The sequence below is a fragment of the Actinoplanes sp. NPDC049802 genome (assembly GCF_040656595.1).
Lineage (GTDB): Bacteria > Actinomycetota > Actinomycetes > Mycobacteriales > Micromonosporaceae > Actinoplanes.
Genome location: NZ_JBFAMR010000015.1, coordinates 1 through 57,671, shown reverse-complemented (window position 1 = coordinate 57,671; position 57,671 = coordinate 1). Strand labels below are relative to the sequence as shown.

The window sequence follows — 57,671 nt, the reverse complement described above, 5'->3', positions numbered from 1 at the left end:
GGCGGCCTCGTCCTCGGGCCGGCCGCTCGTCCGGACCGCCCGGAGCCCCGTAGGCGCCCGGCGCGGACCGTCCGGCGCCCTGCTCATACCCCTGAGGAATGGCCCCGGACCGAAGGGAGGGATCCTGATCATGAACGTTGGGAATGGCCCCGGACCGCTGCGCGGGGTCCTGGTCGTAGCCGTTCCGAATCGCCCCCGACCGATGCACGGCGCCCGGCCCGCCGGGCGCCGGTCGCACGCCACCCGGGATCGGACCGGAATCATGCACCGGGTCATAGCCGCCCTGGGCCGGGCCGGGCCGCCGGCCGCCCGGGATCGGGCCCGAGTCGTGCACACCGTCGAATCCGCCGGGAATCGGACCGGAACGATGGGCGGCGCCGCCCGGAACGGCTCCCGCGTCAGGCACGCCCGGAAGCGGACCGGAACGATGCGCGGCGTCGTGAGCGCCGGGCTGGTGGGCGGGGTCGAACCCGCCGGGGGCCTGGCCGGGCGGGACCGGGTCCGGGGAACGGAAGCGGTCACGAGCCGGCGCGGCCGGTGACATGGGGCGGACGCCCGGAGCCGCGGAGCGTGCTCCCGGGGAGACCGGGCGCACGCCGGGCGCAGCCGGCGGGGCACCCGGAACACCGGGCGCGTTGCCGGTGAGCGGGACGGACGCCGGCCCGGCGAACATCTGACCGGGCGGGTCGACGTCCATCTGGCGACGGGCGTGACCGGGCTCGGGGGCGGCCGTCGCACGGCCACCCTGCGGCGGTCCACCCCGGCGGGCACCCGGCGGCATCTGCCCCGGCGCCACTCCGGGCGGGCCGGCCGGAACACCGGGCGGCATCTGACCGGGAGCGCCAGGAGCGCCAGGCCCGGTGACGGGCGGCATCTGACCAGGCTGACGCCGCCCGCCGGCGGCGCCACCCGGCGGCAGTTGGCCGGGCGGGACCGGCCCAGCGGGCATCTGCCCGGGCGGCATCGCACCCGGCGCCATCTGACCGGGCGCCATCTGACCCGGCGGCATCGCACCCGGCGGGACCTGACCAGGCGGTATCGCACCCGGCGGCATCTGAGCAGGCGAACCAGCACCAGGAACCGGACGAGCGGCAGGCGGCACTGCCCCAGCAGGAGGAAGGGCACCGGACGGAACCTGACCGGGCGGAACAGCGGCACCACGAGGACCACCCTGCGAGGGTGGCATCACCCCGGCAGGCGGACGGGCCCCAGGGGGAACAGCAGCGCCACGAGCACCACCCTGGACGGGCGGCACCACCCCGGCAGGCGGACGAGCACCCGGCGGAACGGCAGCGCCACGAGCACCACCCTGCGAGGGCGGCACCGGACTCGACGGCCCGGGAGGTTGCCCCGGTCCTACCGGCCCGGATCGTTGACCGGACGGCGCGACCGGCCCCTCCGGCGCGGAGAAGTCCTCGCCGGGCCCGCCGGGAAACGCGAAGTCGTCATCGGCAGCGTCGTCGGGCCCGGGCGCCACCCGCCCGGACTTGCTGGTACGCCCTTCGCCCGGGAGAGTGCCGGGCCCGATGGCGTTGCGCTCCTCCTTGGCGGAACGCAGATCGTCGAGCCAGCCGGTCTCCTCGCGCGGGACCTCCTGGGGATCGGCGGGCTGCTCGGCACGGCCACCCCGCCCGAAGCGCCGGCGGTTCTTGCCGCCCTGCTCCCCGCGCGGCCCCGCGTCGTCGTCGGGCCGATCGGCTCCCCGCCCTGTCACCGCGTTTCCTCTCCGGCACTGTCGCCGCTGTCGTCGTCACTCCCGGCCTCGACCGGGTCTGCCCCGGTCTCGACGGGGCCTCCGCCATCATCCGCGGCCGGGGTCGTCCCCTCCGCACCGGTCTCAGCCGGCTCCGAGTCCGCCGACGACTGTGACTCATCCGCGGCCCGAGCACCACCCGCCGCGCGGTCCGGGGTGCCGACCGAAGCGGTGACGCCCCTGGTCACCGGTGTGGTGGCGGATTCGTCACCATCATTACGCGGCGCCGGTCCGCGACCGCGGACGATGCGGCGGAGGCGGGGCACCCGTTCGGCGACCAGCCGTTCGGCGCCGTGGTCGGTGGGCCGGTAGTAGTCGACGCCGGCCAGATCGTCGGGAGCATACTGCTGGCGGACCACGCCGCGTGGATCGTCGTGCGGGTAGCGGTAGCCGCGGCCGTGCCCCAGCCCTCGCGAACCCGGGTAGTGGGCGTCGCGCAGATGCGGTGGGACCGGACCGCCGCGCCCGGCCCGAACGTCCGCCATCGCCTCGCCGAGGGCGGTGGTGACGCTGTTCGATTTCGGGGCGGTGGCCAGGTGCACCACGGCCTGAGCGAGGTTGAGACCCGCCTCCGGCAGACCCACGTTCTGTACGGCCTGAGCCGCCGCCGACGCCACCAGCAGCGCCTGCGGGTCGGCCATGCCGACGTCCTCGCTGGCGAAGACGACGATCCGCCGGGCGATGAACCGTGGGTCCTCGCCGGCGACCAGCATCCGGGCCAGATAGTGCAGAGCCGCGTCCGGATCACTGCCCCGCATGCTCTTGATGAAGGCGCTGATCACGTCGTAGTGGGCGTCGCCGTCCCGGTCGTAACGGACCGCGGCGACGTCGACCGCCTTCTCCGCGGTGGCGAGGTCGATCTCCTTGACGTCCTGCGCCAGGGCGCTTCCGGCGGCCGCCTCCAGCGCCGTGAGGGCTTTGCGGACGTCGCCGCTCGCCAGCCGTACCAAATGATCTTCTGCCTCGGTGGAAAGGGTGACGGCGCCGCCCAGACCGCGCTCGTCGGTGGTGGCGCGCCGGATGAGGTGGCGCACGTCGTCCTCGTCGAGTGCCTGGAGGGTGAGCAGGACGCACCGGGAGAGCAGGGGCGAGATGACCGAGAAGTACGGATTCTCGGTGGTCGCGGCCAGGAGGGTGACCGTGCGGTCCTCGACGGCGGCGAGCAGCGAATCCTGCTGGGTCTTGCTGAAGCGGTGCACCTCGTCGATGAACAGGACGGTCGGCGGGCCGCCGTAGCGGCGCTCGCGGCGGGCCGTGTCGATCACCGCGCGCACGTCCTTGACGCCGGCGGTCAGTGCCGACATGGCGACGAACTTACGGTCCGTCGCGTTGGCCACCAGGTGCGCGATCGTGGTCTTGCCGGTGCCGGGCGGGCCCCAGAGGATCACCGACATGGGGCTGGCGCCGGTCACCAGCTGGCGCAGCGGGGCGCCGGGAGCGAGCAGGTGTTTCTGCCCGACCAGCTCGTCGAGGGAGGCCGGGCGCATCCGCACGGGCAGCGGCGCGTCACCGGTCGGCGGGCCGAATCCGGCGGGGCCGGCAGCGGCCGGACCAGCGGTCGGCGCACCCGGTGAGGCGAGGGAGAAGAGCCCGTCCGTTTCCATCACAAACGACAGTACCGGCCTCGACGGCCCGATCCGCAATGCGGACCGCCGCCTGTGGATAACGCTCCCGAGCAGCCACGACAGCCTCACAGAGCGTGTCCGCCGGACACGACTCCGGCCCGCCTCGGGGGGCAGGGCGGGCCGGAGAGGCCGGAGGGCGGCGGCCGATCGCCGCCGGGCTCAGCCGCGGCCGGGACGACGGCCGTAGAAGCGACGGCCCGAGCCCGTCCCGGTGCCACCGGCGCGCGGGCCGCTGCCGATGCCGGCCAGGTACAGCGAGACGAGCAGCAGGCCGAGCGAGGCCATGGTCGGGAAGTTGAACAGGTCGGGAGCGCCGAAGTTGGTGTCGAGCAGGTCGGCGAGAAGGTAGATGCCGAAGATGACGGCGCCTGCGATGGCGAGCATTTGGATCCTCCGGGGGGTGTCAGAGAGCCTGTGACCCGCTGTTACCCGAATGGGAGGGTTCCCGAAACTAATCGGCGAGCTTGAAAAGAAGCGCCGTCTCCCACTTGTGCATGTCGGGCTGGACATGAGGGTCCGTCAACAGCACCTCGAGACGGGCAGCCCACACCTCGCCGGTCGGGGTCGGTGTCATGTCCCACCTCAGGCCCTGTGCCTGCGCCCAGTCGAGCAGCCGGGCGGTGACACCCATCAACTCGTCGGGGTGCCCCACGTGGGTGACCGTCGCGTAGCGCCCGGCCGGCAGCGTGTCGAAGAACTCCGGCCCCTCGACCTCGACCGGGCCGGTGACCGGGATGCCGGCCTCGATCACCATCTCGGCGGCCATGTCGATGACCCGGTAGCGGAAGAAGGGTGGGCCGGCGATCGGCACACCGCGCCGGGCCAGGCCGGCGAACATCCCGGGGAGATGGTCGGCCACGCGGGCGAACTCGGTCATCGTGATCGATTCGCGCCGGGCGACATAGGGCTGAGCGTTGCGGGAGACGATCGTCGGGTCCACACCGACAGTCAAACAGGGCCGGCCGCGGGGTGCATCCCCCACGGCCGGCCCTGTGGACAACTCAGTTGGAGTGCAGGACCGGCGCCGCCTGACCGTCGGTGCCCGGCGTGCCGGCGGTGGCCTTCGGCTTGGCGTCGATGCCGGCCTCCAGACGCTGCTGGGCCGTGATCGGCGTGGGCGCGGTGGTCAGCGGGTCGAAGCCGCCACGGGTCTTCGGGAACGCGATGACCTCACGGATCGAGTCGTTGCCGCTGAGCAGCATGCAGGCCCGGTCCCAGCCGAGCGCGATGCCGGCGTGCGGCGGCGGACCGTACTTGAACGCCTCCAGCAGGAAGCCGAACTTGTCCGCGGCCTCCTCCGGCGTGATGCCCAGCAGGTCGAAGACCCGGCTCTGCACGTCGGCGCGGTGGATACGGACCGAGCCGCCACCGATCTCGTTGCCGTTGACGACGATGTCGTACGCGTACGCCAGCGCCTTGTCCGGAGCGGTCTCGAAGTTGTCGATCCACTCGTCGTTCGGCGACGTGAACGGGTGGTGGACGGCGGTCCAGCCGCCCTCGTCCGTCTTCTCGAACATCGGCGCGTCGACCACCCAGCAGAACGCCCACGCCGACTCGTCGATCAGGTTCGCCCGTTTGGCGATCTCGATCCGGGCCGCGCCGAGCAGTTCCTGGGCCTCCCGCCGTTCGGTGGCGGCGGCGAAGAAGACCGCGTCGCCCGGCTTCGCGCCGACCTGATCGGCCAGGCCCGCCAGGTGCTCGGGCGACAGGTTCTTGGCGACCGGGCCCTTCGGCTCGCCGGTCTCGGCATCCAGCACCACGTAGGCCAGGCCGCGGGCGCCGCGCGCCTTCGCCCAGTCCTGCCAGCCGTCCAGCTCCTTGCGCGTCTGCGAGGCGCCGCCCGGCATGACGACCGCGCCGACGTAGCCACCGGCGTCGATCGCGCCCGCGAACACCCGGAACGCGGTGCCGCGCAGGTAGTCGGTGAGCTCGGTCAGCTCCACCCCGTACCGAAGATCGGGTTTGTCGGAACCATAGCGGTTCATGGCGTCGGTCCAGGTGATCCGCGGGATCGGCAGCGGCACCTGGTAGCCGGCGAGCTCGCCCCACAGGCGGGAGACGATCTCCTCGCCGAGCTCGATGATGTCCTCCTGCGTGACGAACGACATCTCGATGTCGAGCTGGGTGAACTCCGGCTGCCGGTCGGCGCGGAAGTCCTCGTCGCGGTAGCAGCGGGCGATCTGGTAGTACCGCTCCATGCCGGCGACCATCAGCAGCTGCTTGAACAGCTGCGGGGACTGCGGGAGCGCGTACCACGTACCGGGTTGGAGGCGGACCGGGACCAGGAAGTCGCGGGCGCCCTCCGGCGTCGAACGCGTCAGCGTCGGCGTCTCGATCTCGTTGAAGTCGCGGGCGTGCAGCACCTCGCGGGCGATCTGGTTGGCGCGGCTGCGCAGGCGCAGCGCCTTCGCCGGGCCGGAGCGGCGCAGGTCCAGGTAGCGGTACTTGAGGCGGAGGTCGTCGGAGGCGGTGATCGTGTCGTCGACCGGCAGCGGCAGCGGGGCCGCCTCGGAGAGCACGACCAGCTCGGCGGCGACCACCTCGATCTCGCCGGTGGCCAGGTCCGGGTTCTCGTTGCCGGCCGGGCGGGCGTTGACCTCGCCGACGACCTTCACGCAGAACTCGTTGCGCAGCGCGTGCGCGTCCTCCTCGCGGAAGACCACCTGCACCACGCCGGAGGCGTCCCGGAGGTCGACGAAGATGACACCGCCGTGGTCACGCCGGCGGGCGACCCACCCGGCGAGCGTCACCGTCGTGCCGGCGTCGCTCGCGCGCAGAGTGCCGGCGTCATGGGTACGGATCACGGAAAGGTCTCCTAACAGAGTTCGCGGGGCGCACCCGACATTCTGTCAGGAGCGCCCCGCGCCGCGTGCCACGGGCCGGTCACCGCCCTTTCGGCACCTGCCACGATGTGGCGCGCAGGCCGGCGGTGCCGGAGCCGCCGACGTCGATGATCTCCACGAGCACCAGCTCGGCGGGCGTCGCCGCGGTCAGCACACACAGCGCGGTCCCCTTCGTGACCTCCACCCGCAGGCCCTGCCCGAGCGGGCTGGTCCGGATCGCCCGGTCGCATCCCTCGGCGTCGGTGTCCGCGCTGGCGTGACGGCTCCCCCCGGCGGCGCCCGCGCCCAGGCTCAGCTGCGGCGGCTGGGTGCCACAACGGCTCTCGTACCGCAGATCGGCCAGGTTCTCCGCCGCGTCGGCGCGAGGTTCGTCGAGATCCAGGTGAAGGACGGCGGCGCAGGCCAACTGGATCCGCAACGGCTCCTTCGCATAGGAGACCCGATATTCATCGGGCCGCGCGGGGCTCGGGCCGGGCGCGACGGCGGCCTTTTGAGTGGTACGCCACGCGAGCAGCAACGCCACCCCCGACCCGGCCAGGGCGAGCAGACTCAGGAGTACGGCCAGAGCGACGGTTGCCCGCCGTGGCGCCTTGCGGATCCTCTTCCCCGGTTCGCCGCGATCGGTGGTGTTCTCGGTCGCCGGCCCGCCCTGTCCGGCCTCGTCGGGGCTGGGCCTGCCCCGCGGCGTGGCGTCGGCGCGTTCGGGATGGTCCGGGGGTGCGGTGACCGGCTCGGCGGGCTCGGGTGGCCGGACCGCTCCGAGCGGTTCGGTGGGTCCGTCCGCCAAGCCCGGATCCGGTGCCGGCGGCTGCCAGGCGGTCGGCTGGTGCTGATGGCGCTGGGCCGCCGCGTTCGCCGGGTGTGGGTGCGACGGCCCGGTCCCGGGGTGCCCCGGAACACCGCCGGTGTGCGGCACGGGTGCGGCGTGCCCGGTCCCGCCGCCGTGCTGCCGCGGGATTCTCGCCTGGCCCGTTCCGGCGCCGTACTGGGTACCCCCGGTGCCGGCGGGATTGGACGCGCCCCCGGTGTAGATGGTCGGGGCGGCCGGATGGGCCGCCTGCGGATGGGCTGGGCCGGCGGCATAGGTGTGGCCGGAGTGAACGGCGCCGGAACGCGCCGCACTCGGATAGGTCGTTCCGGTGGCGGGTGACGGGGCGGCCCTGGGATGGCCCCCGGGCCCGGTCTCGGATCCGGAATCCGCGGTGTCCGGGCGTGGTGGTTGGTGAGCGGGGTCGCCGGCGGCTGCACGGAAAACGGGCATATATGACTCCGGCCAACGCAAATGGATAAAGTGGCCTATCAGCCTCAACCACCATAAACACCGTCGATCTGCACGGCCATCCCCCGGGGAGGCGACTGGATCCTCTTTACCGCCCCTCCGGCCACCCTCAGAAGTAGGTGTGCAGCACGTCCACGACCCGCCGCTCCTCGTCGACCACGGGAATGTCCCGCCACTTGTCGAAGGCGGTACAAGGGTGTGAGATCCCGAATCGGACGAGATCGCCCGGGATGAGAACGACGCCGTCGACCTGGAGATAGGTGTGGTGGTCGTTCAGTTTCGTCACCCGCAGGCCGCTCGCCGGCTCGACCGTCCCGTCCGGCCGGCGGATCTCCAGCGGGACCGGCAGCCCTTCGTCGAACGGGGCGTCGCGCTTGCCCATGCCGGCGAGCGCGAGACCCGGCTCGGGCGCCGAGAGCACCTGCGCCCAGATCTCCAGTGCCGCGGCGAGCGGGCCCTCGCCGGGCACCCGGACGAACGGTGTCCGCTCGCGGTAGAAGCCGTCGTCGTGGGTGACCGAGGCGCCACTGCGCAGTACGAGACGGGCCGCCACATCGAGGCCGGAGAGCTTCTCGGCGACGCGGTCGAACCAGGCGCTGCCGCCGGCCGAGACGATCGGCCGGCCCGGAAGCAGCCCGGCCTCGCTGAGCCGGCGCACGCCCGTGACGAACCGGTCGAGGAAGGCGTCCACACTCTCCTGGTCGGGTAGTTGCCCCTCGTAACCGGTGACTCCGGCGAGTTGCAGGCCGGGCGCGGCGGCCACGGCCCGCGCCACCGACTCCAGCTCGTCGAGGGTCCGCGCTCCGGTCCGCCCGCCGACATGCCCCCACTCGACGAGAATCCGCAGTGGGCCGCCGGTCGCGGCCGCGGCCCGCACACCGGCGAGGGAGTCGACCTGGAAGTAGACCTCCCAGCCGGCCGCGCTCTCCGCGGCGAGCCAGCGCAGCGCCGTCGGGTCGAGGATCTCGTTGGCGATCAGCACCCGCTCCACCCCGAGGCGCCGCATGACCAGCGCCTGGTTGGGGGTTGCCACGGTCATCCCCCACGCTCCGGCCCGCAGCTGGGCGTCGAGCAGCCCCGGCGCCATCGTGGTCTTGGCGTGCGGGGCGAAATCCAGCCCGTGCCGGCGACAGTACGCGGCCATCGTGGCGATGTTCGCCTGCACCGCGTCACGCCTCACCACGAGCAGTGGCCAGGTGAATCCGCCGTCGAAGATGCCGGGCCGGTCCGCCGCCAACCGGGCTGGGTCCAGCGTCTCGTCGGGGGACCAGAAACCCTTGCTCCGCCAGTCGATCGTCAACTCGGCTCCCTTCGGCTGCCAGACTGCACCTCATGTGGGACATCCCGCTTCCCGAGGTTTTCGTCCGCAATGTCATTGAATGCTGGGCGGAACCCGGCCGACAGTGGCTCACCCGCCTCCCGGAGCTCGCGGATCAGGTCATGCGCGACTGGGACCTGCGGCCGGACGGCACGCTTCCGTTGAGCATGAACTGGGTGATCCGGGTCCGCCGTGCGGACGGCACGGGCGCGGTCCTCAAGATGGGTGTCCCGGAGAGTGACCACCTGGGCGACGAGGTCGCGGCCCTGGAGTGTTTCGCCGGCCACGGGGCGATCGCCGTGCTGGCCCACGACGAGGCACGCGGCGCCCTCCTGCTGGAGGAGGCGCGGCCCGGCACTCCGGCGAGAGCGCTCGTGCCGGCACGGGACGAGGTGGCGACCGCCGCCCTGATCGGGGTGATCAAGCGGTTGCACCGCCCGGCCCCGCCGACGGTGCCGCTGCCCGAACTCGCCGACCGCCGTGCCTCCTTCGACGGGTATCTGCGCCGCTTCCCCGGCGACGATCCGCTGCCCCGGCACCTCGTGGAACGGGCCGGAAGCCTCCTCACCGAACTCTGCGCCAGTGCCACCGAGCGGGTGGTGCTGCACGGCGACCTGCACCACGACAACGTGCTGGCCGCGGAGCGGGAGCCCTGGCTGGCGATCGACCCGCACGGGGTGGTCGGCGATCCCGGTTACGAGATCGGCGCCATGCTCTACAACCCCGATCCGCTCGATCCGGACGACACCGTCCTCGATCTGGTGCCAGCCCGGCTCGAACAACTCGCCGACGGGCTCGGCATGCCGCCGGAGCGGGTGGTCGCCTGGGGTTTCGTGCAGGCGGTGCTCTCCGAGGTGTGGACCTTCGAAGGCGACGGGGTCATGACGGGAAGGCCGCTGCGGTTGGCTCAGCGACTGTTGCCGATGCTGCCCTGAGACCGGCGCCGTCATGTCGCAGCTCCTCGCAGGCCGGCAGTCATCTCGTGCAGCTCGGCGAGGCGGTCGGCCAGCTCACGTGGGTTGCCGGGGGCGTCGGGCCGGGCGTCCCAGGGGCGGGGGCCGGTGAGCGGCCGGTAGCCGACGCCGAGCGCGTCGAGGCGGGCCAGGTGGGCCGGCAACCGCCCGGAGAATCCGGCGAAGTCACGCCCGGGTGGCCCCCAGACCGTCTCGGCGAACGCGCAGAGCCGGGGAAAGGCCTGATAGTCGACTCGGCGGGCGGACTCCAGATGCTCGGTCCAGAGATTGGCCTGCCCGCCGAGCACCAGGGCCGCCTCGGCCGGGACGAGCCCGTCCGGGATCGGGTCGAAGGCGTGGACGTCGGCGAGGGTCAGCCGGGTGCCGACCGGTGTCGGCTCGCCCGGATCGTCGGACTGCCGGTAGTCGAGATAGACCGCGACGTCGGGGCAGGCCACCACCTGGTGACCGGCGCGAACCGCGTGGGTGGTCGGCTCCCGGCCGCGCCAGGCGGCGATGACCGCCCCGGGCGGCGCTCCACCGGCCAGGATCTCGTCCCACCCGAACAACCGGCGGCCCCGGGCGGCGAGATGCTCGGCCAGGCGGGCGGTGAACCAGGGCTGGAGCTCGTGCGGGCCGGCCAGGCCCTCGGCCCGGATCCGCTCCCGGGCGGAGGCGCTGTCGCGCCACTCCGTGGTCGGGCACTCGTCGCCACCGATGCCGATCAGTTCGCCGGGAAAGATGTCGCAGACGTGGTCGAGCACGGTCCGGCAGAAGTCGAGTGCCTCGGGACCGACGCTCAGGACATGCTCGGAGATGCCCCAGGCGCTGCGCACCGGCCCCTCGAAACCGTTGCCGAGCGCCGGGTAGGCCGCGATGGCGGCCTGCATGTGGCCCGGCATGTCGACCTCGGGGACGACGGTGACGTGGCGAGCGGTGGCATATGCCACGATCTCCCGGAGGTCGCCGGTGGTGTAGAAGCCGCCGTGCGGTCGCCCGTCATAGCGCTCGTGGCCGCGGGATCCGAGCATGCTGGTGGACCGCCAGGCGCCGACCTCGGTGAGCCGGGGCAGGCCGGGCACCTCGATCCGCCACCCCTGGTCGTCGGTGAGGTGCAGGTGGAGCACGTTGAGTTTGTGAAACGCGGCCAGGTCGACGAAGCGCAGCACGTCGGAGACCGGCATGAAGTGGCGGGCCACGTCGAGCAGCACGCCGCGCCAGGCGAAACGGGGCTCGTCGGTGATCCGCTGGGCCGGGATCTCCCAGGGCCCGGCCGAGATCCTCGCGCGCCGCAGCGCCGCCGGCGGCAGGAGCTGGCGAAGCGTCTGCGCCCCGTAGAAGACGCCCGCCGCCGAGCCGCCGGTGACGTCCACTCCGGCCGGGGTCACATCGAGCAGGTAGCCCTCGGAGGAGAGCCCCGGATCGATCCGCAACCGGATGCCGCCGTCTCCGGGCGGCAGGTGGCACCCGGTGGCGGGAGCGAGCACCGACCGCAACCAGCCGGCGACGGCCTCGGTGCCGGAACCGGCCGTGAGGCTGGTGGCGGGCTCCAGCCGGAAGGCTCCGGCCGAGCCCGTGACCGCCCGGGGGAGCGGGATCAGGCTCGTGAATAGCTCGCTCACGAAACCTCCTTGACCGCGCTGCCGACACGGAGGACGCTAATACGCACCACATACGAACCACAAGAGCTTCCGACCGCGAGAGGTGACGCGATGATCATCGGTTTGGTGGTGCATGCCGGCCACCGTGAGCGTTTCGCGGAGGCGGCGCGCACGCTCACCGGCGTCTCCTTCTCCTGGACGGTCTACGAGCGCGAGGAGCAGATCCGCGACCGGGTCGGCGAGTCACTGGCCGCCGGCGGTCTCGACGGCCTGCTGCTCGGCCTCGTCCCCTGGTCGCGGGCCCGTGATCTGATCCCCGCCGGGCTGCCCGTCGCGGTCACCCGGTCGGCCGCGCTCGATCTGGCCCTGGCCTGGGCCCGGGCCCGCGGCAACGGCTGGCCGGCCACCCCGGTCAGCATCGACACGTTCGCCACCGAGACGGTCGACGAGGTCGCCGCGGCGCTGGATCTCGACCGCGCCGCCATCGCCACGCTGCCGTTCGACCCGGAGCAGTCGCTCACCGAGGTGGTGGCGTTCCACCGCGATCACCTGGCCAGGACCGGAGCGGGCTACGTGATCACCGTGCGGACCGGGGTCGCCGCCGCCCTCGACGGCCGGGCCGCCGTCCTGCACGCGCTGGCCACGCCCGGCACGATCCGCGCCGACCTGCACGAGCTGGCGCTCCGCGTCCGCCGCCGGCGAGCCGACGAGCAACGGTTCGCGGCCGCCGTCTTCCGCTCCCCGGAGACGGGCGCGCGTGCCGCCCTGCGCCGCGCCCTGTCCGAGATCCCCGAGCTGGGCGACGCCTGGATCGAGGAGCACGGCACGCGGGAGGTGGTGGCCTTGGCCCCGGCCGCCGTCTTCGAGCGGATCACCGGGCATTGGGTGACCGCGCCGGTCTCCTGGCACGACGCCACCGCCCGGGCGGAGCAGCCGGTGGGCGCGTTCGCCGGGTTCGGCATCGGCCCCTCGGCCCGGCAGAGCGTGTCCCTCGCCGAGCAGGCCGCCGACCGGGCCGAGCGCGACGGCACACCCGCCGCCTACCTGATCACCGACGACGGCGTGATGATCGGCCCGATGGGCGGCGCAGCCGGGCCACCGCTCACCTACACCTACCGTCAGCACGGCGGCCTGGAGGAGCTGGCCGGCCGGGCCGGCCTGAGCCCGGCCACACTGTCCCGGCTCGCCGCGCTCGAGCGTTCCCTCGCCGGCCGGCCGGTGTCCCCCGGCGAGGTGGCGGAGGCGCTCGGCATCACCGACCCGAGCGGCCGGCGCCTCATCCGCAAACTCACCGAGGCGGGCCTGGTCGCCGCGGAAGGCAGCACCCAGCCACATCACAAGGGCCGCCCCGCACGTCTCTACCGCCTGGCGATCACGGCGGCGCTCACCGCGGCGCGCCCCACTCCCCTGTCTGAGCACACCCCGATCACACCCAAGGCCACACCTGAGGCCGGAACCAGGGCCGAACCCAAGGCCAAAGCCGAGGCCGGAGCCGGAGCCCAGACCGGAGCCGGAGCCCAGGCCGGAGCCGGAGCCCAGACCGATGCCGGAGTTGGAGTCGGAGCCGAGGCCGAAAACGGAGCCGAGGCCGCGGCCGCCCGGCCGGTGGGCGGTGGCGGATGACGTTCGATCTGCTGCTGACCGGCGGCGACGAGGAGATCGGGATCCGCGGCGGGCGGATCGCGCAGACCGGGACGGGCCTCTCCCGTGACGCGCACCGCGTCATCGACGTGACCGGGCAGCTGGTGACACCCGGCCTGATCGACCTGCACACGCACGTCGGGCCGGGCTACTGGGCGATCGACCCGGATGCCGTCGCCTGGTGCTCCGGCGTCACCACGTGGGTCGACGCGGGTTCGGCCGGAGCGTTCACGCTCGCCGGCCTGCGCCGCACCGCCGAGGCGGCCGCCGTGCGGATCCCGGCGCTGCTCAACATCTCCGCGGTCGGTCTAGCCGGGCGCACCGGTGAGTGCCGTGACCTGGCAAACTGCGACACCGCCCTGGCGATCGACACGATCCAGGCCAACCGCGACCTGCTGTTCGGGGTGAAGGTCCGCATCGACGCCGGGACCGTGGGCGACAACGGGGTGGAGCCGCTACGCCGCGGACTCGCGGTCGGGGAGGCCTGCCGGGTTCCCGTGATGGTCCACATCGGCACGTCCCCGCCCGCACTGGACGAGGTGCTCGACCTGCTGCGCCCCGGCGACATCGTGACGCACTGCGCCAGCGGCATCGCCGCGCCGCTGGGCCCGGCGGTCCGGGCCGCCGCCCAGCGTGGCGTGCTGCTGGACATCGGTCACGGCTCCGGCGGGTTCGCCTTCGACGTGCTGGAGGCCCAGTTGGAGGCCGGGTTGCGCCCGTTCACCGTCTCCACCGACCTGCACGCCCGGTCCCTGCACGGCCCGGCCTTCGACCTGCCGACCACCATGGCGAAACTGCTCGCCGCCGGGATGACGCTGCCCCAGGTGGTCGCCGCGGCGACCACGCATCCCGCGCGGGCTCTGGGCCTGCCGGGCGGGTCCCTCACGGTGGGCGCTCCGGCCGACTTCGCGATCTTCGAGGTACGGGAGGAGCCGTTCCCGGTCTCCGACGCGCACCGTCAGGTCCGGACCTCCCCGGTCCGCTTGATCAACGTCGCCACCTTTGTGGACGGCCGGCCGCTCCCACCGAGGCTGCCGGCCCCGCCCGCACCGTGGATCCCGCTGACCGAAGCGCAGCGTGCCGCCCTGGCCCGCCGCGATCACGACATCCGCGCCCTGCTCACCACGCCGCTCGTCGACGTGGACGGGTTGGCCGACCAGTTCCCGAGACCGAAACCGAGGAGGTGTGACTAGTGCTTCATTTTCCGAAACGCATCGGCCGTTCCGTGAGCACCGTCCGCAGGTGGGAGTTGGAGGGGCGGATCTCCGTCGAACGCACCCCTTCGGGGCAGCGGTACTTCGACGACTCCGACGTCCGCGCCGTGCTCCAGCCGGGGTTCGAAGCCGCGACCCGGCGCACCGTCGTCTACTGCCGGGTGTCGTCGCCGGGGCAGAAGGACGACCTTGCCTCGCAGGTCACTTCGATGGAGCAGTTCTGCCTGGCCCGGGGTCTCGCGGTGGATGAGTGGGTCAACGAGATCGGCGGCGGGATGGACCTGCGCCGCAAGAAGTTCCTCACGGTGATGGACGCCATCGAGACCGGCGACATCGGCGTCCTGGTCGTGGCGCACAAGGACCGGCTGGCCAGGTTCGGGTTCGGGTTCGACTACCTGGAGCACGTCGCCGCACACAACGGCTGCGAGATCATCGTGGCAAACCAGGAGTCGCTGTCCCCGCAGCGGGAGCTGGTCGAAGACCTGCTGGCCATCGTGCACACCTTCTCCTGCCGGCTGTACGGGCTGCGCCGCTACGAGAAGACACTCAAGGACGAACTGGCTGGTGGTGCCCAATGACCGCCGCCAGCCGCACCGACGACTGCGTCAGCACCGGCAAACTGGCCGAACGCGGATGGACACCCGCCGCGATCCGCCGGTTCCTGGGCGACCCGGACCGCACCGCCCCCAACCCGATGTACCGCTCTGCCGCGCCGATGCGGCTGTTTAGCCTGGCCCGCGCGGTCGCGGCCGAGAACACCGAACAGTGGCAGCAGTGGCGAGCGAAGGCCGTGGAGCGCTCCGCCCGTGGCAAGGCCGTCGCCGAGACCAAGCGGGCAGCCCTGCTCGCCGAGGTCGCCGCGCTCAACATCCGGGTGCCGGTCATGCACCCCGAGACCCTCGCCGAGCGGGCCGTCGAGCACCGCAACAGGGTCAACCGTGAGTGGGCCGAGAGTCGCGGCTACGACGTCGACCCGGCCGATTTGGACGGCGTGGACCAGGCCACCCTGCGCCGCTGGATGGTCAACTACCTGCGGCACGCCCGGACGATCTACGACGCCGCGCTGAGCGACCTCTACGCCCGAGTGGGGCGGGATGCGGCGACCGACGCCATCCGTGAGCGGGTGTACGCGGCCATCGCAGGCGCCTACCCGGCCCTGGCGGACGAGGCCCGCCGGCAGGCCGCAGAACGGCAGGCCGGGCTGTGAAGGTCACCCGTATCGCCTACTCGCACCGCCTCAACGCGGGCAAGTATGCCGCCCTGTCCGAGCAGGCCGCCCGACTGGGCCGGGTCCGGTCGGAGGTGTGGCAGCGCTACGGATCGGTGGCCGGGGCTGGGGTCAAGGACCGGCAGGTCCGTGACGCCTGGCTGGCCGACGGCACCCACCGGCAGCTCAACGTGCTGGCCAACGCATGGAAAGAAACCGTCCGGGACGCGATGGCTGACATCGCCGCCAACGCCGCGTCGGCAAAGGCGGATGTGAAGCGGGCGGTCCGCCGGCACACCGCCGACCCGGACGAGCAAAAACGGCTCTACACCGAGCTGAAGGCCGACCGTTGGGCCGCAGATCCATACCTGGCCCGGCAGATGCGCAAGCACTGCAAGCGCGGCAAGAACCGCACCCACAACCAGATCGTCGTCCGCGCCGACCAGCACAACACCCGAGCCGACGACCGTGGCCGGCTGTGGCTGGCCGTGCCCGGCCTGGAACGCCGTCAGCTCGTGAAGATTCCGCTGAACACCACGGTCGCCCCGACTGGCACACTGCGGCTGATCCTGCGTGACAACCGGGTCGAGGTCCACTACCAGATCGACGCGGCGACCATGAAGACCAGCCAGTATCCGGCCGGCACCGCGACAGTGGGGGTCGACAAGGGCTACACCGAGGTCCTGACCGACTGCGACGGCAACCACCACGGCACCCGACTAGGCGCGCTGCTCACCGCCGAGTCGGATCACCGCAAGGCCAGGGGCCGCGCTCGCGCCAAGCTGCGCTCGATCGCCGACAACGCCCGCCAACGCGGCAACCACGCCAAAGCCGACCGGATCCACCGCCACAACCTGGGCACGGTCAAGCGGGAACGCCGCCGGACGCGGTGGGAAGCCATCGTCCGCACCGAGACCTTCACGGCCGTACACCGGGTAGTCGACAGGGCCGCCGTCGTAGTGGCCGAGGACCTCACCAAAAGCTTCGCCGGGCGCAAGCCGCTCGGCAAGAACACCAACCGTCGCCTCGCCGCGTGGACCAAAGGGGTCACCGCCGAGGCCCTCAAGAACGTGTCGGAGCGCAGAGGTTCTGCGCTCACGCTGGTCAACGCGGCCTATACGTCGCAAGTCGCCCCCTGCTGCAATGGCTTCGGCCGGCGCAGCGGGGATCGGCTTCACTGCACCCGGTGCAGGGTCGTGTGGCACGCAGACCATGCGGGTGCGATCAACGTCCGGCAGAGACTCGGTGATCCCGACATCACCCTGCACACCCCGTACCAACGGGTGAAGCAGATCCTGCTGGAACGGGCCGATCGCCGCCGGACCGGACTGCCCGGCCCAGGACTCCAGCCACCGTTCTCGATGGCGGAGAGCGAAATATCCGATCTGCTCAGCAATGAGCAATGAACAGGAAGCAGTTCCTGATGCCCAAGCGCGCTCTGATGACCGACAAGGCGGCGCCGGCCGGTGGCCCGTATTCGCATGCCGTCGTCGCCGGCGACACCATCTACCTGGCCGGGGCGATCCCGGCGCTGCCGGACGGCACCCGGGTGACCGGCAGCTTCGCCGAGCAGGCGCACGCGGCCTTCCGTAACCTGGCGGCGGTCGCCGAGGCGGCCGGTGCGAGTCTGGACGACGCCGTGCGGGTGGGCGTCTACCTACGCGACTTCGGCGACTTCGCGGAGATGAACGAGATCTACCAGGAGTATGTCAAGGGCGAGCACCGGCCCGTGCGCACGACCCTGCCCGTACCGCTGGTGGGCTTCGACATCGAGATCGACGCCGTTCTCTACACGGGTCCCTGACATCCCCGCCCGGAATGACCCGGTTCGCAGATGACCGAACCGGCTCGACCGATGCATGATCGCCTACGTTCAGCCAGGTCAGCGGAAGTGACGATGATGGAGACTCCGCGACGAGAACGCCCGCCCGATGATCTGACGGGTGACAGCCACGTCTCCATCCGGTGCCCGGTGACACCGGAGCCGCTCCCAGCGGGCCGCTTCCCGATCCGCGTGCCGAACGGGCATCGATCATAGAAGATGAATCCATGCCCGGACCGGGGGAGTCGCTCGGCGGACGATACCGGTTGGAGGACCGGATCGCCGCCGGTGGCATGGGCGAGGTCTGGCGGGCCACCGACACCGTGCTGGACCGTCCGGTCGCGGTGAAGGTGCTGCAGGCGGGCACGGCCGGGGAGTCGAGTTTCCGGCGGCGTTTCGAGCACGAGGCGCGGGTGATGGCCGCCCTGCGGCATCCGGGCGTCGCCGCGGTGTACGACTTCGGCAGCACCGGCGAGGGCGCCTTCCTCGTGATGGCCCGCATCGACGGCCAGTCGCTGGATCAGCGGCTGGGCGAACGCGGTCGGCTCTCCCCCGCCGAGACCATGGCCGTGGTGGCACAAGCGGCCCGGGCTCTGCATGCCGCGCATCAGGCGGGCATCGTGCACCGCGACGTCACTCCCGGAAATCTGATCATCGAGCCGGACGGCAACGTGGTGCTGGTCGATTTCGGGGTGGCCCGGTCGGCCGCGTCGGAGACGTTGACCGGCGCCCGCAACGTCGTGGGCACGGCGTGTTACATGGCGCCCGAGCAGGTGTCCAAGCGGGCCGTGGGCCCGGCCGCCGACCTGTACGCCTTGGGCGCCGTCGCCTACCACTGCCTGACCGGTGCTCCCCCGTTCACCGGCGGCGACGCCGTGACGATCGCGCTGCGGCACGTCGACGAGGAGCCACGCCCGCTGCCGGCGGCGATCCCGGCGCCGGTCCGTGCGCTGGTGGAGCGGGCTCTCGCGAAGGATCCGGGTGCCCGTGCCCCGTCCGCCGCCGCGATGGCGATCGCCGCGACGGACGCGGCCGGCGGCGATTCGGCGGTCCGGGCTGCTCTGCTGGCCACCGAATCGGTCACCGCCCCGATCCCGCGCCGCCTGCCGGCGACCGTTCCCGATCAGCCGCCGGCGGACGACTTCCCCGACGGCCCGTCCCGCTGGCTGCCGGTCCTGACGCTGGTCCTGTCGGCGCTGGCCGTCTTGCTGGCGACGTTCACCGCGGCCGATCTTCTCGGCTGGTTCCGTGGGACGCCGTCGGCTCCGGTGTCGTCCCCGGCCACCCCGCCGAGCCCGGCCGGCGTGCCGAGCCCGTCTCGGAGCCAGTCCGCCTCCGCCTCCGCCACCCGCCGCAGCCCTCCGGCGACCCGTCCACGTTCGCCGGCCCGGACCTCGGCCTCACCATCGGACAGCGTTTCGTCCGAACCGTCCGCCGATGAGCCTTCCGGCGACTCCCCCAGCCCGCCCCCGGCCGACCCTTCGACCGAAGCCGGCTGAGGGACGAAGCCGGCCTGTCCGGATATCGGCAGGTTGTTCGGCTGGCCGTACAACCCAGCTGAGACGACCCCGATCAGGCGAAGACGTCCTGCCGGCGCGGGACATCACGGTCATCGAGGGGACGTGGCAGGAGCAGTTGCGCCGGCTGGCGTACGAGTTCCGGGCGTTCAGCCTCGCCCATCGCGACCTGATCCGGTACGCCTTCGCGGCGGACGACTTCATCCAGCGCGACGGGCCGATGTGGCGTTCGCTGTGTGCCGTCGTGCGCGACGCGGGACTCCGGGAGAGTGATGTCGAGCGGACCGGCGCGGTGCCGGCGGTGCTCGTCGGCGGCCTTCTGCACACCGAGGTCAACGGCATGATGAGCCGGCTCGTCGGGGCCGGCGAGGCGGAGGACGCCGGGTTCGCGCTGGCAGTGGAGTTGCTGATCGACGGGGTCGCCGCACGCTCGTGAGCCTTCTCGGCCATGAGGAAGCGAGTAACCGGCTGTGGATCACCAATGTACTCATAGGTACGATCGGCCACCGAATGCAGATAGGTGCCGTCGCCCTTTAACAGGCTTAGGTGGGACATGTCGGTTTCGCTCGACACGCAACTCCACAGTGCCCGCCCTCCATCGTCTCCGGCCGAGATCGCTCCACCACATCCGGGTTTCCGGCCGGACATCGAGGGCATGCGTGCCGTGGCGGTCACCCTGGTGGTGCTGTCACACGCGGGGATCGCGGGACTGGCCGGCGGCTACGTCGGCGTCGACGTGTTCTTCGTGATCTCCGGCTTCCTGATCACCACGCTGCTGCTCAAGGAGCTGACCCGGACCGGCCGGATCTCGCTGGCCACCTTCTACGCCCGCCGGGCCACCCGGCTGCTGCCCGCCTCCACAGTGGTGCTCCTGGTCACCGTGACGGCGAGCTGGCTGTGGATGCCGGCCACCCGGTTCAAGTCGATCGCCTCGGACGCGATCCACGCGACCTTCTACGGCATCAACTGGCGGCTCGCGAACGAGGGCGTCCAGTACATGAACGCCGACGCCGAGCCCTCCCCGCTCCAGCACTTCTGGTCACTCGCCGTCGAGGAACAGTTCTACCTGGTCTGGCCGCTGCTCCTGCTGATCTTCGCGCTGGCGTGGGGCAAACGGCGTACCCCCGTGATCGTCACCCTCGTCCTGGTCGTCGCCGCCTCGCTCACGGTGAGCATCACGCAGACCGCGTCGTCCGCCCCGTGGGCCTACTTCGGGGCGCACACCCGCGCCTGGGAACTCGCCGTGGGCGCGCTCGTCGCGGTCGGCGCGGCCCGGCTCGCCGGCCTGCCCCGCACCTTCGCCGCCGCCCTGACCTGGGCGGGACTGACCGCCGTGCTGATCTCGGCGTTCCTCTACGACGAGGCGACACCGTTCCCCGGATCGGCCGCCGCCCTGCCCGTGCTCGGCGCCGCCGCGATCATCGCGGGCGGCTGCTCCGCACCGCGCGGCGGCGCCGTGACACTCCTCGGCACCTGGCCGTTCCAGCAGATCGGCAAGTACTCCTACAGCTGGTATCTGTGGCACTGGCCGGTGCTGATGATCGTCCCGCACATGCTGGACGCCGAACCGAACATCCCGCTCAACCTCGGCCTGTCGGCCGGCGCGCTGATCCTCGCGATCGGCTCCTACCACCTGGTCGAGAACCCGGCCCGCAACCACTCCTGGGTGAAGGCCCGGTCCCGGCGCGGCCTCGCCGTCGGCCTCGCCCTGTCCTCGCTGGCCGCCCTCGTCGCCCAGGCCGGCGCCATGAAACCGCCGCAGCTCGCCAAGGGCGCACCGGCCGTCGACACGGCACAGAGCGTGGCGGCCGCCGCCGACCCGGAGTCCGAGCTGCGGCGCATCATCGCCGCGTCGGTGGACACCGGGAAGCTGCCGTCCAACACCACGCCCCGAGTGCAGAGCGCACGCAAGGACAAACCGACCTACTACGCCACCAACTGTCACCTCGAATACCTGGAGACGACGGCACCCGGGCCGTGCGCGTTCGGCGACCCGGCCGGCAAGCGGACCGTCTACCTGCTCGGCGACTCGCACGCCGCGCACTGGTACCCGGCGATGGAGGCGATCGCCGGGGAGCGCGGCTGGAAGCTGATGGTCCGCACCAAGAGCGCCTGCCACGCCGCCACCGTCCACACCTTCAGCACCGCCCTCAAACGCGCGTACACCGAGTGCCCGGTCTGGCGCCGGCAGGTGCTCGCCGAGATCAAGCAGACCAGGCCGTACCTCGTGGTGATCTCGTCGAGCGGCAACGACGGCAACCCGCTGCTCGACGAGAGCGGCCACCGGGTGACCTCCGGAGCCGACCAGCTCTGGGCGGACGGGTGGGCGGCCACCTTCCGCACGATCAAGGGTCCGAAGACGAGGCTCGTGCAGATCCGGGACACCCCGTGGCCCGGGCACGACGCCCCGGAATGCCTCGCCGAGCACTCCCGGAAGATCGCCAAGTGCGTCGCCGCCGCCGGCACGGCCGTGCAACTGCCGGGCCGGCAGGCGATCGTCGAACGGGCCGCCAAGGCCAACGGCGTCCAGGTGGTCGATCCGACCTCCTGGTTCTGCACCGCCGAGGACTGCCCCACCGTCGTCGGCAACCTCCTGGTGTGGCGCGACGACGACCACATCACCACCGGGTACGCGTCGATGCTGGCCCCGCTGCTCGGCGCCAGGTTGCCGAGGTAACCCCCGCCAGAAGAGCCGGAAACGGCCACGTCACCGCGCGGAAGCACGGTGAGGCGTGGCCGTTCCGTGTTTTGATCCTCCTAGCTTCACACGTCCGAAACTTCCACCTGCGAGCATTTCGGGGCGCTAACAGGAGGTTCCCTTGTTCCTCAGCCAGCACGAGCAGGAACGACTGCTCATCCACGTCGCGGCCGAAGTCGCCCAGCGACGCCGCGAGCGGGGCCTTCGGCTCAACTATCCGGAGGCCATGGCCGTCATCACCGCCTTCCTCCTGGAAGGCGCCCGGGACGGGCGGACCGTCGCCGAGCTGATGGATTCCGGCCGCCGGGTGCTCACCCGCGACGACGTCCTCGACGGCGTCCCCGAGATGATCGCCGAGGTGCAGGTGGAGGCCACCTTCCCGGACGGCACCAAGCTCGTCACCGTGCACGGGCCGATCGCATGATCCCCGGCGAGGTCCTCCACGGCGAGGGCGACATCGAGATCAACGCCGGGCGCCCCACCGTGGCGATGACCGTCCGCAACACCGGTGACCGGCCCGTCCAGGTCGGCTCGCACTTCCACTTCGCCGAGTCCAACGCGGCCCTCGAGTTCGACCGCGCCGCCGCCTGGGGACACCGGCTCGCCGTCCCGGCCGGCACGTCCGTCCGGTTCGAGCCCGGCATCCCCCGCGACATCACCCTCGTGGCGCTCGCCGGTGGCCGCGTCGTGCCCGGCCTGCGCGGCCTCGCCGGCGGACCGCTCGACCAGCCGTCACCCGCCCTCGAACCCGACCCCACCGACATCGAGCCGGCCGGCTCCCTCGACGAGGACACCGGCGACGGCGAGCACAACGGGAGCCCGCGGTGAGCTTTCTGGACCGCGGCCGGTACGCCGCCCTCTACGGACCCACCGCCGGCGACCGCATCCGGCTCGCCGACACCAACCTGCTGATCGAGATCGAGGAGGACCGCAGCGCCGGTCCGCGACCCGGCGACGAGGTCGTCTTCGGCGGCGGCAAGGTGATCCGCGAGTCGATGGGCCAGTCCCGCGCCACCCGCGCCGAAGGCACCCCGGACACCGTCATCACCGGCGTCGTGGTGCTCGACCACTGGGGCATCGTCAAAGCCGACGTCGGCATCCGCGACGGCCGGATCGTCGCCATCGGCAAAGCCGGCAACCCCGACACCATGGACGGCGTGCACCCCGGCCTCGTCATCGGCGCGGGCACCGAGATCATCGCCGGCAACGGCAAGATCCTCACGGCCGGCGCGATCGACAGCCACGTGCACCTGATCAGCCCGACGATCCTGGACACCGCGCTCGCCGCCGGCATCACCACGATCATCGGCGGCGGCACCGGCCCGGCCGAGGGCACCAAGGCCACCACCGTCACGCCCAACGCCTGGCACCTCGCCCGGATGCTCGAATCCCTCGACACCTGGCCGATCAACGTGCTGCTGCTCGGCAAGGGCAACACGATGTCCGCCGAGTCGATGTGGGAACAACTGCGCGGCGGAGCGGGCGGCTTCAAACTGCACGAGGACTGGGGCACCACCCCGGCCGCCATCGACGCCTGCCTGGGTGTGGCCGACGCCTCCGGCGTACAGGTGGCCATCCACACCGACACGCTGAACGAAGCCGGCTTCGTCGAGGAGACGCTGCGCGCCATCGCCGGGCGATCCATCCACGCCTATCACACCGAAGGCGCCGGAGGCGGGCACGCCCCGGACATCATCACCGTGGCGTCGCACCCCAACGTGCTGCCGTCGTCGACCAACCCGACCCGGCCCTACACCCGCAACACGCTCAGCGAACACCTCGACATGCTGATGGTCTGCCACCACCTGAACTCGGCCGTGCCGGAGGACCTGGCCTTCGCCGAGAGCCGGATCCGGCCGTCCACCATGGCCGCCGAGGACTACCTGCACGACCTCGGCGCCATCTCGATGATCGGGTCGGACTCGCAGGCCATGGGGCGGGTGGGTGAGGTCGTCATGCGTACCTGGCAGACCGCGCACGTGATGAAGGCGCGCGTCGGCGCACTGCCCGGCGACGGCGCCGCGGACAACCAGCGCGCCAAGCGCTACGTGGCGAAATACACGATCTGCCCGGCCGTCGCGCACGGCATGGCCGCCCAGATCGGCTCGGTCGAGCCCGGCAAACTGGCCGACCTGGTCCTCTGGGATCCGGCCTTCTTCGGGGTACGGCCGGCGCTCGTCCTCAAAGGCGGCATGATCGCGTACGCGCAGATGGGCGACGCCAACGCCTCCATCCCCACCCCGCAGCCGATGCTGCCCCGGCCGATGTTCGGCGCCTACGGCGTGGTTCCGGCGCAGACGTCGCTCGCGTTCGTCGCCCCGGCCGCCATCGACGCGCTGCTGTCCGACCGGATCGGGGTCAAGCGGGCGCTCGTCCCGGTCGCGGACACCCGGTCGGTGGGCAAGGCCGACATGCCGCTCAACGACGCCATGCCGCGGATCGAGGTCAGCGCGGACACCTTCGAGGTACGCATCGACGGCCTGGTCATCGAACCGGACCCGGTCGACGAGCTGCCGATGGCCCAGCGCTACTTCCTGTTCTGATGGGCCGGTCACGCCACGTGTTCGAGCCCTCGACGCGTACGGGTGCGGCATGAGCCTGGCCACTCTGCTGCTGCTCGCCGACGGGCGGCTGCCGTCCGGTGGGCACGCGCACTCCGGCGGGCTCGAACCGCAGATCGCGGCCGGCCGGGTGCGCGACATCGGCGGGCTCGACGGGTTCCTGCGCGGAAAGCTGGCGACCAGCGGGCTGGTGTCGGCGGCGTTCGCGGCGGCGGCCTGCGCCGACGTCGGGCGGGCCGCCGAACTGGACGCCGGGCTCGACGCCCGGACGCCGTCGCCCGCGCTGCGGAAGGCGTCCCGGGCCCAAGGGCGTGCGCTGCTGCGTGCCGGGCGGGCCATGTGGCGCCTGTCCGCGCTGCCGTCGCGGGAACCGCATCAGCCGGTCGCTCTCGGCGCGCTGGCCTCGGCTGCCGGGCTGACGCCCGGGGACGCCGCGATCGCGACGGCGCACGGCATGGTCACCGGTTCGGCCAGCGCGGCGGTCCGGCTTCTCGGTCTCGATCCGTACGCGGTGCACGCGCTCCTGGCGCGGCTCGCCCCCGAGTGCGACCGGATCGCGGCCGTGGCCGCGCAACGGTCCGGCGACCCGGTGGACGATCTGCCGGCCGCGGGCGCTCCCCTGCTCGACATCGGTGCCGAGCACCACGCCACCTGGGAGGTGCGTCTCTTCGCATCCTGAACCCGTCCTTCGGCCGGCCGTGAGCGCTGCCCCACCCCCCGCCGGCCGTCAGAGATGCCTCACACCCGCTGAGACAGCGCCGGCAGCCGGCCGGCGTCTCATCGCAACCTGGACCTGGAGAAGGAACATGCATCCGGAACCGCACGAACACGGCCCCGACGAGGTCCCGCACACTCACCCGGACCCGGGGGTGGATCCGCACGAGCCGCTGCACACAGGCGCCCGCGCGCTGCGTGTCGGCATCGGCGGCCCGGTCGGATCGGGCAAGACCGCCCTGGTCGCGGCGCTGTGCCGGGCGCTCGGCACGGAGTTGCGGCTGGCCGTCGTGACCAATGACATCTACACCACCGAGGACGCGGACTTCCTGCTGCGCAACGGGGTGCTCCCGGCGGAACGGATCCGCGCCGTGGAGACCGGCTGTTGTCCGCACACCGCCATCCGTGACGACATCTCCGCCAACCTGGACGCCGTCGAGGACCTGGAGACCGCGCTCGGCCCGCTGGATCTTGTCCTGGTGGAGAGCGGCGGTGACAACCTCACGGCCACGTTCAGCAAGGGCCTGATCGACCGGCAGATCTTCGTGGTCGACGTGGCCGGCGGCGACAAGGTGCCCCGCAAGGGCGGCCCGGGTGTGACCACCGCCGATCTCCTGGTCATCAACAAGACCGATCTGGCCCCGCTGGTCGGTGCTGATCTGTCGGTGATGGACCGGGACGCCAAGGCCCGCCGCCACGAGCTGCCGACCGTCTTCCTGTCGCTGGCCGAGGACAAGCAGGCCACCCCGGTCGCCGATTGGATCCGTGCCCTGGTCGCCGCCCGTACCACCGTCGCCGGTGCCTGACCTCGCCGAGCCGGAGGCCCGGACGGAGACCCTGCCCGAGACCCGGACGGAGACCCTGCCGGACAGCCGGACGGAGACCCGGACGGAGACCCGGACGGAGACCCGGACGGAGGCCGCCGGGCGCTTCATGCGGGCGCGGGCGGCCGTGGTCGCCGAGGCGGACGGGCGCGGCGGCACACGGCTCGCCGTGCTGCGCGGCGAGTCCCCGCTGCTGCTGCGCCGCACCGGCCCGCGGGGAACCGGCGGCCTGACGGTGCACCTCGTCGGCGGTGCGGCCGGTCCGCTGCGCGGCGACGAGTCGCGGCTGGACATCGAGGTGGGGCCGGGCGCCACGCTGGAGATGCTCAGTGTGGCGGCCTCGCTCGCGCTTCCGGGCCGGCCCGGTCCGCCGTCCCGTCTGACGATCACCGCGACGGTCGCGGCCGGGGGCACGCTGCGCTGGCTGCCGGAACCGCTGATCGCGGCGGCCGGCTGCGACCACATCACGGTGACCCGGGTCGAGGTGGCCGAGGGCGGCACGCTGCTGTGGCGCGACGACCTGGTCTGCGGGCGGCACGGCGAGCCGTCCGGATCGGTTCGCGCGGACACCACGGTCCGGTATGCGGGCGTCACCCTCTACCGGCACGAACTGGCGGTCGGCCCGAACGCCGCGGGCTGGGACGGCGCCGCGGTGCTGGGCGGTGGCCGGGCGGTGGGCACGCTGGTCGCCGCCGGTTCCGGCTTGCCGCGGCCCGGATCGGGCGGCCCGAACGCCGCGGTGATGCCGCTGGCCGGCCCGGGCGTGCTGGCCACCGCGGTGGGCGCCGACATCCGCGAGGTGCGGGCGGCCCTCGACCCGTTCTGCGGCCCGGCGCCACTCACGGCGTGAGCCGAACCGGAAGACCAGGATCAGCGCGCGACGCGGGCCGAGCCGGACGAACCAGGATCAGCGCGCGACGCGGGCCGACGCCACGTACAGCGTGAACCGAACCGGACGGGATCAGCACGCGACGAGGGCCGGGCAGCTCACGGGCCCGAGCCCCTCACCGTGGTCCTGATCGTTCAGCGGCGCAGCGCCTCGACCGGCTCGATCCGGGCCGCGCGGTATGCCGGGTAGGCTCCGGCCAGCAGCCCGGCCGCGAGCCCGATGAGCGGCGCGAGTGCCACCGTCAACGGTTCGGCGATCGGCGTCCAGCCTTTGACCGCCGCGGTCGTCACCACCGCGACCACTCCGATGCTGCACCCGAACAGGCCGCCGAGGGCCCCGAGCACCCCGGACTCGGCCAGGAACTGTGCGGCGATGTGGATGCCGCGGGCCCCGACCGACCGTCGCAGGCCGATCTCCCCGACCCGTTCCAGTACGGCGACGAGCGTGGTGTTGGCGATGCCGACCGCGCCGATGACCAGGCACACCCCGGCCAGCATGAGAAAGAGGCTGCCGAGGTCGCCGTCCACCTCGTCGCGCAGTTCCCGGGGATCGGGCGGGGGCAGGGCGGTGAGCGTGTCCGGTGCGTCCGGTCGCAGCGCCCGCGGCACCTCGGCGGCGACCTGCCGGGCCGCTCCGAGTTCGGTGGCGATGAGCATCTTCGGCCGTTCGTCGCCGGGGGCCGCGCCGATCACCGGCGCCGACCCGGACGGGATCATCACGGTCAGCAGCAGGGCCGGCATCCGCCGCACCTGGTCGGCGATGCCGATCACGCGGTACGGCACCTCGCCGATGAACACCGCGGGACGCGTGCTGAGCGAGGTGATGCCGAGTTGCCGGGCGATTCCGGCGCCCAGCACGGCGACCTGCGCCCCGGCCCCCTCGTGGTACGCGTCGAAGGTACGCCCCGCGGTCATCCTGGGTGCGACAGCGGTGAACAGTCCCGGCGTCACGGCCATCACCGGGATGTTCCGTCCCATGGCGGCGTCCCCGACCGGCGCCGCCCGTACCGGGGCGCCCGCGGCCGGCACCGGCCAGTAGACGCCGCCGCCGACCACGCCGTTGACCCGGGCGAGCCGCGCGTCCGCGTCCGGTGGAAACGGGGTGGGCACCAGGTCGGGGTCGGTCTTGCCGGAGTCCTCGACGGTGACCTCGGTGGCGACGAGCGCGTTGAACCGGCTGCCGATCTGCCCGGAGGCGGTGGCGGTCAGCCCGAGCACGGCCACGAAGGCGCCCACGCCGAGGACCGTGCCGAGGCAGGTGAGCAGGGACCGGCCGGGCCGTTGGAGGATGCCGGCCAGTGCCTCGCCGATCAGGTCCCGTGGGCTGATCGCCGACAGTTCGATCCGCTCCGTCATGCGGCGACCCCGTCGCGGATGCTGATGGTCCGCCGCCCGCGCGCGGCGACCGCCGGGTCGTGGGTGATCACCACGACGGTGAGTCCGCCGGCGTGCAGTTCCTCCAGCATCGCGAGCACGCCCGCGGCGGTGGCGGTGTCGAGCGCGCCGGTCGGCTCGTCGCAGAGCAGCAGGCTGGGCCGGGTCACCAGGGCGCGGGCGATGGCCACCCGCTGCCGTTCACCGCCGGACATGGTGCGCGGCATCGCGGTGCGCCGGTGGTCGAGCCCGACCCGGCCGAGCGCTTCGCGGGCCCGGCTGCGGCGTTCGGCGGCGGGCACCCGGTGGTAGAGCATGGACAGCATCACGTTCTCTTCGGCGCTGCGGTTGTCGAGCAGGTGGAAGGACTGGAAGACGAAGCCGATCCGGCGTCCGCGCAACGACGTCCGTTCCCGGTCACGCAGGATTCCGGTGTCGATGCCGTCCAGTTCGTACCGTCCTTCGGTGGGCCGGTCGAGAAGCCCGGCCACGTTGAGGAACGTCGACTTTCCGGAGCCGGACGGTCCGACCACGGTGACCAGCTCACCGCGTTCGATCACCAGGTCGCAGGGGCGCAGCGCGGGCACCGGTGGCGGGCCCGGATAGGTGAGCCCCACTCCGGTGAACCGGATCACCGGGGCGCTCACGTACCCACCAGGACCTGTGCGCCCGGCTCCAGAGCCGCCCCACCGACCGGGGTGACCTGCACGAACCCGTCGCCGACCAGTCCCGGCACCACTTCGATCCGCTGCCGGGCCGCGCCGTCCACGACGGTCACCGAGGTCTTGCCGTCGGCGCCGGCCGAGACCGCGGCGAGCGGCACCACCAGCACCTCGCCCTCGCTGGAGGCGGCCGTCACGGTGAGCCGGACGTCCTCGCCGGCGAGGTTCGCGTCGAGCGCGCCGCCGGGCACGGCCACCATCTCGTAGCCGGTCAGGGTGGGGTCCGTGGTGGCCGCGTCGCCGCTGGCCTGCTCCGGCTGCGCCGGCGTGTCGGCCACCGACCTCACACTGGCCTTCGCGGTGGTCCCGCTGATCTCGGAGAGGATCTCCACGGGCATCCCCGGCCGGATCAGATCCTTCTGGTACGCGGTGAGCCGCCCTTTCACGACGAGCCGCCCCGCCGACACCGTGAGCAGCGCGTCCTCGGCCAGGGCGCCGACCGAGGCGGACACCTTGTCGACCCGTCCCGGGAAGCCCCGCAGGTAGACGATCTCACCGGCCGGCATCATCGGCCCGGTCCGCCGGGTGACCCGGCCGCGTTCCCGCCGGGCCTGGGCGAGGTCCTCCCGCCGGTCGCCGACGGCGATCCGGGCGGTGGCCTTGCCCGCGGCGGGCGCCGCCTCGAGTGCCAGTTCGGCGTCGCGCAGCGCCCGTTCGGCGGCGGTCAGCGCGGTCTCGGCCTGGAGGAGCAGCGTCTCGTCGTCGGGACCGGCGGGCATCGGCTCGTAGCCCTTGGACTCGTAGAACTCGCGTACCGCGTTCTTGGTGCCGGGGCCGTAGGTCCCCCAGGCGTCACCGCCCCGGCCGAACCCCAGCCTGGTCAGGGCTTTCTGGAGCTGGGCGACGTCCTTGCCGGTGGCGCCGGGCCGCAGGTCCCGGTAGGCCGGCGTGGCGCCGGGCAGTGCGAACACCGGCCGCCCGGAGATCTCCATGAGCACCTGGGCGGAGGTCACCTCGGCGCCGTAGCCCACTTTCAGGGCGGTGACCACGGGTGTCCCCTCGGTCCCGCCCCGGGCCCGGACCTCGACCGACTGCTCGGCGCCGACCTTGCCGCGCAGCACCACCGAGGCGTTCAGGACGCGCCGTTCGACCGGTTCGGTGAGTGTCGACGGCGGCGGTGGCGCGGTCTCGGCGGCCACCTGGGCCGGAGACTTGAGCCGGGTGGCGACGGCCAGCGCGCCCACGGTGACCAGCACCGCGGCCAGCACGGCGTAGAGCAGCCGGCGGTGGGCCGGCCGCACCCCCGCGTCCTGCGGGCCGGTTTCCGTGTGCACTTCGAGCCGCCGGGTCACCTCGGCGTCGTCCTCCCCGTCGCCGCCGCGCTTCCGGCGGATCAGCACCGGTCGGCCAGGATGTACATGTTCGCCGCCTTCCACCGGCCGTCGACGGGCCGGAGCACGATCTCGGTCAGCTGGGAACGCTCACCACCGAGTTGGCCCGGCAGCGGCTCGCCGGTGGACGCGGCGTGCAGCCGCCATCGTCCGATGTCGACACAGTCGACGATGCGCCGGGCGTCCCCGTCCAGCGTCATCTCCTCGATCCGGTGCCCGACCGTCCCGCGGGTGACCCGGTCCTGTTCGCGGGCCGCGGCCAGGGTGCCGCGCACCGTGGAGAGCAGCGGGTCGGCGATCTGCTCGGCCAGGGCGGGCAGGTCCGGATCGGACGTCTCGCGGGCCGCCACCCAGGCCGCCCAGAACCCGTCGTACGCCGCCCGCACGTCGTCCGGCAGCGGCCCGGCGCCGGCCGGTGGCGTGGGCCGGTCCTGGGCGCAGGCGCTCATGGCGGTGGCCGCCAGCAGCAGCGCGGCGGCCACCCTCGTTCCCCGGTCCGGCACGGTCACGCCCCGTTGGCGAGCACTTGACCGGCCCGCTCGACCTCGTTCTCCACCTGCGCGCGGACCTCGTCGAGTGCCTCACGGTTCCGGGCGATCAGCTGGTTCTCGTAGCCGGCCTGCACCCCGAACCAGATCTGCGGCAGCCGGGTCTGTTCCTTGCAGCGCACGTCGGCCGTGGCGATGGCGCGTTCCGCGGCGGTCGGGGTGGGCGCCCACTCCTGGCCGGCGGCCTCGGCGGGGGTGCGGTACCGGTGCCCGGCCGCCGCCATGCACTCGCTCCACGCGGCGACCACGGTGACCACCCGTTCGTCGGCCGCGGTGGCCTTGCCCGCCTGCTCGGACAGCCGGCCGTCCAGTTCCACGTCGGCGTCGGGTCCGCCCTCGCGCAGTTTGCGGGCCGCCTCGCCGCTGCAGCCGCCCGCCGGCACGTCCTTGCCGGGCGGCACACCGAACTCGTCGTCGCCGGTGAGCGCGGCCAGTTCGGCGTGGTCGGCCTTCCGGGTGGCGCCACCGCGGCGCTCGGCGTCGGCGGCGATGGATTCCGGCGAGTGGTAGCCGTACCGGGTGGCCTGTTCCATGTCGACGATGCCGAGGTCCAGTCCGGAGGTCCACAGTCTGCCCTGCCGGGCGGGCGCCGGCGGCTGCCAGGTGGCGAACCCGAGCCGGCGCATGCACTGCTGGATGATCAGTCCTTCGGCCCGGCTGATGACGGTGGCCTGCTCGGCCGAGTGGCGGTAGGCGGCCAGCGGCAGTTCGAGGGCCGCGCCGTCGGACACCTCGGGCAGGGCGGAGGCGGGTGCGAGGCTCGGCGGGACGAGCGGCTCGTTCGCGGCGTCGCCTGACGCTTCGTCGCCGCATCCGGCGAGAAGTAGCAGGGCGGCCAGTCCGGCCACCCACTGGTGTTGCTTCACGGTGTCGGGGCTCCTGTCGGTCGCGGTGGGATCGGGGCACGCGGATGTGCCGCAGGGCGTCGGCCCTGCGGCACATCACGGCTTTCGATCACCGGGTCAGCACTCGGTCTGGATGTTCCCCCAGAGGAGCGTCTCCGAGCTGTAGCCGACCTTTCCGGTGTTGCGGTTGGTGTGGTAGTCCCACCACGGGTCGCCGCTCACCGTGCTGCCGGGAGTGAAGCACCACAGCCGGGCGGTGTGGCTGGTCTGGCCGAGCCCGAGGACCCGGGTGTCGCTGGTGTTCGGCGTCTGACGGATCCGGACGTTGCTGCCGCTGTAGCCGCCGTCGACATAGGCGACGGCCGGCGCGGCCACCGCCAGTGAACCGCCGAGAGCGAGCACGGCGGCGCCGGCAAAAATCTTCGCCTTGCGCACATTACCTCCCCGTTACGCGATGAACAGACATCGACGGCGGCCAGACTAGAATCACGCCGGCGATCTGATCAACAGGTCCGCCGAAGATTGGCGGGATACCGCCACCGCATCGGGTGAACGCGGGCGAACGCGTTCCGGCCGGATGCCCGCGATGCCGTAGAGTGACGCAAGCCATGGACAGGCATCGATGCTTTACGCCAGTCAGCAGGGAGATCACGTGTACGGCAACGGGGAAGCCGGTACGCCGCCGGCACTGACCGACCGGCAGCGCCGGATATTGCTGCTGATCTGCGAGGGCGCCACCGATCGCCGGATCGCCGGCCGGGTACTGGCCAGTGAGCGCACGGTGCAGCGCGAGATCGCGGAGATCAGAACGATTCTCGGCGCCGCCTCCCGCACCCAGATCGTGGCGGCCGCGGCCCGCCACGGATTACTGTTCGGGAAATCATTAAAAATGTGAATTGAAACGGGCGCGAATTCCGGCCGCTGCCGGATTCCGCGCCCGTCGGTGGCGATCAGGCGGCGACCGCGATCGGCACGCCGTGACTGTCGGTCAGCGCCAGCCGGGTGTGCAGGCTCCCCTGCTGCGCCACCTTGGCGAAGTACTCGGTGCGCCGCCGCTGGAGGCAGCCCTTCCGCGTCCGTGGGCCGCCCGCCGCCACGGTGAGCAGCTCCGGCGCGAGCGACGAGTTGAGACCCTCCCGCAGCAACCGCAGCGCCTCGGTACGCAGTTGGGAGATCCGCGACTCGGTGACGCCGAGCCGGGCGGCCACCTCGCTCAACGGCTGCTCCTGTAGGAAAGACTCCTCCACCACCTGACGGAGCCGCTCCGGCAGCGCCTGGATGGCCTGATGCAGGTACCCGAGGCGCTCCCGTTTGAGCAGCAGGTCCTCGGGTCCTTCGGACGTCTCGGGAACCATCTCCTCGGCCGCGCCGGTGGGGAAACCCTGAAGGCTGAGCAGCGAGGCCTTCTGCACGTCGTCCTCGACGCTGGCCAGTTCGGAGACGCCGATGCCGAGCACCTCGGCGACCTCGGCGTCACTGGGCGTGCGGCCCAGCGCGGCGGTGAGTTCCTGACGGGCGGCGGCGGCACGCCGGGCCCGCGCCCGCACCGATCGGCTGGCCCAGTCCTGGCCGCGGAGTTCGTCGAGCAGGGCGCCCCGGATCCGGACGGCGGCGAAGCGGTGAAAGGGGATGCCGCGGGTCACGTCGAAGGAGCGTGCGGCACCGAGCAGGGCCGCGAAGCCTGCGGACGAGAGGTCGTCCGAGTGGACATGGCCGGGTACCCGGTTGAGCAGTTCCCGGACCAGATGGCCAACCATCGGCATGTTCTCGCGGATCAGGTCCTCGATGTCGCGCGCCGACGGCGCGTCGTGGGCGGTGCCGATGGTGGCGGGGAGTTCGGTCGTGGCGGTCACGTAGTCCTCCTCGCTGGTACTAACCGGCTGGTGAAGCCGGCTGACAAGGAGAACAGTGGCCGCCGCAAGGTGCAGTGGCGGCCGAACTCGGTTGCATTTGTGGAGTTTTTTCATGAAAAACCTCAGGCCGGTAGGGACCAGCACGGACCGGCGAGGTTCAAACACGGAACCCGGCCGTCGGCACGGCCGGGTTCACGAAACAGGGGACGTCAGTGCAGCACCGGCATGCGCGGCGCCAGCACCTCGGCCAGCTCCGCGTGCACCCACGCCATCCGCCGCACCGCCGCCTCCGGGTGGTCGCCGAACTCGGTGGCCACACCGGCGGCACACCCGTCACTGCCGTGCCGCAGGATCATCATGGTGATCGCCTGCTCCACGGATGCCCGGGTGGGGCTCTCGGACGGCTGCAGGTACGAGACGAACAACGCCTCGGCGGCCAGATCCTTGACTGTGCTGATCATTTGTCGAACTCCCCGATGTCGACGACCTGCTTGAACTCGGCTGACACCACGTTGCCGGGACCCGGGCTCTCGCCCGTCATCCACTCGGGTGTCACACGGGCCGGCAGCCACGCCGTGCCAAAGTGCCGCAATCCGGACCACCGGAGCGGAGCAGAAGCGCCTGTCGGTCTGCGTTCACCGTAACGCGGCAGCCGGCCCGCCGGCCCGTGGTTTTCCGGGCCGAACGGGCCGAACGCCCCGTCTTTCGGTCACTCGCCCGCGGCGTCTCCGGCACAATCCGGGTCCGCCGAATCGCAACCCTGGTCGAGCGAGCTGCCCGGGGCCGGCGGCGTGGTCGGGTCGGTCGGGTCGACGACGCCTCCGCCCGGGTTCGACGGGCCCTGGGACGCCGGCACCGACGGCTCGACGGTGTTCGTCGGGCCGGTGCCTCCCGGTGTCGCCGTCTTCGACGTGGTGGTCCCCGGGACGGGCTTGACGGTCGGCTTCGACGTCGTCCGCGACGGCTTCGGCGTCGTGGTGATGTGCACGCTGCCGCTGGGGCCGATCGAGATGCCCGGCGAGGTGGTCCGGTCGCCCAGGCGCGCATTGCCGTCGGAGAGGATCTCCACCGGACGGGACGGCTCGCCGGGTTCGGACGACACGTACGTCTCGCAGGTCTGGTCGTTGAGTTTGAACACCATCGGCGCGAGGTTGCTCTCGGTGTATCTCCCGGTGATCTGCATCGTGGTGGTGCGCTGCGGGGCGATCGCGGTGTTCGAGGTGACCCGCACCTCGCGGTCGTTCTGCGTGAGCGAGATCTTCCCGTTGCCGGAGAGGACCTGGTCGCCGTTCATGAGGAACCACAGGTTCCACTCGTCGATCGGGGTGTCGTCCCGGTTGGCGAGCGTCACCTGGGCCTTGAACCTCCCGTCGGCGTCCGACCAGACGGCGTAGCTGACCACGCACTCGCCGGACGCGGGCACCACGGTGGGCTGCGGCGTCGACGCGGTCGCCGGAGTCTTCTCGGACTGGCCGAGCGCCGTCCAGCCGTAGGTGAGGCCGCTCAGCACGGCCACCGTGCCGGCCACCACCACGACCCGGCGCACCCGGACGTGGGTGCGGTTGGGCGGGCGGAAGTCCGGCGGGGGCGGCGGTGGGCCGCCGGCCCCGGGCCGCAACGGCGGCGACGAGCGGGCGGGCAGCCTTTCGAACGGCGCCGACGACGGCTCGGTGGCCCCGGACGGCACCGTGCGGCCCGGGTTGTCCGGGTCGGTCGCCTCGCCCGCCGCGGCAGCCGCCGCCGCGGCCGCCGGGCCGAAACCGGAGTACGGGTACCCCGACGGGAGGATGAAGGTGTCCTCGCCCTCGTCCCAGCCGGCGTCGAAGCCGGAGGTGACCATCGGGGCGCTGGCCGACGCGCCGGCCAGCACGTGCGCCAGCTCGGCGCTGGACGGCCGGTCCCCCGGATGCTTCTCCAGGCAGCGGGCGATCAGCGCCTCCACGGTGGGAGGCAGGCCCTCGACCGGTGGCAACGGGTCGGGCTCGGTGTACTGATGCGCCCGCAGCAGGGCGGTGGTGGTGCCCACGTCCCACGGCAGCTGGCCGATCAGCATCCGGTAGATCAGCAGGCCGACCGCGTACACGTCGGTGGCCGGGCTGACCACGCCGCCCTCCAGGCGCTCGGGCGCCAGGTAGGCCGGGGTGCCCATCAGGCTGCCGTCGGGGTCGGTGTCGTTCTCCCCGATCAGCGCCGAGATGCCGAAGTCGACGACCTTGGCCCCGCTCGGGGTGAGCATCACGTTCGCCGGGGTGACGTCGCGGTGCACGATGCCCCGGGCGTGGGCCGCCGCCAGCGCGGCCGCGACCTCGGCGGAGATCCGCAGGGCGGTCGGCCACTTCAGCAACCGCACCCGGGCCAGGACGGCCGCCAGGGACTCGCCGTCGACGAGCTCCATCACGACATAGGGCACCGGCTCGCCGTCGACCGTGGTGGCCTCGCCGTAGTCGTACACATTGGTGATGTTGGGATGCGTCAGCCGGGCGGCGGCCTGGGCCTCCGCGCGCAGCCTGCGCCGGAACGACGGGTCGGCGCTCGTCGACGGCGGTAGGACCTTGACCGCGACCTGCCGCCCGAGGACTTCGTCGAACCCTCGCCAAACCACTGACATCCCGCCGGCACCGAGGCGCTCGACCAGTCGGTACCGACCGGCGAGCAACCCCGAACCGGGCAGGTCCGTCGTGCTCATGTGCCCCCACATGCGCGCTTCGAGAAGATCGCCGGACCGCACCGCCATGCCGCCCGACGCCGGGCGAGTCGGGCCCGCCATCGGACTCCGAGCATCCCCCATCGACGGCGAGGATGTTAGTCCCAATCGGTCACCAGATCGACCGGCACAAGCGGATCTACCTGCGCATCATTACCGTCAGTTCGGTCACAGGAGCCCCACGTACGGGGGGTTTGCGCGTACCGGAAAGGGCTTTCCGACACGAGGCCGCCACATAGCGCCACGGCAACGCGAAGCGAATGCCCGCTTCGTCGGAACTTTCACTCTCAACCTTCCGAGTGAGTCCAAAAAGGAAGGATTCACGATCGGTCAACTGATCACTACAGAGAGAGATCGAGTCTGTCCATGATCTGTCAATCAGGTCACAGGCGCACCGGCAGCCCGGTGAGAGTCCGGGCGACCTGGAGAGCCGCCCCGGCGGCCCGCGACGGCGGTCGCGTGACACCGCTCATCACCGGAGCCCCGCCGGCCGGCACCGCGCCCAGCTCGGCGAGACAGTCCCGCATCGGCCCCCACTTCTCGTAGATCACCAGGACCACCTCGCCCGGCACGGCCAGCCGCAACGCCGCGGCGACCGCGGCCCGGTAACCGTCCGCACGCACCGCCGTCAACTGCGGGCGGCGAGCCCGCATCTCCCGCTCCACCAGCGCCGACACCTCGCCGGCCGCCCGGCCGCACCGGTCCTGGTCCTCGTAGAGCACCACCCGGGTCAGGCCGTCCGCGAGCACCTGCGCCGAGGCCGCCAGCAGATCCTCCCGGCGGTTCCCCGGCAGCGTGACGGCCGCGACGCAGCGCTCCGCGCCCCACAGCCGGTGCAGCGTCCTCAGCGTCGCCGCCAGAGCCGCCGGATTGTGCGCGTAGTCGGCGAACACCGACACCTGGGCAGCGCCCTCCCCGATCCGGAACAGGGTGCCCCGGCCCGGGTTCTCCACGCTCGGATCGAACTCGGCGAGCCGGTCCGCCAGGTTCTCCGGGCGGGCGCCCAGGGCCCGGGCAGCGGCGATCGCGGCGAGCGTGTCGGCGGCCACGTGCAGGGCCGCCCCGCCGTACGCGCCCGGAACCTCCGCCAACCGCACCAGGGGCGTACGCCGCGCGCCGGTCGCCTGCACCAGCCAGCCGTCGTGCAGCACGTACGCCGCCCCGCCCCGGGCCAGATGCTCCCCGAGCACCGGGTTGCCGGTGTCCAGGCCGAACCAGATCAGCCGTTTACGGTCCGCGCGCACCCGGGGGCGCCCGGCCAGGCTGCGCACCCACGGGTCGTCGGCGTTGAGGACCAGCGTCCCGCCGTCCCGGACCCGCTCGGCCACCACCGCCTTGACGTGCGCCAGATCCTCGATCGAGTCGAGCCCGTCCTGGCCCAGGTGGTCGGCCGTGATGTTGGTGATCACCCCGACGTCGGACCAGTCGTAGCCGAGACCGCGCCGCAGCAGCCCGCCGCGCGCCGTCTCCAGGACCGCCACCTCCACCTGCGGGTCACCGAGCACCATCTGCGCCGACCGTGGCCCGGTGGCGTCCGCGACCTGGACGATCCGGCCGTCGATGGCGACCCCGTCGGTGCTCGTCATGCCGACCCGCATGCCGCTGCCGCTGAGCAGGTGGGCGGTCAGCCGGGTCACCGTCGTCTTGCCGTTGGTGCCGGTGATCGCGACGGCCGGGATCCGCCCGTCCGATCCGCCCGGGAACATGGCCCGGACGATCGCGTCGCCCACGTCCCGGGCCCGGCCGTGCACCGGCGCCAGGTGCATCCGCAGCCCGGGCACGGCGTTCACCTCGATCACCCCGGCGGTGGCCGGCTCGCCGGTGGGCGGCACCGGGGCGGCGATGTCGGGCAGGCGCAGGTCGATCCCGGCGATGTCCAGCCCGACTAGGGCGGCCACCCGCTGGCAGAGCCGGGTCACGTCCGGGTGCACCTGGTCGGTGACGTCCCGGCTGGTGCCGCCGGTGGACAGGTTGGCGGCGTCGCGCAGCCGGACCACCCGGCCGTCGCCCGGGATCGACCCGGGGTCGTGACCGGCACGGCGCAGCACCCGCTCCGCCTCCTCGTCCAGCGTGATCCGGGTGAGCACCCGGGAGTGCCCGGTGCCCCGGCGCGGATCGGCGTTGACCCGCGCGACCAGCTCGGCGATCGTGGCCCGGCCGTCACCGACGACGTGCGCGGCGACCCGTTCCGCGGCCGCCACCACCTCGCCGGCCACCACCAGGACCCGGTAGTCCCGGCCGCCGAGCTGCCGCTCCACCACGACGTCGCCGCCGATCGCGTCCCAGGCCCGCTCGACCTCGGCCGGGGTGCCGAGATTCAGCGCCACCCGGTGCCCGTGCCGGCCGTGCCGGGGCTTGACCACCACCGGGGCGCCCAGGTCGGCGAGCAGGTTCACCGCCTCGGCGGCGGTGGTGGCCGCGCCGCCGGGCGCGACCGGGATACCGGCTTCGTCGAGCAGCCGCCGGGTGACGTGCTTGTCCCCGGCGATGTCCACGCCCACCGCGCTGGTGCGGTCGGTCATGGCGGCCCAGGCCAGCCGGCGCCGGTGGCCCCAGCCCAGCCGGACCAGGCTCAGGTCGTCGAACCGTTCCACCGGGATGCCACGGCGCCGGGCGCCCTCGATGATCGACCGGGTGCTCGGCCCGGTGGCCTCCCGCTCGGCCAGCTCGGCCAGCCCGGAGAGCCGCTCGGCGAGCACGTTCGCCGGCGGGCCGGAGCCGCTGTGCACCTCGAGGACCAGGCCGACCGCCGTCTCCAGCAGCTCGCCCGGCACCGACGACTCGGCCGACTCGTCGACCGGGCACTCCATGATCACGTCGTAGACGCCGGGCCGGTCCGCCGCGACGGTCCGGCCGAAGCTGATGTTCCGTCCGATGAGCTGCGACAACTCGATGCAGACGTGCTCGGTGACGTGGCCGAAGTAGGTTCCGTTGCGCAGCCGGCTCACGAACCCGCCGGGGGCCCCGGCGGCACAGTGATGCTCGGCCAGGCCGGGCACCGCCCGTAACAGACGTTCGGTGAACCCGGTGACGTCGGTGGTCTCCACGCCGGCGAGTTCCTCGAGCCGCAGCCGGGCCACCACGGCCGGCCGGGACAGGTAGACGTTGGGACCGCGCAGGCGGCGTAAACTCTCGATCTTCATGCGGCTGGTTCCCGTTCTGGGGGCGGGCCGGTGACGGGTCGGCGGCCCGGGAGATGGAAGGTGCAGCCGGCGGGCAGCACGTGGATGCGGGCTCCGGCGAGCGTGATCGGCCCGGACGGCGGAACCCGGATGTCGGTCGCGGCGCCGGCGTCGACCACCGTCACCGCGCCGCTGCCGAGGACCTCGAAGGTGTCGCCCCCGGTCAGGATGGCGGTGTCCTCGTCGATGCCCACACCCAGCTCGTGCGGGTAGCGGGCGACCGCGCTGAGCAGCCGGTTGAGCCGGCCCCGCTCGGCGAAGTGCTGGTCGATCAGCACGCACGGCAGGAACTCGAGTCCCGGCCCGGTGTGCACACCGTCCGCGGTCACACCGGCGCGGTTCCCGCCGGTGATCATGGTGGCGGACATCATGGCGGCGCCCGCGCTGGTCCCGGCGAGCACCATGCGCCCCTCGCCGACCAGGGTGTGCAGCAGCGTGTCGGTGGCGGTGCCACCCAGCACACCGGTGATCCGTTCCTGGTCGCCGCCGGTGAAGAAGACGCCGGTGGCGGCGCGCAGCACCGAGGCGGTCTCCGGCGCGTTGGCGGCGAGCCGGTTCTCCAGTCGCAGGGCCCGGACCTCGCCGGCGCCCAGTGCCGCGAATCCCTCCAGGTAGGCGGCCTCGGTGCTCTCCGGGGAATCGCTCGCGGTGGCGATGACCACGATCCGCGCGGTGGCCGATCCGGCGAGTTCCACGAACCTGCCGAGCAGCGCGGGGCCCGCCGCGCCGCCCATGACGAGCAGCCGGCCGTGGTGCGGATCGACGCTTCCGTCCACCGCCCCTCCTCAGCAGAGCCTCGAGCCACTGTTGAGGTTAATCGGAACAAATACGAAACATCCGGCTAATCCTGGACCTAGGCCCTGCCGCGACAGCCCTACGCGAGCCGCCGGCGACGGGCCTCCCGCTTCTCCTCGAAGCGCGCCGCCTGCGTCTCCAGCTCGCTCATCCGCACGGCGAGCTCCTCGCGCGCCCGCTCACCGTCACCCCGCAGATCGGTACGGTCCCAGACGTTCCACTGCCGCAGCACCGGGGCGAGCACCTCGTCCCGGTGCTGGCGCAGGTCGTAGATCCCGGCCAGGGCGATGGCGACCGCCTTGCGCCCGAAACCGGCGATGTTCGCCCCCGGCATCTGGAAGTCGGCGGTCACGTCGGCGACCGCCCGCATCGCCCGGTCCGGTGCCAGCTCGAAGGCCGCGCCCATCAGGTTGCGGTAGAAGACCATGTGCAGGTTCTCGTCGGCGGCCACCCGGGCCAGCAGCTGCTCGGCGATCGGGTCGCCGGTGGCCCGCCCGGTGTTGCGGTGCGAGATCCGGGTGGCCAGCTCCTGCAAGGCGACGTAGGCGATGGAGTGCAGCATGTCGTGCCCGTGCCGGTTGACGTAGCCGGACTGCATGTGGTCCATCCGGGCGCGCTCCAGCTCGACCGGGTCCACACCACGGGTGACGGTCAGGTAGTCCCGGATCGCGACGCCGTGCCGGCCCTCCTCGGCGGTCCACCGGTGCACCCAGGTCCCCCACGCGCCGTCCCGGCCGAACAGGGTGGCGATCTCGTGGTGGTACGAGGGCAGGTTGTCCTCGGTGAGGAGATTGACGATCAGCGCGGTACGGGCGGCGTCCGGCAACTTCGAGTCGTCCGGCCGCCACTGCTCGCCCCCGAGGAGACCGTCGAAGGTGCGGCCCTCGCTCCACGGCACGTACTCGTGCGGGAACCATTCCCTGGCGAGCGCCAGGTGCCGGTCGAGGTTCGCGGCGACGACGGGCTCCAGCTCCAGGAGCAGGGTGGTCTGGTCCAGCGGCATCCCATCAAGGTAACCGCCGGACCAGCCCGTGATGCCCCTTAGTCAGCGCGCGGACACGTTCGGGTGGAGGTCGCCGGCCGCCGGCTGCCAGGTCTCCGCGTCCGCCTCGATCTGCTCGCCGGAGCGGATGTCCTTGACCGTGTCCGGCTCACCGGGGAACCACACGTAGGGAATCCCGCGCCGGTCGGCGAACTGGATCTGCTTGCCGAACTTCGCGGCGGTCGGCGCCACCTCGGTCGGGATGCCCCGGCGGCGCAGCGCCGCGGCGATCCGGTCACACTCGGCCCGCTTGTCGTCGCTGGGCAGGGCGACCACGACACAGGTCGGCACCGACCGGGAGACGGTCAGCGCGTCCTGGCCGAACAGCAGGCCCAGCAGGCGGGACACCCCGATGGAGATGCCGACGCCGGGGAAGCGGGTGTTGCCCACCGACGCCAGGTTGTCGTAACGGCCGCCCGAGGTGACCGAACCGAACCGCTCGTAGCCCTCGAGCAGGGTCTCGTAGACCGTGCCGGTGTAGTAGTCCAGACCACGGGCGATCTTGAGTTCCGCGCGGACCAGGCCGGGCGCGTGCTCGTTGGCCGCCTCCACCACCTGCAACAGCTCGCCGAGGCCCTCGTCGAGCATCGGGTCGGTGACCCCGAGGGCACGGACCCGATCCACGAACGATCCGTCGGACGTGGAGATCCCGGCCAGCCGCAGGCACTGCTCCGCCTGCGCGTCGGTGGCGCCCGCGGTCTCGACCAGGGCCGCCGCCACCTTCTCCGGGCCGATCTTGTCGAGCTTGTCGACCGTACGCAGAACCTGCGCCGTGTCCGCGAGGCCCAGGCCGCGGTAGAAGCCCTCGCAGATCTTGCGGTTGTTGACCAGGATGGTCGCCGGCGGGATCGGCAGCGAGCGGAACACGTCACCGATCACCAGGGGCATCTCGGTGTCGTAGTGGAACGGCAGCGTGTCCCGGTTGACCACGTCGATGTCGGCCTGGAGGAACTCGCGGTAGCGGCCCTCCTGCGGGCGCTCGCCACGCCACACCTTCTGGATCTGGTAGCGCCGGAACGGGAACTGGAGCTTGCCGTTGTTCTCCGTGACGAACCGCGCGAACGGCACGGTCAGATCGAAGTGCAGGCCGAGCTGGTCCTCCCGTTTGGCGCCCTCCTCCTCCTGGAGGCGGTGCAGCAGGTAGACCTCCTTCGAGGTCTCCCCCTTGGACAGCAGGGTGTCCAGCGGCTCGACGGCACGGGTCTCCAGCGGGGCGAAACCGTACAGCTCGAAGGTGGACCGGATCTTGTCGAGGACCCTCTGCTCGATGATGCGCTGCGACGGCAGCCACTCGGGGAAGCCGGAAATGGGCACTGGGTATCTCTCCTACAGGAAGCGGCCGGGCGCGGCGATCAGCTCCCGCAGATACGGGTTCGACGCGCGCTCACGGCCGATGGTGGTGGCCGGTCCGTGGCCGGGCAGCACGACGGTGTCGTCGGCCAGCGGCAGGATCTTGTCCCGCAGGCTGGCCATCATCGTCGGGGTGCTGCCGCCCGGCAGGTCGGTGCGCCCGATGGATCCCGCGAAGAGCACGTCCCCGGAGAGACAGAGTTCCTCAGCGTCCCAGGAGGAACTCTCGCCCGGCAGGCGGAACAGCACCGACCCGCCGGTATGGCCGGGCGCGTGGTCGACGGTGATCTCGATGCCCGCCAGGGTCAGGGTCGCGCCGTCGGTGAGCTCCGCGACGTCGTCCGGCTCGCTGTACGCCAAGCGGCCCCCGAACATGGCCGTCATGTCGGCGCTCAGTCCCTTGGCCGGATCGGCGAGCATCTCCCGGTCGTCCGGGTGCACGTAGGCCGTGATGCCGCGCGCCCCGCACACCGGCGCCACCGAGAAGGTGTGGTCCAGGTGCCCGTGGGTGAGCAGCACCGCGGCCGGTGACAGCCGGTGCTGGGCGAGGACGTCGTCGAGCTGATCCAGCACGCCGATGCCCGGATCCACGATCAGGCACTGCTCTCCGGGACCCGCGGCGACGACGTAGCAATTGGTGCCGAAAGCCTGGGCCGGAAAGCCGGTGACGAGCACGAGGGCAACCTCTCGAGGGTGGGTGCGAATCGTAACGAGAGTAGCCGGGCGGGCGCACGCCACTTTCTCAGGAGGTACCCGTACACTCTTGCGGGTCGTGTGGCGTGCCGCACCCCTTGACACGTACCGGGAAGGGACAGCGTTCGGTGGCTTCCAGCAAGGACCGGCAGCGCAAACTCGCGCGGGCGAAATACGAGCGGCAGCAGGCCCGCCGGGCCGAGCGTGAGCGCCGCCGTCGCCGGATCTCGGCAGGGGTCGGCGCCACTCTGGCGGTGCTCCTCATCGCCGTCGGCGGCGCCTGGATCGGCGGCGTGTTCGACAGCGAGGAGCCCGTCGACACCGCCGCCTCGGACGTCTGCCTGTGGACGCCGCAGAACCCACAGACGAACCCGGACCTCAAAGAGGTCGGCACCCCGCCCACCAAGGACCTGCCCGAAGAGGGCACCGAGACGATGACGGTCACCACCGACAAGGGCGCACCGATCGTGGTGAGTCTCGACGTGACGAGTTCCCCGTGCGCCACGGCCAGCTTCACCTATCTGGCCGGACGGGCCTTCTTCGACAACACCGAGTGCCACGAGCTGACCACCGAGGGCGCGCTGCGCTGCGGTGACCCGAGCGGCACCGGCCAGGGCGGGCCGACCTACAGCTACTACGACGAGAACCTTCCGGCCCAGCCGTCCCCGGCGCCGAGCGCGAGTGCCGCGCCGGCCGCCGAGGTGGTCTACCCGAAGGGCACAGTCGCCTTGATCGGCAACCCGAAGGGAAGCAACGGCAGCCAGTTCCTGATCTTCCACAAGGACTACACCCCCACCGGCGACCCGGAGTACTCGATCATCGGCCAGGTGACCGGCGGGCTGGACACGCTCGCCGCCATCGCGAAGATCCCCACGGTCGAGAACTCCGCCGGAGCGAAGGTCAAGCCCAAGGACAAGATCACCGTCAAGACTCTGACCGTCGGTGCGGCGGCCGCCAGCGCGGCCCCCGCGCCGAGCGCGGAGTCGTGATTTCGTGAAGGACGAGAGCAGCAGCATGGAGGAGACCGTGTCGTCGATCAAGGACCGGCAGCGCGCGGCAGCGCGTGCCCGGCTCGAGAAGGAGATGGCCGAGCGCTCGGCGGCCGCACGCAAGCGCCGTCAGCGCCAGGCGATCGTCGGCTCGGCGGCCGCGGTCATCCTCATCGCCGGCGTGGCGTTCTTCGTCGTCCGCGCCCTGCAGAAGGACGAGAAGACCGAGGCGGCCGGGCCCGCCGCGGGCACGGTCAACTGCACCTGGACCCCGGCCGACGAGGCCAGCGGCGGCAAGGTGAAGGACGTCGGCCTCCCGCCGGTCAACGTGCCGAACACCGGGACCAGCACCCTCACCTTCGACACCGGCCTGGGCGTCATCGAGGCCAACATCGACCTCGCCAAGGCCCCCTGCACCGGCGGCAGCTTCAAGCACCTGGCGGCGCAGAAGTTCCTCGACAACACCAAGTGCCACCGCATGGTCAACAAGGACTCCTTCAAGGTGCTCCAGTGCGGTGACCCGTTCGCCACCGGCGAGGGCTACCGCGACACCGACGGCCAGGGCGGCCCCAGCTACACCATGGCCGAGGAGAACCTGCCGACCGACACGGCGAAGCCGTACCCGGCCGGCTCCATCGCGATGGCGAACACCAACATGCCGAACAGCACCGGCAGCCAGTTCTTCATCTGCTCCGAGGACACCCAGCTCCCGCCGAACTACACGCTGCTCGGGACCATCACCAAGGGCCTGGACATCGTCAAGGACGTGATCAAGGCCGGCGACGACGGCAAGTTCGAGCCCAACCCCGGCGGCGGGCGCCCCAAGAAGGAACTCCTCATCAAGACCATGACGGTCTCCTGACCCTCCAGCTCAGCGAAGAAGGGCGATCCCCGCGGGGGTCGCCCTTCTTTCTCGCTCTGGTACGGGCTACGCGCCGGACGTGACCCGGTAGGCGTCGAACACGCCGTCCACCTTCCGGACCGCCGCCACCAGGTGGCCCAGGTGTTTCGGGTCGGCCATCTCGAAGGTGAACCGGCTCACCGCCACCCGGTCGCGGGTCGTGGTGACCGTCGCGGACAGGATGTTCACCCGCTCCTCGGACAGCACCCGGGTGACGTCGGCCAGCAGTTTGTGCCGGTCGAGCGCCTCCACCTGGATCGCCACCAGGAACGTCGACGCCGACGTCGGCTTCCAGCTGACCTCGACCACCCGCTCGGCCTGCTCGCGCAGGTCCTCCGCGTTGGCGCAGTCCTCCCGGTGCACGCTCACCCCACCGGAACGGGTCACGAAACCGAACACCGCGTCACCGGGCACCGGGGTGCAGCAGCGGGCCAGTTTCACCCAGACGTCCGAGACGCCCTTCACCACGACGCCCGGATCCTGCGCGGAGCTGCGGTTGCGGGGCGGACGGGTGGCGACGGCGGTCTCGGCGATGTCCTCGACCGCGCCCTCCTCGCCGCCGAACCCGGCGACCAGTTTCTGCACGACCGACTGGGCGGAGACGGTGCTCTCACCGACCGCGGCATACAGCGAGGCCACGTCGGCCAGGTGCAGGTCGCGGGCGATGGTCATGAGGTTCTCGCTGGTCAGCATGCGCTGCAGGGGCAGGCCCTGCTTGCGCATCGCCTTGACGATCGCCTCCTTGCCGTCCTCGATCGCCTCCTCGCGGCGCTCCTTGTTGAAGTACTGCCGGATCTTGGTCCGGGCGCGCGGGCTCTTCACGAAGCCGAGCCAGTCCTGCGTGGGACCGGCCGTCGCCGACTTGGACGTGAAGATCTCGATCACGTCGCCGTTGGACAGCGGGGACTCCAGCGGCACCAGCTTGCCGTTGACCCGGGCGCCGATGCACTTGTGCCCGACCTCGGTGTGCACCGCGTAGGCGAAGTCGACCGGGGTGGACCCGGTCGGCAGCGGGATCACGTCGCCCTTCGGCGTGAAGACGTAGACCTCCTGGCTGGAGAGGTCGAACCGCAGCGCGTCGAGGAACTCCGACGGGTCGCTCGCCTCGCGCTGCCAGTCGAGCAGCTGCCGCAGCCAGGTCATCTCGTCGATGTGCGCCGGCGGGCCGACGATCGTCGCGCCCTTCTGCTCCTTGTACTTCCAGTGCGCGGCGATGCCGAACTCGGCGGTCCGGTGCATGGCGAAGGTGCGGATCTGCATCTCGACCGGCTTGCCGGTCGGGCCGATGACCGTCGTGTGCAACGACTGGTACATGTTGAACTTCGGCATCGCGATGTAGTCCTTGAACCGGCCCGGCACCGGCTGCCAGTTCGCGTGGATGACGCCCAGCGCGGCGTAGCAGTCGCGGACCGTGTCGACCAGGATGCGGACGCCGACCAGGTCGTAGATGTCGTTGAAGTCGCGGCCCCGGACGATCATCTTCTGATAGATCGAGTACAGATGCTTGGGACGGCCGGTCACCTCGGCCTTGATCTTCGCCGACTTCAGGTCGAGCTGGACCCGGTTGGTCACCTGGCGCAGCAGCGCCTCACGCTGCGGCTGGTGCTCCCCGATCAGGCGGTTGATCTCCTCGAACCGCTTGGGGAAGAGGGTGCCGAACGCCAGGTCCTCCAGCTCCCACTTGATCGTGTTCATACCGAGGCGGTGGGCCAGCGGGGCCAGGATCTCCAGCGTCTCCTTGGCCTTCTGCTCCTGCTTGGCGCGGGGCAGGAAGGTCAGGGTGCGCATGTTGTGCAGCCGGTCGGCCAGCTTGATGACCAGCACCCGTGGGTCCTTGGCCATCGCGACGACCATCTTGCGGATGGTCTCGGCCTTCGCCGCGTCACCGAGCTTGACCCGGTCGAGTTTCGTCACGCCGTCGACCAGCAGCGCCACCTCGGCGCCGAAGTCGTTGCGCATGTTCTCCAGCGAGTAGTCGGTGTCCTCGATGGTGTCGTGCAGCAGGGCGGCCACCAGCGTCGTGGTGTCCATGCCCAGGTTGGCCAGGATCGTCGCCACCGCGAGCGGATGCGTGATGTACGGGTCGCCGGACTTGCGGTACTGCCCGGAGTGCCAGCGGGCGGCCACGTCGAACGCCTTCTGCAGCGCGCGGGCGTCCGCCTTCGGATGGCTGGCGCGGTGGGTCGCGATGAGTGGCTCGAGAACCTCGCTGACCTGCGTGCTCTGCCAGGGGGCGTTGAAGCGGGCCAGCCGGGCCCGCACCCGCCGCCCGGTGGGAGCGCTGGCCAGACCGAAGCCGCTGCCCGGCTCGTCCACGGGCGAGAGCGGCTGGGTGTTCTCCAGATCGCCACCGGCGGCGATCTTGTCACCGGGCGTACCATCGCCCGAATTCTGGGTCGGTTGCACCGTGCCCTCCGCCGGAGGGGCGACGTCGCTGGACACCGGCCTCCTCACCAATTCGCCGGGAACTGACTCACCAGAACGTGATTCGCCAGGATCTCTTGGAACGCCCATCCTACCCGCACCGCCCTACCGAGTACCCCGGCCGAACCTACGAATAAGCAGGCCCGGCCGGGTGAAGAACATCGAAGAGGGATCAAACGGTCAAAAGTGCGTGTACCTTGCGCGGGTGGAGCCGCTCCCGGCCGTTCAGGAACCCCAGCTCCATCAGCACGGTGAACCCGGCGACCACCCCGCCGGCCTGCTCCACCAGATCCATCGTCGCGACCGCCGTGCCACCGGTGGCGAGCACGTCGTCGACCACCAGGACGCGCTGTCCGGGCACGAACGCGTCCTCGGTGACCTCCAGGGTGGCCTCGCCGTACTCCAGCGCGTACGAGGCGGAGAAGGCGGGCCGGGGCAGCTTGCCCGCCTTGCGGACCGGGACGACGCCGACACCGGTCGCGTACGCGATCGCCGCGGCCACCACGAACCCGCGCGCCTCCACCCCCGCCACCACGTCGAACGAGCCGCTCCCGTAATGGGCGACGATCCCGTCGACGACCTTGCGAAACGTCGGGCCGTCACCGAAGAAGGGCATCAGATCCTTGAAGACGATGCCCGGCTTGGGAAAGTCCGGCACATCGACCGCGCCCCCGGCGACCAGCGCCGCCATCTCGGGTCCGCTGTCACCGGTCACCTGTGGGATCTCGCTACTCACGGCGGACAGCGTAGCGCCTGCCGAGAGGGACGGGAGCGAGGCGTGGTCCAGCCGCCCTATCCGCCGACCGGCACCGACGGAACGGCCCGCCACCGGCGAAGGTGGCGGGCCGTCCGGGACGTCCGTCGGTCAGCGGCGCTTGGTGCCCGGACGGTTCGTGCCGCCCCGCTTCTGCACCGGGCGCGCGCCCGGCCGCGGGGTGGTGGTACCGGCCAGCACCGACACCTCGTCCGACTCGGTGACGTTGGCCGGGCGGGAACGCTCCCCACGGGCCACGTCGTCCGAACGCTGCGCCCGGCGGGCCAGCACCCGGGCGTTGTGCGCCTTGATCTTCGGCTCCCGGTCCTTGAGCGCGCTCAGCACCGGGGCGGCGAACAGGATCGAGGAGAGGACACCGATGCCCATACCGACGAAGAGCACCAGGCCCAGGTCCTTCAGCGTGCCCGCGCCGAGCAGGCCGGCACCGATGAAGAGCACGCCGCCGACCGGCAGCAGCGCCACCAGGCCGGTGTTCAGCGAGCGCATCAGGGTCTGGTTCACCGCGAGGTTGGTGGCCTCGCCGTACGTCCGGGAGCTGCCGGCGGTGATGCCGCGGGTGTTCTCCTGGACCTTGTCGAAGACCACGACCACGTCGTACAGCGAGTAACCGAGAATCGTCAGGAAGCCGATCACCGTGTACGGCGTGAGCTCGAACTGGACCAGCGAGTAGACGCCGGCCGTGAACAGCAGGTCGAACAAGAGCGAGGCGAGTGCCGCCACCGCCATCCGCCACTCGAAGCGCACCACCAGGTACGCCGTGACCAGCACCAAGAAGATGATCAGGCCGAGCAGGGCCTTCTCGATGACCGCCCCACCCCAGGCCGAGGAGACCTGCTGGTCGCTGATCTGGGTGGCCTCCACGCCGAGGTCGGCGGCGAGGGCCGTCTTGGCCTCCGCCATCTCGCTCGCGGAGAGCTCGCTGGTCCGGATCTTGTAGTTGATCTCGGACCCGTTGCCGACCTCCTGTGCGGCGTTGACCTGTGCGTCCGGCTCCACATCGTGAACCGCGGTCCGCACCGCCTCGTAGATCCGCTCCTGCTCGAAGGTCTGCCCGGCCACCTGGCCCGGGACGCTGAACTCGCTGCCTCCGGCGAACTCGATGCCCAGGTGGAAACGGTTGATGGCGAAGCTGCCGATGGCGATCGCCACGAGCGCCGCCGCGATGGTGAACCACATCCTGCGGCGGCCCACGATGTTGATGTTCGCCTCGCCCTGGTACAGGCGGGTCGCGAAACCGGATCCGGCCATGTCAGGCCTCCTTCACGCGCGAGGAGACGGACTCCTCGGTCTGGCTGCGGCGCAGAGCGCGGCCGAGGCCGCTCACCCTGGGTGACAGGAACGCCTGGGTGCTGGCGAGCAGCGTCATGATCGGGTGCCGGAAGAGGAACACCACGAGCAGGTCGAGCACCGTCGACAGGCCGAGCGCGAAGGCGAGGCCCTGCACCTGGCCGATCGACACGATGTAGAGAACCACGGCACACATGATCGTGATGGCGTTCGCCGAGATGATCGTGCGCCGGGCCCGGTGCCACGCCCGCGGAACCGCGCTGCGCGGGCTCCGGCCCTCGTGGATCTCGTCCTTGAGACGCTCGAAGTAGATGACGAACGAGTCCGCCGCGACACCCAGTGAGACGATGAAACCGACGATACCGGCCAGCGTCAGAGTGAAACCGATCGAACGGCCCAGGAACACCAGGGCGCCGAAGGTGAGCAGTGCCGACAGGCCCAGGCTCAGGAAGATCACCAGGCCGAGCATCCGGTAGTAGAAGAACGCGTAGATCGCGACCAGGCCGAGACCGATCGCCGCGGCGAGCAGGCCCGCCTCCAACTGCTGGCCACCGACGGTCGCCGAGACGGTCTGCGCCGGGCCGGCGTCGAAGGTCACCGGGATGGCGCCGAAGTTCAGCTGGTCGGCGAGCTTCTTGGCGCTCGTCGCGTTGAAGTCACCGGTGATCTGCGACTGGCCGGTGAGCACGGCCTGGATCTGCGGCGCGGAGACGATCTCCTTGTCCAGGACCACGGCCACCGCGCAGTGCTCGGCGTCCGAGTACATCGAGCTGACCGCGACGAAGCACGGGTCGGTGGCCTTGGCCTCGAACGCCTTCTTGGTGAGGGCGGCCCACTTCTTCTGGCCCTCGCTCTTGAAGTCGAGCGAGACGACCCACTGGTTCTGGGTGGTGTCGAGCTGCGGGCTGGCCTCGTCGATGTCGTCGCCGACGACCTCGGCCTTGTCCAGCATCACCTTGTAGACGCCCTGGAAGCAGGCGACGACCTCGCTGTCGACCGCGTCGATCGAGCCGTTCGGCCGCGCGTTCAGCTGCTGGCAGCCGATCGTCGGGATGTTGAACTGCATCTGCGGGCTGAGCGCGGCCACCTCGGGACCGGTCAGCGTGGAGAACGGCTTGAACGGCAGACCGGCCTTGGTGTCGGTGCTCAGGTCCACCGGCGCGGTCAGCTTCTCGGCGGCGGCCCAGGCGTCGGCGCCGACCTTCTTCTTGATCGCCTCGCGCTGCTCCTTGACGTCCGCGCTGGCCGGGGCCGGCGCCGCCGCGGACGCGGAGGCCGACGGGGTCGCGGACGGCTTGACGGACGGGCTGCCCGACGGGGCGACGCTCGGGCCCGGCGCCGCGGCGCCACCACCCTGGCCACCGGTCGACGGGGTCGCCGACGGCTTCGCGCTGCCGGTCGCCTTCGGGGCGGCGCTGCCGCTGGTGGACGGGGCCGGGGCGGCGCTGCCACTGGCCGAGGCGCTCGGCGTCGGGCTCGGCGGGTTGAGGGCGACCGACGCGACGTCCCCGGTCAGGCCGGTGAGCAGGCGGAACCGCATGTTCGCGGCCTGCTCCAGGCCCTTGAGCTGCTCCTCGGCCTTACCGGCGAGGGAGACGACGATGGTGTTGTTGCCCTGGATGACCACCTCGGCCTCGGAGACGCCGAGAGCGTTGACCCGGCTCTCGATGATCTCCCGGGCCAGCTCCATGTCCTCCGGACTCGGCGGGGCGCCCTGCTGGGAGGCGATGTAGGTGGCCTGGGTGCCACCGATCAGGTCGAGGCCCAGCTTCGGCTCGAGGCGCTGCTTCCAGCTGCCCTCCGCACCGGCGGCGAAGAAGACGAGCAGATACAGGACGACGAAGACCAGACCGAGCACGCCTAGCTGGCGTCCAGGATGCATCTGTCCCTGAGGTGGTCGTGCCACGGCTTTTGGTCTCCCTGTGTTTCGGCCGCGCGACGGCGCGGCACTCTTTGTCTGTGACCGGCCGTCGACGGTCGAACGGCGGGCGAGCACGCCGTTCCGGGAGCCTCACCCGGACCGGCGCGATGGGGTGCTTCGGGTCAGTCCTGCTTGCGCGTCTCGGTGACGGGGCTCTCCGGCTCGTCCGCGGCCGATGGGGCCTCGTCGGGCTCGGGGATGGCCTCGCCTGCCTTCTGAACGACACGGGCGATCGCGGGACGCGCGAACCGGACCTCGACGCCGGGCGCGATCTCCAGCATGACCTGGTCGTCGGCGATGCCGGTGACGGTGCCGTGCAGGCCGCCGATCGTGACGATCTCGTCGCCCGGGCCCAGCGAGTTCTGCATGTTCATCGCTTCTCGGCGCCGCTTCTGCTGCGGACGGATCATGACGAAGTACATGAACCCGAAGAGCAGAACGAGGATCAGCAGGAATGAGATATTGCCGCCGCCGCTCGCTTGATCAGCTGCCTTGAGCACGAAGAAAGCCTTCCGTCAGCCGCCGGCGCATCGTGGGCGGGCGCCTGCGGCGATATGCAGAGTTCCGGTTGGAACGGCGGCGAGTCTAATCGGTCAACCTTGAGATAACGAATGCGGCACACGTCACGTTCGCATCACGAGGGATAATCACGCTTCCCGGGCGAACAGGTCACCCTGAAAGACACCCGGACGGCCGTCGGCCGGTGGCGTTTTGCCCAGATGCGCCCAGCCCGCCTCGGTGGCGACCCGGCCCCTCGGAGTCCGCGCGAGCAACCCCGCCCGGACCAGGAACGGCTCACACACCTCCTCGACCGTGTCGGATTGCTCACCAACCGCCACGGCCAGCGTCGACAGACCGACCGGGCCGCCCTTGAACGACTCGATCAGCGCCCGCAGCACCGCCCGGTCCAGCCGGTCCAGCCCGAGGGCGTCGACGTCGTACACCTGAAGGGCCGCCTTCGACACCTCCTCGGTGATCACACCGTCCGCACGCACCTCGGCGAAGTCCCGGACCCGGCGCAGCAGCCGGTTGGCGATACGCGGCGTGCCCCGGGACCGCCGGGCGATCTCCGCCGACCCCTCCGGGGTGATCCGCACGCCGAGGATCCGGGCCGACCGGTGCAGCAGCACGTCCAGGTCCTCGTGCGAGTAGAAGTCCAGATGCGCCACGAAACCGAACCGGTCACGCATCGGCCCGGACAGCAGGCCGGCCCGGGTGGTCGCGCCGACCAGCGTGAACGGCTCCACGTCCAGCGGGATCGCGGTGGCGCCCGGGCCCTTGCCGACCACCACGTCGACCCGGAAGTCCTCCATGGCGCTGTAGAGCAGTTCCTCGGCCGGCTTCGCGATCCGGTGGATCTCGTCGATGAACAGCACGTCGCCCGGGGCCAGCCCGGTCAAGATCGCGGCCAGGTCGCCGGAGCGCTCGATCACCGGCCCGCTCGTGGTGCGGATCCCGGTGCCCAACTCGGCGGCCACGATGTTCGCCAGGGTGGTCTTACCGAGACCCGGCGGACCGGACAGCAGGATGTGGTCCGGCGGAGTGCCCCGGCCCATGGACGCCTTCAGCAGCAGCTCCAGCTGGTCGCGGACCCGGTGCTGCGCGATAAAATCGGCCAGCCGGCGGGGACGGACGCTGGCCTCGGCGTCCAGATCCTCGTCGAACGCGTCCGGCGACACCAGATCCTCGCTCATCGCGCCACCTCCGCTGCGCTCCGGCGTCGCGATGAGTTCAAACCTGAGCTGACTGATTCGCTCGCAAGCTCGCTCATCGGGTCTTGCCCAACAGCCGGATGGCCTGGCGCAGCAGGACCGGGACCGGCGGCGTCTCGCCGTCGATCGTCTCGGCCACCGCGGCCACCGCCTGATCGGCCTGCGACGCCGTCCAGCCGAGCGCGAGCACGCCCTGGCGAACCTGCTCCTGCCAGGCGCCGGCCAGCACCCCGGCCGACCCGGAGTCCCCGATCGGCATCGGGCCGATCTTGTCCTTCAGCTCGACGATCATCTTCTCGGCGCCGCGTTTGCCGATGCCCGGGACCTTCGTGAGGGCCGCGACGTCGCCGGAGGACAGCGCACGGCGTACCGCATCGGGTTGATGGACCGCGAGGACCGCCTGGGCGATCCGGGGACCGACGCCGTTGGCCGTCAGGAGCAGCTCGAAGAGCTGTCGTTCGTCGTCGTCGGCGAACCCGAAGAGGGTGAGCGAGTCCTCCCGCACGATGAGCGTGGTGGCGAGCCGCGCCTCGGCGCCGCTGCGCAGCCCGGCCAGCGTGTTCGGGGTGCAGAAGACCCGCATGCCGACACCGCCGACCTCGACCACGGCGCTGTCATGGAGGATCGCGGTGACCACACCGCGGACGCTGGCGATCATCGAAGGCTCCTGCGGGCTGCGGCTTCGATCCTGGCACGGGTGCCCCCGCGCCAGATGTGGCAGATGGCGATGGCGATGGCGTCGGCCGCGTCGGCCGGCCTGGGCGGCGCGGACAGTCTCAGCAACCGGGTCACCATGGCCGTGACCTGGGCCTTGTCGGCGGTGCCGGAGCCGGTGACGGCCGCCTTCACCTCGCTCGGGGTGTAGGTCTGCACCGGCAGCCCGGCCCGCGCCCCGGCCAGGATCGCGACCCCGCTGGCCTGTGCCGTGCCCATCACGGTCCGCGCGTTGTGCTGGGAGAACACCCGCTCGACGGCGACACTGTCCGGACGGTGCAGCTCGACCAGGGCGGCCAGCGAGCGGTCCAGGTTCAGCAGGCGCTGGGAGATGTCCTCGTCCGGAGAGCTGCGGACCACGTCGTAGGCGATCAGCTTCCCGAGCCGGCCCGGCATCCCGTCCACGACGCCGACGCCGCATCTCGTCAGCCCCGGATCGATGCCGAGTACGCGCACAGACTGCCTCCCCCTCGCGTACGTGTGTTCGACACCCTAATACGCACGCCCCTTGCGGCTTCCGCCGACACGCCTCGACGATGGGGACGGGAGGTTCGTATGCACCTCATTCCACCGATGGACGACGAGCCGCCACCGGAGTACGTCGCCTTCGTCACGTTGCACGCCGCCGAGTTGCGCGCCGAGGCGTACCGCCTGGTCGGCGGTGCTCCGGTGTTCGAGGAGATCTACCTGGCCGTGCTCACCGACCTGGCCGGGCACTGGCGCCGGCTGCGGTGGCTGCGCCGGACCGACGACTACGTCCACAAACGCCTGCGGGCACGGACCGCGCAGTGGCGCGAGGACCAGGTCTACGAGGTCGAGGTGCGCGTGTTGCGCCCTCCGGAGCCGGTGGTCCCGCGCCGCGGCTCCGGCGCCAGCCTGGCGCTGCTCAAGGCCGCGGTCATCGAGGGTACGGCGAGAGCCTCCCTGGACTCGCTGGCCGACGCCGAGATCGCCTGGGTGCACGCCTGGCTGGCCAGCCGTCTCCGGCGGACGCTCGGTTACGCGATCGGCAGCGTGCTCCTGGTCCTCGGCATGATCCAGTACATGGCCTGGCTCAGCACCGGCCCGACGTGAGCACACGGCGGGCCGGCCCGAACGGACCGGCCCGCCGCATGGTCCGGCTCACGCGTCGATGGTCGCCATGACCTCGTCGGAGATGTCGGCGTTGGAGTAGATGTTCTGCACGTCGTCGCAGTCCTCCAGGACGTCGACGAGCTTGAGGACCTTGCGGGCCGCCTCCTCGTCGAGCTCCACCGTCATGGTGGGGACCAGCGAGGACTCGGCCGAGTCGTACTCGATGCCGGCGCCCTGGAGGGCGGTGCGCACCGCGATCAGGTCGCCCGGCTCGCTGACCACCTCGAACTCCTCGCCGAGGTCGTTGATCTCCTCGGCGCCCGCCTCGAGCACGGCGAGCATGATGTCGTCCTCGGTCAGCTCACCCTTCGGGACGATCACCACGCCCTTGCGGTTGAACAGGTACGACACCGAGCCGGCGTCGGCGAAGGTGCCGTTGTTGCGGGTCAGCCGGGTGCGCACCTCGGTGGCGGCCCGGTTGCGGTTGTCGGTGAGACACTCGATCAGGATGGCGACGCCGTTCGGGCCGTAACCCTCATACATGATCGTCTGCCAGTCGGCGCCGCCCGCCTCGAGGCCGGAGCCCCGCTTGACCGCGCGGTCGATGTTGTCGTTCGGAACCGACGACTTCTTCGCCTTCTGGATGGCGTCGTAGAGGGTGGGGTTACCTGCCGGGTCGCCACCACCGGTCCGCGCCGCGACCTCGATGTTCTTGATCAACTTGGCGAACATCTTGCCGCGCTTGGCGTCGATGACGGCCTTCTTGTGCTTGGTCGTCGCCCACTTGGAGTGGCCGGACATGCGTAACCTCCGTGTCTACCGTACGGGTGCGGCCTGGCGGACCATCTCGACGAAGTACCGGTGGACACGAAGGTCGCCGGTCAGCTCCGGGTGGAAAGCCGTGGCGAGCAGGTTCCCCTGCCGAACGGCCACAATCCTACCGGCGGCGGCACCTTCGGCGACGCGCCCCAGCACCCGCACGTCCGCGCCGACCTCCTCGACCCACGGGGCGCGGATGAAGACGGCGTGAAACGGCCCGCCCGCGACGTCGTCGATCTCCACGGACGCCTCGAACGAGTCGACCTGCCGGCCGAACGCGTTGCGCCGCACGGTCATGTCGATGCCCTGGAACGACTCCTGGTCCGGACGGCCGTCCAGCACCTTCGCGGCCAGCATGATCATGCCGGCGCAGGAGCCGTAGACCGGCATGCCGCCGGCGATCCGATCGCGGATCGGGTCGAGCAGCCCGAAGGAGACGGACAGGTTGCTGATGGCCGTCGACTCCCCGCCCGGGATCACCAGTCCGTCGACGTCGGCGAGCTCCTCCGGACGGCGGACCGGCCGGGCCAGCACGTCCGACTCGGCCAGCGCGGCAAGATGCTCACGCACGTCGCCCTGCAGGGCCAGCACTCCGATGTTCACCGCCCCACAATAGGCGCGGCCGGAGCGCGGGCGACTTGAGGAGTCAACCGAACGGCAACCGAGCCGCCCCCGTTCCGCACTCCGGGGATCTCGCCCGGTCCCGAACTGACGGGCATGACGGACACGACGGTGGTGGAGATCGCGATGCAGGCCATGACGATCGCGGCGAAGATGTCGGCGCCGGTGCTGCTGACCGCGCTGGCGGTCGGATTCGCCATCTCGCTGTTCCAGTCGGTGACGCAGATCCAGGAGGCGACACTGTCCTTCGTCCCGAAGGCGGTGGCGATCGGCGCGGCCCTGCTGCTGACCGGCAACTGGATGCTCCGCGAGATGATGACCTACACCACCCAGCTGTTCGAGAAGGTCCCGACCCTGCTCGGCTGAGGCTGTGAGCTGTGCGAGGAGTGCCACCCGTAGGGCGGCTCTCCTCGCGTCCGAGGGGTAAAGCAGGCCACCGCACCGCCGATTGGCTATCGGAACGCGTTCCGCGGCTTCGTAGGATCGGCGTCCATCAGATAACCCGCACGAGGAGCCGAATCCCCATGTCTGAGAACCAGCCCGCTGTCGGAACCGCCCGCGTCAAGCGCGGCATGGCGGAGATGCTCAAGGGCGGCGTGATCATGGACGTGGTCAACGCCGAGCAGGCGAAGATCGCCGAGGATGCCGGAGCCGTCGCGGTCATGGCGCTGGAGCGCGTGCCGGCCGACATCCGCGCCCAGGGCGGCATCTCGCGCATGTCGGACCCCGACATGATCGAGGGCATCATCGGCGCCGTCTCCATCCCGGTGATGGCCAAGGCCCGGATCGGCCACTTCGTCGAGGCCCAGGTGCTCCAGGCGCTGGGCGTCGACTACGTCGACGAGTCCGAGGTGCTGTCTCCGGCCGACTTCGCCAACCACATCGACAAATGGCAGTTCACCGTGCCGTTCGTCTGCGGTGCCACCAACCTGGGCGAGGCGCTGCGCCGGATCACCGAGGGCGCCGCCATGATCCGCTCCAAGGGTGAGGCCGGCACCGGCGACGTCTCCAACGCCACCACCCACATGCGGAGGATCCGGGCCGAGATCCGCCGGCTGCAGACCCTGCCCGAGGACGAGCTGTACGTCGCCGCCAAGGAGCTCCAGGCGCCGTACGAGCTGGTCAAGGAGGTCGCCGAGCTGGGCAAGCTGCCGGTCGTGCTGTTCACCGCGGGCGGCATCGCCACCCCGGCCGACGCCGCCATGATGATGCAGCTCGGCGCCGAGGGCGTCTTCGTCGGCTCCGGCATCTTCAAGTCCGGCAACCCGGCCCAGCGCGCCGCCGCCATCGTGAAGGCCACCACCTTCCACGACGACCCCGACGTGATCGCCAAGGTCTCCCGCGGCCTGGGCGAGGCCATGGTCGGCATCAACGTCGAGGACGAGCCGGTCCCCCACCGCCTCTCCGAGCGCGGCTGGTAGCCGTCGGGCTGTGTGGTTTTCGGGTGCGTTCCGTGGGCACGTTCCCGTAGTGGCCCAGGCAGGCGTTGACGCTGATGCCGCTTGCCGCAAGCTGATCAAGATCGCCGGATCCGCGG

53 protein-coding genes are annotated in these 57,671 nt (G+C 71.6%); 22 read left to right on the top strand and 31 right to left on the bottom strand.

Annotated elements, in window-relative coordinates; translation table 11 throughout:
* Positions 1 to 1,710: 1,710 nt before the first annotated feature.
* From AB0I88_RS13505 to AB0I88_RS13480, 6 genes are all read right to left on the bottom strand, one after another.
* Positions 1,711 to 3,357, bottom strand: a complete 1,647-nt coding sequence (locus AB0I88_RS13505) for a replication-associated recombination protein A (protein ID WP_361022494.1) — start codon at positions 3,355 to 3,357, stop codon at positions 1,711 to 1,713.
* Between the two features lie 180 nt (positions 3,358 to 3,537).
* Entirely contained in the window at positions 3,538 to 3,762 is a 225-nt protein-coding gene (locus tag AB0I88_RS13500) for a hypothetical protein (RefSeq protein WP_361022491.1), read from the bottom strand.
* A 67-nt stretch (positions 3,763 to 3,829) separates the two neighbouring features.
* Positions 3,830 to 4,318, bottom strand: a complete 489-nt coding sequence (locus AB0I88_RS13495) for a GyrI-like domain-containing protein (RefSeq protein ID WP_361022488.1) — start codon at positions 4,316 to 4,318, stop codon at positions 3,830 to 3,832.
* A gap of 61 nt (positions 4,319 to 4,379) precedes the next feature.
* Positions 4,380 to 6,182: an aspartate--tRNA ligase gene (aspS, locus tag AB0I88_RS13490; protein ID WP_361022485.1), complete on the bottom strand. Its 1,803-nt coding sequence runs from the start codon at positions 6,180 to 6,182 to the stop codon at positions 4,380 to 4,382.
* Positions 6,183 to 6,261: 79 nt separating this feature from the next.
* Positions 6,262 to 7,008, bottom strand: a complete 747-nt coding sequence (locus AB0I88_RS13485) for a hypothetical protein (protein WP_361022482.1) — start codon at positions 7,006 to 7,008, stop codon at positions 6,262 to 6,264.
* 601 nt (positions 7,009 to 7,609) lie between these two features.
* Complete coding sequence (locus AB0I88_RS13480) at positions 7,610 to 8,800, bottom strand: alanine racemase (RefSeq protein ID WP_361022479.1); 1,191 nt, start codon at positions 8,798 to 8,800, stop codon at positions 7,610 to 7,612.
* Between the two features lie 140 nt (positions 8,801 to 8,940).
* Between AB0I88_RS13480 and AB0I88_RS13475 the strand changes: the two genes are divergently transcribed.
* A complete protein-coding gene (locus AB0I88_RS13475; protein WP_361022476.1) occupies positions 8,941 to 9,753 on the top strand; it encodes an aminoglycoside phosphotransferase family protein in 813 nt (270 codons plus the stop codon).
* A gap of 11 nt (positions 9,754 to 9,764) precedes the next feature.
* Here AB0I88_RS13475 and AB0I88_RS13470 read toward each other — a convergent pair whose 3' ends face one another.
* Positions 9,765 to 11,393 carry a beta-N-acetylhexosaminidase gene (locus tag AB0I88_RS13470; protein WP_361022473.1) on the bottom strand — a complete coding sequence of 543 codons (1,629 nt, stop codon included), beginning with the start codon at positions 11,391 to 11,393 and terminating at the stop codon, positions 9,765 to 9,767.
* A gap of 90 nt (positions 11,394 to 11,483) precedes the next feature.
* Between AB0I88_RS13470 and AB0I88_RS13465 the strand changes: the two genes are divergently transcribed.
* The 15 genes from AB0I88_RS13465 (at position 11,484) to AB0I88_RS13395 (ending at position 26,420) form a co-directional block, all read left to right on the top strand.
* Positions 11,484 to 12,995, top strand: coding sequence for a helix-turn-helix domain-containing protein (locus AB0I88_RS13465; protein WP_361022470.1), 1,512 nt, complete (start codon positions 11,484 to 11,486; stop codon positions 12,993 to 12,995).
* Positions 12,992 to 14,206 carry an amidohydrolase/deacetylase family metallohydrolase gene (locus AB0I88_RS13460; RefSeq protein WP_361022467.1) on the top strand — a complete coding sequence of 405 codons (1,215 nt, stop codon included), beginning with the start codon at positions 12,992 to 12,994 and terminating at the stop codon, positions 14,204 to 14,206. Before AB0I88_RS13465 ends, AB0I88_RS13460 begins: the two co-directional genes overlap by 4 nt.
* Positions 14,206 to 14,805: an IS607 family transposase gene (locus AB0I88_RS13455; RefSeq protein ID WP_361022466.1), complete on the top strand. Its 600-nt coding sequence runs from the start codon at positions 14,206 to 14,208 to the stop codon at positions 14,803 to 14,805. The genes AB0I88_RS13460 and AB0I88_RS13455 overlap by 1 nt, the downstream gene beginning before the upstream one ends.
* Positions 14,802 to 15,434 carry a hypothetical protein gene (locus tag AB0I88_RS13450; protein ID WP_361022463.1) on the top strand — a complete coding sequence of 211 codons (633 nt, stop codon included), beginning with the start codon at positions 14,802 to 14,804 and terminating at the stop codon, positions 15,432 to 15,434. Before AB0I88_RS13455 ends, AB0I88_RS13450 begins: the two co-directional genes overlap by 4 nt.
* Positions 15,431 to 16,840 carry a transposase gene (locus AB0I88_RS13445; RefSeq protein ID WP_361022460.1) on the top strand — a complete coding sequence of 470 codons (1,410 nt, stop codon included), beginning with the start codon at positions 15,431 to 15,433 and terminating at the stop codon, positions 16,838 to 16,840. The genes AB0I88_RS13450 and AB0I88_RS13445 overlap by 4 nt, the downstream gene beginning before the upstream one ends.
* A gap of 17 nt (positions 16,841 to 16,857) precedes the next feature.
* Positions 16,858 to 17,238: a RidA family protein gene (locus AB0I88_RS13440; protein ID WP_361022458.1), complete on the top strand. Its 381-nt coding sequence runs from the start codon at positions 16,858 to 16,860 to the stop codon at positions 17,236 to 17,238.
* 245 nt (positions 17,239 to 17,483) lie between these two features.
* The gene (locus tag AB0I88_RS13435; RefSeq protein WP_361022456.1) at positions 17,484 to 18,755 is read left to right on the top strand and encodes a protein kinase; all 1,272 of its coding nucleotides are present in this window, start codon (positions 17,484 to 17,486) and stop codon (positions 18,753 to 18,755) included.
* A complete protein-coding gene (locus AB0I88_RS13430) occupies positions 18,694 to 19,209 on the top strand; it encodes a TetR/AcrR family transcriptional regulator C-terminal domain-containing protein (protein ID WP_361022453.1) in 516 nt (171 codons plus the stop codon). Before AB0I88_RS13435 ends, AB0I88_RS13430 begins: the two co-directional genes overlap by 62 nt.
* Before the next feature lie 117 nt (positions 19,210 to 19,326).
* Positions 19,327 to 21,450 (top strand): acyltransferase family protein, encoded by a 2,124-nt coding sequence (locus AB0I88_RS13425; RefSeq protein WP_361022450.1) that lies wholly within the window; start codon positions 19,327 to 19,329, stop codon positions 21,448 to 21,450.
* Positions 21,451 to 21,592: 142 nt separating this feature from the next.
* Complete coding sequence (locus AB0I88_RS13420) at positions 21,593 to 21,895, top strand: urease subunit gamma (RefSeq protein WP_361022447.1); 303 nt, start codon at positions 21,593 to 21,595, stop codon at positions 21,893 to 21,895.
* Positions 21,892 to 22,299, top strand: coding sequence for an urease subunit beta (locus AB0I88_RS13415; protein ID WP_361022444.1), 408 nt, complete (start codon positions 21,892 to 21,894; stop codon positions 22,297 to 22,299). The genes AB0I88_RS13420 and AB0I88_RS13415 overlap by 4 nt, the downstream gene beginning before the upstream one ends.
* Entirely contained in the window at positions 22,296 to 24,014 is a 1,719-nt protein-coding gene (locus AB0I88_RS13410) for an urease subunit alpha (RefSeq protein ID WP_361022441.1), read from the top strand. The genes AB0I88_RS13415 and AB0I88_RS13410 overlap by 4 nt, the downstream gene beginning before the upstream one ends.
* A gap of 49 nt (positions 24,015 to 24,063) precedes the next feature.
* Positions 24,064 to 24,711, top strand: coding sequence for an urease accessory UreF family protein (locus AB0I88_RS13405; RefSeq protein WP_361022438.1), 648 nt, complete (start codon positions 24,064 to 24,066; stop codon positions 24,709 to 24,711).
* A gap of 127 nt (positions 24,712 to 24,838) precedes the next feature.
* Positions 24,839 to 25,552, top strand: a complete 714-nt coding sequence (gene ureG, locus AB0I88_RS13400; RefSeq protein WP_361022435.1) for an urease accessory protein UreG — start codon at positions 24,839 to 24,841, stop codon at positions 25,550 to 25,552.
* Positions 25,545 to 26,420, top strand: a complete 876-nt coding sequence (locus tag AB0I88_RS13395) for an urease accessory protein UreD (RefSeq protein ID WP_361022432.1) — start codon at positions 25,545 to 25,547, stop codon at positions 26,418 to 26,420. Before ureG ends, AB0I88_RS13395 begins: the two co-directional genes overlap by 8 nt.
* A gap of 173 nt (positions 26,421 to 26,593) precedes the next feature.
* On the opposite strand, the gene AB0I88_RS13390 is transcribed toward AB0I88_RS13395, so the two are convergent.
* From AB0I88_RS13390 to AB0I88_RS13365, 6 genes are all read right to left on the bottom strand, one after another.
* A complete protein-coding gene (locus AB0I88_RS13390) occupies positions 26,594 to 27,814 on the bottom strand; it encodes an ABC transporter permease (RefSeq protein ID WP_361022429.1) in 1,221 nt (406 codons plus the stop codon).
* A complete protein-coding gene (locus AB0I88_RS13385; protein ID WP_361022426.1) occupies positions 27,811 to 28,479 on the bottom strand; it encodes an ABC transporter ATP-binding protein in 669 nt (222 codons plus the stop codon). The genes AB0I88_RS13390 and AB0I88_RS13385 overlap by 4 nt, the downstream gene beginning before the upstream one ends.
* A complete protein-coding gene (locus tag AB0I88_RS13380) occupies positions 28,476 to 29,894 on the bottom strand; it encodes a peptidoglycan-binding domain-containing protein (RefSeq protein WP_361022424.1) in 1,419 nt (472 codons plus the stop codon). The genes AB0I88_RS13385 and AB0I88_RS13380 overlap by 4 nt, the downstream gene beginning before the upstream one ends.
* A complete protein-coding gene (locus tag AB0I88_RS13375) occupies positions 29,888 to 30,367 on the bottom strand; it encodes a hypothetical protein (protein WP_361022421.1) in 480 nt (159 codons plus the stop codon). The genes AB0I88_RS13380 and AB0I88_RS13375 overlap by 7 nt, the downstream gene beginning before the upstream one ends.
* A 23-nt stretch (positions 30,368 to 30,390) precedes the next feature.
* On the bottom strand, positions 30,391 to 31,299 hold the full coding sequence (locus AB0I88_RS13370; protein WP_361022418.1) for a hypothetical protein: 909 nt from the start codon (positions 31,297 to 31,299) through the stop codon (positions 30,391 to 30,393).
* A gap of 96 nt (positions 31,300 to 31,395) precedes the next feature.
* Positions 31,396 to 31,713 (bottom strand): hypothetical protein, encoded by a 318-nt coding sequence (locus tag AB0I88_RS13365; RefSeq protein ID WP_361022415.1) that lies wholly within the window; start codon positions 31,711 to 31,713, stop codon positions 31,396 to 31,398.
* Positions 31,714 to 31,900: 187 nt separating this feature from the next.
* Between AB0I88_RS13365 and AB0I88_RS13360 the strand changes: the two genes are divergently transcribed.
* A complete protein-coding gene (locus AB0I88_RS13360) occupies positions 31,901 to 32,173 on the top strand; it encodes a helix-turn-helix transcriptional regulator (protein ID WP_361022412.1) in 273 nt (90 codons plus the stop codon).
* A 55-nt stretch (positions 32,174 to 32,228) separates the two neighbouring features.
* Here the strand turns inward: AB0I88_RS13360 and AB0I88_RS13355 are convergent, their stop codons facing one another.
* The 8 genes from AB0I88_RS13355 to AB0I88_RS13320 all read right to left on the bottom strand — a co-directional run bounded on the left by AB0I88_RS13355 (position 32,229) and on the right by AB0I88_RS13320 (position 42,879).
* Positions 32,229 to 33,131: a sigma-70 family RNA polymerase sigma factor gene (locus AB0I88_RS13355; protein ID WP_361022409.1), complete on the bottom strand. Its 903-nt coding sequence runs from the start codon at positions 33,129 to 33,131 to the stop codon at positions 32,229 to 32,231.
* 209 nt (positions 33,132 to 33,340) lie between these two features.
* Positions 33,341 to 33,592, bottom strand: a complete 252-nt coding sequence (locus AB0I88_RS13350) for a hypothetical protein (RefSeq protein WP_361022406.1) — start codon at positions 33,590 to 33,592, stop codon at positions 33,341 to 33,343.
* A gap of 248 nt (positions 33,593 to 33,840) precedes the next feature.
* On the bottom strand, positions 33,841 to 35,817 hold the full coding sequence (locus AB0I88_RS13345) for a serine/threonine-protein kinase (protein ID WP_361022403.1): 1,977 nt from the start codon (positions 35,815 to 35,817) through the stop codon (positions 33,841 to 33,843).
* 401 nt (positions 35,818 to 36,218) lie between these two features.
* Positions 36,219 to 38,978, bottom strand: a complete 2,760-nt coding sequence (gene cphA / locus AB0I88_RS13340) for a cyanophycin synthetase (protein ID WP_361022400.1) — start codon at positions 38,976 to 38,978, stop codon at positions 36,219 to 36,221.
* Positions 38,975 to 39,793: a cyanophycinase gene (locus tag AB0I88_RS13335; protein ID WP_361022397.1), complete on the bottom strand. Its 819-nt coding sequence runs from the start codon at positions 39,791 to 39,793 to the stop codon at positions 38,975 to 38,977. The genes cphA and AB0I88_RS13335 overlap by 4 nt, the downstream gene beginning before the upstream one ends.
* A 98-nt stretch (positions 39,794 to 39,891) precedes the next feature.
* On the bottom strand, positions 39,892 to 40,815 hold the full coding sequence (locus AB0I88_RS13330; RefSeq protein ID WP_361022394.1) for an acyl-ACP desaturase: 924 nt from the start codon (positions 40,813 to 40,815) through the stop codon (positions 39,892 to 39,894).
* Between the two features lie 42 nt (positions 40,816 to 40,857).
* Positions 40,858 to 42,168, bottom strand: a complete 1,311-nt coding sequence (gene hisS / locus AB0I88_RS13325) for a histidine--tRNA ligase (RefSeq protein WP_361022391.1) — start codon at positions 42,166 to 42,168, stop codon at positions 40,858 to 40,860.
* A 12-nt stretch (positions 42,169 to 42,180) separates the two neighbouring features.
* Positions 42,181 to 42,879 carry an MBL fold metallo-hydrolase gene (locus AB0I88_RS13320; protein WP_361022388.1) on the bottom strand — a complete coding sequence of 233 codons (699 nt, stop codon included), beginning with the start codon at positions 42,877 to 42,879 and terminating at the stop codon, positions 42,181 to 42,183.
* Positions 42,880 to 43,025: 146 nt separating this feature from the next.
* Here AB0I88_RS13320 and AB0I88_RS13315 point away from each other — a divergent pair, with 146 nt between their 5' ends.
* Together AB0I88_RS13315 and AB0I88_RS13310 are read left to right on the top strand one after the other, a co-directional pair.
* Positions 43,026 to 43,886 (top strand): peptidylprolyl isomerase, encoded by an 861-nt coding sequence (locus tag AB0I88_RS13315; RefSeq protein WP_361022385.1) that lies wholly within the window; start codon positions 43,026 to 43,028, stop codon positions 43,884 to 43,886.
* Between the two features lie 37 nt (positions 43,887 to 43,923).
* Entirely contained in the window at positions 43,924 to 44,748 is an 825-nt protein-coding gene (locus AB0I88_RS13310) for a peptidylprolyl isomerase (protein WP_361022690.1), read from the top strand.
* 66 nt (positions 44,749 to 44,814) lie between these two features.
* Here the strand turns inward: AB0I88_RS13310 and AB0I88_RS13305 are convergent, their stop codons facing one another.
* From AB0I88_RS13305 to ruvC, 8 genes are all read right to left on the bottom strand, one after another.
* The gene (locus AB0I88_RS13305; RefSeq protein ID WP_361022382.1) at positions 44,815 to 47,229 is read right to left on the bottom strand and encodes a bifunctional (p)ppGpp synthetase/guanosine-3',5'-bis(diphosphate) 3'-pyrophosphohydrolase; all 2,415 of its coding nucleotides are present in this window, start codon (positions 47,227 to 47,229) and stop codon (positions 44,815 to 44,817) included.
* A gap of 154 nt (positions 47,230 to 47,383) precedes the next feature.
* Positions 47,384 to 47,902: an adenine phosphoribosyltransferase gene (locus AB0I88_RS13300; RefSeq protein ID WP_361022687.1), complete on the bottom strand. Its 519-nt coding sequence runs from the start codon at positions 47,900 to 47,902 to the stop codon at positions 47,384 to 47,386.
* Between the two features lie 174 nt (positions 47,903 to 48,076).
* Entirely contained in the window at positions 48,077 to 49,234 is a 1,158-nt protein-coding gene (gene secF / locus AB0I88_RS13295; RefSeq protein ID WP_361022379.1) for a protein translocase subunit SecF, read from the bottom strand.
* Between the two features lies 1 nt (position 49,235).
* Positions 49,236 to 51,155, bottom strand: coding sequence for a protein translocase subunit SecD (gene secD, locus AB0I88_RS13290; protein ID WP_361022684.1), 1,920 nt, complete (start codon positions 51,153 to 51,155; stop codon positions 49,236 to 49,238).
* Positions 51,156 to 51,316: 161 nt separating this feature from the next.
* Positions 51,317 to 51,694 carry a preprotein translocase subunit YajC gene (gene yajC, locus AB0I88_RS13285; RefSeq protein WP_361022376.1) on the bottom strand — a complete coding sequence of 126 codons (378 nt, stop codon included), beginning with the start codon at positions 51,692 to 51,694 and terminating at the stop codon, positions 51,317 to 51,319.
* 147 nt (positions 51,695 to 51,841) lie between these two features.
* Entirely contained in the window at positions 51,842 to 52,888 is a 1,047-nt protein-coding gene (gene ruvB, locus AB0I88_RS13280; RefSeq protein WP_361022373.1) for a Holliday junction branch migration DNA helicase RuvB, read from the bottom strand.
* Positions 52,889 to 52,961: 73 nt separating this feature from the next.
* Positions 52,962 to 53,564 (bottom strand): Holliday junction branch migration protein RuvA, encoded by a 603-nt coding sequence (ruvA, locus tag AB0I88_RS13275; RefSeq protein WP_361022370.1) that lies wholly within the window; start codon positions 53,562 to 53,564, stop codon positions 52,962 to 52,964.
* Positions 53,561 to 54,076: a crossover junction endodeoxyribonuclease RuvC gene (gene ruvC / locus AB0I88_RS13270; protein WP_361022367.1), complete on the bottom strand. Its 516-nt coding sequence runs from the start codon at positions 54,074 to 54,076 to the stop codon at positions 53,561 to 53,563. The genes ruvA and ruvC overlap by 4 nt, the downstream gene beginning before the upstream one ends.
* A 99-nt stretch (positions 54,077 to 54,175) precedes the next feature.
* Here ruvC and AB0I88_RS13265 point away from each other — a divergent pair, with 99 nt between their 5' ends.
* Positions 54,176 to 54,694, top strand: coding sequence for a hypothetical protein (locus tag AB0I88_RS13265; protein WP_361022364.1), 519 nt, complete (start codon positions 54,176 to 54,178; stop codon positions 54,692 to 54,694).
* A gap of 48 nt (positions 54,695 to 54,742) precedes the next feature.
* Here the strand turns inward: AB0I88_RS13265 and AB0I88_RS13260 are convergent, their stop codons facing one another.
* Together AB0I88_RS13260 and pdxT are read right to left on the bottom strand one after the other, a co-directional pair.
* Positions 54,743 to 55,495 carry a YebC/PmpR family DNA-binding transcriptional regulator gene (locus AB0I88_RS13260; RefSeq protein WP_361022361.1) on the bottom strand — a complete coding sequence of 251 codons (753 nt, stop codon included), beginning with the start codon at positions 55,493 to 55,495 and terminating at the stop codon, positions 54,743 to 54,745.
* A 15-nt stretch (positions 55,496 to 55,510) separates the two neighbouring features.
* Positions 55,511 to 56,116, bottom strand: coding sequence for a pyridoxal 5'-phosphate synthase glutaminase subunit PdxT (gene pdxT, locus AB0I88_RS13255; protein WP_361022358.1), 606 nt, complete (start codon positions 56,114 to 56,116; stop codon positions 55,511 to 55,513).
* Positions 56,117 to 56,230: 114 nt separating this feature from the next.
* Between pdxT and fliQ the strand changes: the two genes are divergently transcribed.
* Together fliQ and pdxS are read left to right on the top strand one after the other, a co-directional pair.
* Positions 56,231 to 56,500, top strand: coding sequence for a flagellar biosynthesis protein FliQ (fliQ, locus tag AB0I88_RS13250; RefSeq protein WP_361022355.1), 270 nt, complete (start codon positions 56,231 to 56,233; stop codon positions 56,498 to 56,500).
* Between the two features lie 158 nt (positions 56,501 to 56,658).
* Positions 56,659 to 57,555: a pyridoxal 5'-phosphate synthase lyase subunit PdxS gene (gene pdxS / locus AB0I88_RS13245; protein ID WP_220147655.1), complete on the top strand. Its 897-nt coding sequence runs from the start codon at positions 56,659 to 56,661 to the stop codon at positions 57,553 to 57,555.
* The last annotated feature ends 116 nt before the right edge of the window (positions 57,556 to 57,671 follow it).

Bases quoted from the DNA above. Each gene is read 5' to 3' on its own strand.
- AB0I88_RS13460 (WP_361022467.1), top strand. From the start codon at position 12,992: ATGACGTTCGATCTGCTGCTGACCGGCGGCGACGAGGAGATCGGGATC.
- AB0I88_RS13360 (WP_361022412.1), top strand. From the start codon at position 31,901: ATGCTTTACGCCAGTCAGCAGGGAGATCACGTGTACGGCAACGGGGAA.
- ureG (WP_361022435.1), top strand. From the start codon at position 24,839: ATGCATCCGGAACCGCACGAACACGGCCCCGACGAGGTCCCGCACACT.
- AB0I88_RS13350 (WP_361022406.1), bottom strand. From the start codon at position 33,592: ATGATCAGCACAGTCAAGGATCTGGCCGCCGAGGCGTTGTTCGTCTCG.
- AB0I88_RS13505 (WP_361022494.1), bottom strand. From the start codon at position 3,357: ATGGAAACGGACGGGCTCTTCTCCCTCGCCTCACCGGGTGCGCCGACC.
- AB0I88_RS13265 (WP_361022364.1), top strand. From the start codon at position 54,176: ATGCACCTCATTCCACCGATGGACGACGAGCCGCCACCGGAGTACGTC.
- AB0I88_RS13435 (WP_361022456.1), top strand. From the start codon at position 17,484: ATGCCCGGACCGGGGGAGTCGCTCGGCGGACGATACCGGTTGGAGGAC.
- ruvA (WP_361022370.1), bottom strand. From the start codon at position 53,564: ATGATCGCCAGCGTCCGCGGTGTGGTCACCGCGATCCTCCATGACAGC.
- AB0I88_RS13405 (WP_361022438.1), top strand. From the start codon at position 24,064: ATGAGCCTGGCCACTCTGCTGCTGCTCGCCGACGGGCGGCTGCCGTCC.
- AB0I88_RS13390 (WP_361022429.1), bottom strand. From the start codon at position 27,814: ATGACGGAGCGGATCGAACTGTCGGCGATCAGCCCACGGGACCTGATC.
- AB0I88_RS13430 (WP_361022453.1), top strand. From the start codon at position 18,694: ATGAGCCTTCCGGCGACTCCCCCAGCCCGCCCCCGGCCGACCCTTCGA.
- AB0I88_RS13345 (WP_361022403.1), bottom strand. From the start codon at position 35,817: ATGAGCACGACGGACCTGCCCGGTTCGGGGTTGCTCGCCGGTCGGTAC.
- AB0I88_RS13300 (WP_361022687.1), bottom strand. From the start codon at position 47,902: ATGGCGGCGCTGGTCGCCGGGGGCGCGGTCGATGTGCCGGACTTTCCC.
- AB0I88_RS13475 (WP_361022476.1), top strand. From the start codon at position 8,941: ATGCGCGACTGGGACCTGCGGCCGGACGGCACGCTTCCGTTGAGCATG.
- AB0I88_RS13500 (WP_361022491.1), bottom strand. From the start codon at position 3,762: ATGCTCGCCATCGCAGGCGCCGTCATCTTCGGCATCTACCTTCTCGCC.
- secD (WP_361022684.1), bottom strand. From the start codon at position 51,155: ATGCATCCTGGACGCCAGCTAGGCGTGCTCGGTCTGGTCTTCGTCGTC.
- AB0I88_RS13465 (WP_361022470.1), top strand. From the start codon at position 11,484: ATGATCATCGGTTTGGTGGTGCATGCCGGCCACCGTGAGCGTTTCGCG.
- AB0I88_RS13415 (WP_361022444.1), top strand. From the start codon at position 21,892: ATGATCCCCGGCGAGGTCCTCCACGGCGAGGGCGACATCGAGATCAAC.
- AB0I88_RS13440 (WP_361022458.1), top strand. From the start codon at position 16,858: ATGCCCAAGCGCGCTCTGATGACCGACAAGGCGGCGCCGGCCGGTGGC.
- pdxS (WP_220147655.1), top strand. From the start codon at position 56,659: ATGTCTGAGAACCAGCCCGCTGTCGGAACCGCCCGCGTCAAGCGCGGC.
- AB0I88_RS13450 (WP_361022463.1), top strand. From the start codon at position 14,802: ATGACCGCCGCCAGCCGCACCGACGACTGCGTCAGCACCGGCAAACTG.
- AB0I88_RS13260 (WP_361022361.1), bottom strand. From the start codon at position 55,495: ATGTCCGGCCACTCCAAGTGGGCGACGACCAAGCACAAGAAGGCCGTC.
- AB0I88_RS13425 (WP_361022450.1), top strand. From the start codon at position 19,327: ATGTCGGTTTCGCTCGACACGCAACTCCACAGTGCCCGCCCTCCATCG.
- secF (WP_361022379.1), bottom strand. From the start codon at position 49,234: ATGGCCGGATCCGGTTTCGCGACCCGCCTGTACCAGGGCGAGGCGAAC.
- fliQ (WP_361022355.1), top strand. From the start codon at position 56,231: ATGACGGACACGACGGTGGTGGAGATCGCGATGCAGGCCATGACGATC.
- ruvB (WP_361022373.1), bottom strand. From the start codon at position 52,888: ATGAGCGAGGATCTGGTGTCGCCGGACGCGTTCGACGAGGATCTGGAC.
- AB0I88_RS13330 (WP_361022394.1), bottom strand. From the start codon at position 40,815: ATGCCGCTGGACCAGACCACCCTGCTCCTGGAGCTGGAGCCCGTCGTC.
- cphA (WP_361022400.1), bottom strand. From the start codon at position 38,978: ATGAAGATCGAGAGTTTACGCCGCCTGCGCGGTCCCAACGTCTACCTG.